Annotated in this window: 50 protein-coding genes and 1 tRNA gene (2 of these 51 running past the window's edge); 16 read left to right on the top strand and 35 right to left on the bottom strand. The window is 71.6% G+C overall.

Translation table 11 applies throughout. The features are described from left to right. Positions 1-579: the 3' end of a class I adenylate-forming enzyme family protein gene (locus ACGH48_RS04660; RefSeq protein WP_396290366.1), read on the top strand. The gene continues 1,149 nt to the left of window position 1, outside the view; the window shows 579 of its 1,728 coding nt (coding positions 1,150-1,728); the start codon falls outside the window, past its left edge; it ends in the stop codon at positions 577-579. 67 nt (positions 580-646) lie between these two features. Here the strand turns inward: ACGH48_RS04660 and ACGH48_RS04655 are convergent, their stop codons facing one another. The 8 genes from ACGH48_RS04655 to ACGH48_RS04620 form a co-directional block, all read right to left on the bottom strand. Then, entirely contained in the window at positions 647-1,987 is a 1,341-nt protein-coding gene (locus ACGH48_RS04655) for a threonine/serine exporter family protein (RefSeq protein ID WP_123313269.1), read from the bottom strand. Between the two features lie 41 nt (positions 1,988-2,028). Then, positions 2,029-2,105, bottom strand: a tRNA-Leu gene (locus ACGH48_RS04650). An 84-nt stretch (positions 2,106-2,189) separates the two neighbouring features. Beyond that, positions 2,190-3,677 (bottom strand): NAD(P)/FAD-dependent oxidoreductase, encoded by a 1,488-nt coding sequence (locus ACGH48_RS04645; protein ID WP_123313268.1) that lies wholly within the window; start codon positions 3,675-3,677, stop codon positions 2,190-2,192. Between the two features lie 38 nt (positions 3,678-3,715). Further along, the gene (locus ACGH48_RS04640; RefSeq protein WP_111084823.1) at positions 3,716-4,264 is read right to left on the bottom strand and encodes a DUF501 domain-containing protein; all 549 of its coding nucleotides are present in this window, start codon (positions 4,262-4,264) and stop codon (positions 3,716-3,718) included. A 71-nt stretch (positions 4,265-4,335) separates the two neighbouring features. Continuing rightward, on the bottom strand, positions 4,336-4,869 hold the full coding sequence (locus tag ACGH48_RS04635) for a septum formation initiator family protein (RefSeq protein ID WP_396290365.1): 534 nt from the start codon (positions 4,867-4,869) through the stop codon (positions 4,336-4,338). Between the two features lie 153 nt (positions 4,870-5,022). After that, positions 5,023-6,306, bottom strand: coding sequence for a phosphopyruvate hydratase (eno, locus tag ACGH48_RS04630; RefSeq protein ID WP_396290364.1), 1,284 nt, complete (start codon positions 6,304-6,306; stop codon positions 5,023-5,025). 96 nt (positions 6,307-6,402) lie between these two features. Then, positions 6,403-7,647, bottom strand: a complete 1,245-nt coding sequence (hisS, locus tag ACGH48_RS04625) for a histidine--tRNA ligase (RefSeq protein ID WP_396290363.1) — start codon at positions 7,645-7,647, stop codon at positions 6,403-6,405. Between the two features lie 295 nt (positions 7,648-7,942). Next, complete coding sequence (locus tag ACGH48_RS04620) at positions 7,943-8,674, bottom strand: MazG family protein (protein WP_396290362.1); 732 nt, start codon at positions 8,672-8,674, stop codon at positions 7,943-7,945. 90 nt (positions 8,675-8,764) lie between these two features. On the opposite strand from ACGH48_RS04620, the gene nhaA reads away from it, so the two are divergent. Beyond that, complete coding sequence (nhaA, locus tag ACGH48_RS04615) at positions 8,765-9,943, top strand: Na+/H+ antiporter NhaA (RefSeq protein ID WP_123313263.1); 1,179 nt, start codon at positions 8,765-8,767, stop codon at positions 9,941-9,943. A 94-nt stretch (positions 9,944-10,037) separates the two neighbouring features. Here the strand turns inward: nhaA and mfd are convergent, their stop codons facing one another. From mfd to ACGH48_RS04550, 13 genes are all read right to left on the bottom strand, one after another. Continuing rightward, positions 10,038-13,646, bottom strand: coding sequence for a transcription-repair coupling factor (mfd, locus tag ACGH48_RS04610; RefSeq protein WP_340197281.1), 3,609 nt, complete (start codon positions 13,644-13,646; stop codon positions 10,038-10,040). Positions 13,647-13,725: 79 nt separating this feature from the next. Then, positions 13,726-14,310: an aminoacyl-tRNA hydrolase gene (gene pth, locus ACGH48_RS04605; RefSeq protein ID WP_222659848.1), complete on the bottom strand. Its 585-nt coding sequence runs from the start codon at positions 14,308-14,310 to the stop codon at positions 13,726-13,728. Between the two features lie 29 nt (positions 14,311-14,339). Next, the gene (locus tag ACGH48_RS04600; protein WP_123313260.1) at positions 14,340-14,969 is read right to left on the bottom strand and encodes a 50S ribosomal protein L25/general stress protein Ctc; all 630 of its coding nucleotides are present in this window, start codon (positions 14,967-14,969) and stop codon (positions 14,340-14,342) included. Positions 14,970-15,166: 197 nt separating this feature from the next. Continuing rightward, positions 15,167-16,540: an RbtT/DalT/CsbX family MFS transporter gene (locus ACGH48_RS04595; protein ID WP_396290361.1), complete on the bottom strand. Its 1,374-nt coding sequence runs from the start codon at positions 16,538-16,540 to the stop codon at positions 15,167-15,169. Between the two features lie 310 nt (positions 16,541-16,850). After that, positions 16,851-17,762, bottom strand: a complete 912-nt coding sequence (locus ACGH48_RS04590) for a hypothetical protein (RefSeq protein ID WP_396290360.1) — start codon at positions 17,760-17,762, stop codon at positions 16,851-16,853. A 16-nt stretch (positions 17,763-17,778) separates the two neighbouring features. Further along, the gene (gene manD, locus ACGH48_RS04585) at positions 17,779-19,131 is read right to left on the bottom strand and encodes a D-mannonate dehydratase ManD (RefSeq protein ID WP_396290359.1); all 1,353 of its coding nucleotides are present in this window, start codon (positions 19,129-19,131) and stop codon (positions 17,779-17,781) included. After that, the gene (locus ACGH48_RS04580) at positions 19,128-20,417 is read right to left on the bottom strand and encodes a mannitol dehydrogenase family protein (protein ID WP_396290358.1); all 1,290 of its coding nucleotides are present in this window, start codon (positions 20,415-20,417) and stop codon (positions 19,128-19,130) included. Before ACGH48_RS04580 ends, manD begins: the two co-directional genes overlap by 4 nt. Continuing rightward, positions 20,414-21,301, bottom strand: a complete 888-nt coding sequence (locus ACGH48_RS04575; protein ID WP_396290357.1) for a sugar phosphate isomerase/epimerase family protein — start codon at positions 21,299-21,301, stop codon at positions 20,414-20,416. Before ACGH48_RS04575 ends, ACGH48_RS04580 begins: the two co-directional genes overlap by 4 nt. Next, positions 21,298-22,503 (bottom strand): Gfo/Idh/MocA family protein, encoded by a 1,206-nt coding sequence (locus ACGH48_RS04570; RefSeq protein WP_396290356.1) that lies wholly within the window; start codon positions 22,501-22,503, stop codon positions 21,298-21,300. The genes ACGH48_RS04575 and ACGH48_RS04570 overlap by 4 nt, the downstream gene beginning before the upstream one ends. Next, positions 22,500-23,339 carry a sugar phosphate isomerase/epimerase gene (locus tag ACGH48_RS04565; protein ID WP_123313254.1) on the bottom strand — a complete coding sequence of 280 codons (840 nt, stop codon included), beginning with the start codon at positions 23,337-23,339 and terminating at the stop codon, positions 22,500-22,502. The genes ACGH48_RS04570 and ACGH48_RS04565 overlap by 4 nt, the downstream gene beginning before the upstream one ends. 85 nt (positions 23,340-23,424) lie before the next feature. Then, the gene (locus ACGH48_RS04560) at positions 23,425-24,384 is read right to left on the bottom strand and encodes a carbohydrate ABC transporter permease (protein WP_221180561.1); all 960 of its coding nucleotides are present in this window, start codon (positions 24,382-24,384) and stop codon (positions 23,425-23,427) included. Beyond that, entirely contained in the window at positions 24,381-25,403 is a 1,023-nt protein-coding gene (locus ACGH48_RS04555) for a carbohydrate ABC transporter permease (protein ID WP_123313253.1), read from the bottom strand. The genes ACGH48_RS04560 and ACGH48_RS04555 overlap by 4 nt, the downstream gene beginning before the upstream one ends. Beyond that, entirely contained in the window at positions 25,403-26,758 is a 1,356-nt protein-coding gene (locus tag ACGH48_RS04550; RefSeq protein WP_396290355.1) for an ABC transporter substrate-binding protein, read from the bottom strand. The genes ACGH48_RS04555 and ACGH48_RS04550 overlap by 1 nt, the downstream gene beginning before the upstream one ends. A 122-nt stretch (positions 26,759-26,880) precedes the next feature. Here ACGH48_RS04550 and ACGH48_RS04545 point away from each other — a divergent pair, with 122 nt between their 5' ends. The 3 genes from ACGH48_RS04545 (at position 26,881) to ACGH48_RS04535 (ending at position 30,117) form a co-directional block, all read left to right on the top strand. Further along, the gene (locus ACGH48_RS04545; RefSeq protein ID WP_396290354.1) at positions 26,881-27,942 is read left to right on the top strand and encodes a LacI family DNA-binding transcriptional regulator; all 1,062 of its coding nucleotides are present in this window, start codon (positions 26,881-26,883) and stop codon (positions 27,940-27,942) included. A gap of 64 nt (positions 27,943-28,006) precedes the next feature. Then, positions 28,007-29,455: a glucuronate isomerase gene (uxaC, locus tag ACGH48_RS04540; RefSeq protein ID WP_396290352.1), complete on the top strand. Its 1,449-nt coding sequence runs from the start codon at positions 28,007-28,009 to the stop codon at positions 29,453-29,455. A gap of 62 nt (positions 29,456-29,517) precedes the next feature. Then, positions 29,518-30,117, top strand: coding sequence for a class I SAM-dependent methyltransferase (locus tag ACGH48_RS04535; protein ID WP_396290351.1), 600 nt, complete (start codon positions 29,518-29,520; stop codon positions 30,115-30,117). 106 nt (positions 30,118-30,223) lie between these two features. On the opposite strand, the gene ACGH48_RS04530 is transcribed toward ACGH48_RS04535, so the two are convergent. Further along, entirely contained in the window at positions 30,224-30,763 is a 540-nt protein-coding gene (locus tag ACGH48_RS04530; protein WP_396290350.1) for a gluconokinase, read from the bottom strand. A gap of 109 nt (positions 30,764-30,872) precedes the next feature. On the opposite strand from ACGH48_RS04530, the gene gndA reads away from it, so the two are divergent. After that, on the top strand, positions 30,873-32,330 hold the full coding sequence (gndA, locus tag ACGH48_RS04525) for an NADP-dependent phosphogluconate dehydrogenase (RefSeq protein WP_123672992.1): 1,458 nt from the start codon (positions 30,873-30,875) through the stop codon (positions 32,328-32,330). Between the two features lie 78 nt (positions 32,331-32,408). Here gndA and ACGH48_RS04520 read toward each other — a convergent pair whose 3' ends face one another. Then, entirely contained in the window at positions 32,409-33,116 is a 708-nt protein-coding gene (locus ACGH48_RS04520) for a hypothetical protein (RefSeq protein ID WP_148061771.1), read from the bottom strand. Between the two features lie 107 nt (positions 33,117-33,223). Between ACGH48_RS04520 and ACGH48_RS04515 the strand changes: the two genes are divergently transcribed. Next, entirely contained in the window at positions 33,224-34,849 is a 1,626-nt protein-coding gene (locus tag ACGH48_RS04515; protein ID WP_396290349.1) for a molybdopterin-dependent oxidoreductase, read from the top strand. A 159-nt stretch (positions 34,850-35,008) separates the two neighbouring features. Here the strand turns inward: ACGH48_RS04515 and ACGH48_RS04510 are convergent, their stop codons facing one another. The 10 genes from ACGH48_RS04510 to ACGH48_RS04465 form a co-directional block, all read right to left on the bottom strand. Then, entirely contained in the window at positions 35,009-35,788 is a 780-nt protein-coding gene (locus ACGH48_RS04510) for a putative protein N(5)-glutamine methyltransferase (RefSeq protein WP_396290347.1), read from the bottom strand. After that, a complete protein-coding gene (locus ACGH48_RS04505; protein ID WP_123313244.1) occupies positions 35,785-36,762 on the bottom strand; it encodes a ribose-phosphate diphosphokinase in 978 nt (325 codons plus the stop codon). Before ACGH48_RS04505 ends, ACGH48_RS04510 begins: the two co-directional genes overlap by 4 nt. Before the next feature lie 61 nt (positions 36,763-36,823). Next, complete coding sequence (gene glmU, locus ACGH48_RS04500; protein WP_396290346.1) at positions 36,824-38,251, bottom strand: bifunctional UDP-N-acetylglucosamine diphosphorylase/glucosamine-1-phosphate N-acetyltransferase GlmU; 1,428 nt, start codon at positions 38,249-38,251, stop codon at positions 36,824-36,826. Between the two features lie 298 nt (positions 38,252-38,549). Further along, positions 38,550-39,932, bottom strand: coding sequence for an MFS transporter (locus ACGH48_RS04495; protein WP_123313242.1), 1,383 nt, complete (start codon positions 39,930-39,932; stop codon positions 38,550-38,552). Between the two features lie 312 nt (positions 39,933-40,244). Next, complete coding sequence (locus ACGH48_RS04490; protein WP_396290344.1) at positions 40,245-41,282, bottom strand: NAD(P)-dependent alcohol dehydrogenase; 1,038 nt, start codon at positions 41,280-41,282, stop codon at positions 40,245-40,247. Continuing rightward, positions 41,279-42,598, bottom strand: coding sequence for an ROK family protein (locus ACGH48_RS04485; protein ID WP_396290342.1), 1,320 nt, complete (start codon positions 42,596-42,598; stop codon positions 41,279-41,281). Before ACGH48_RS04485 ends, ACGH48_RS04490 begins: the two co-directional genes overlap by 4 nt. 112 nt (positions 42,599-42,710) lie before the next feature. Beyond that, complete coding sequence (locus tag ACGH48_RS04480) at positions 42,711-43,763, bottom strand: sugar phosphate isomerase/epimerase (protein ID WP_340196565.1); 1,053 nt, start codon at positions 43,761-43,763, stop codon at positions 42,711-42,713. Positions 43,764-43,797: 34 nt separating this feature from the next. Then, positions 43,798-44,898, bottom strand: a complete 1,101-nt coding sequence (locus tag ACGH48_RS04475) for a Gfo/Idh/MocA family protein (RefSeq protein WP_123313610.1) — start codon at positions 44,896-44,898, stop codon at positions 43,798-43,800. Continuing rightward, a complete protein-coding gene (locus ACGH48_RS04470) occupies positions 44,895-45,602 on the bottom strand; it encodes a ThuA domain-containing protein (protein WP_396290340.1) in 708 nt (235 codons plus the stop codon). The genes ACGH48_RS04475 and ACGH48_RS04470 overlap by 4 nt, the downstream gene beginning before the upstream one ends. Next, positions 45,599-46,780, bottom strand: coding sequence for a Gfo/Idh/MocA family oxidoreductase (locus ACGH48_RS04465; protein ID WP_340196562.1), 1,182 nt, complete (start codon positions 46,778-46,780; stop codon positions 45,599-45,601). Before ACGH48_RS04465 ends, ACGH48_RS04470 begins: the two co-directional genes overlap by 4 nt. Positions 46,781-46,877: 97 nt before the next feature. On the opposite strand from ACGH48_RS04465, the gene xylA reads away from it, so the two are divergent. From xylA to ACGH48_RS04450, 3 genes are read left to right on the top strand one after another with little or no spacing between them, the layout of a single operon-like run. After that, positions 46,878-48,068 carry a xylose isomerase gene (xylA, locus tag ACGH48_RS04460; protein ID WP_396290339.1) on the top strand — a complete coding sequence of 397 codons (1,191 nt, stop codon included), beginning with the start codon at positions 46,878-46,880 and terminating at the stop codon, positions 48,066-48,068. A gap of 12 nt (positions 48,069-48,080) precedes the next feature. Continuing rightward, complete coding sequence (locus ACGH48_RS04455; protein WP_396290337.1) at positions 48,081-49,550, top strand: xylulokinase; 1,470 nt, start codon at positions 48,081-48,083, stop codon at positions 49,548-49,550. A 12-nt stretch (positions 49,551-49,562) separates the two neighbouring features. Beyond that, the gene (locus tag ACGH48_RS04450) at positions 49,563-50,585 is read left to right on the top strand and encodes an acetylxylan esterase (RefSeq protein ID WP_396290336.1); all 1,023 of its coding nucleotides are present in this window, start codon (positions 49,563-49,565) and stop codon (positions 50,583-50,585) included. A gap of 78 nt (positions 50,586-50,663) precedes the next feature. Here ACGH48_RS04450 and ACGH48_RS04445 read toward each other — a convergent pair whose 3' ends face one another. Then, positions 50,664-51,578, bottom strand: coding sequence for a phosphotransferase (locus tag ACGH48_RS04445; RefSeq protein WP_396290335.1), 915 nt, complete (start codon positions 51,576-51,578; stop codon positions 50,664-50,666). Positions 51,579-51,602: 24 nt separating this feature from the next. Further along, complete coding sequence (locus tag ACGH48_RS04440; protein WP_340196558.1) at positions 51,603-52,553, bottom strand: AraC family transcriptional regulator; 951 nt, start codon at positions 52,551-52,553, stop codon at positions 51,603-51,605. 254 nt (positions 52,554-52,807) lie between these two features. Between ACGH48_RS04440 and ACGH48_RS04435 the strand changes: the two genes are divergently transcribed. From ACGH48_RS04435 to ACGH48_RS04410, 6 genes are all read left to right on the top strand, one after another. Then, the gene (locus ACGH48_RS04435; protein ID WP_123313231.1) at positions 52,808-53,029 is read left to right on the top strand and encodes a hypothetical protein; all 222 of its coding nucleotides are present in this window, start codon (positions 52,808-52,810) and stop codon (positions 53,027-53,029) included. A gap of 85 nt (positions 53,030-53,114) precedes the next feature. Further along, positions 53,115-53,711 carry a TetR/AcrR family transcriptional regulator gene (locus ACGH48_RS04430; RefSeq protein ID WP_396290334.1) on the top strand — a complete coding sequence of 199 codons (597 nt, stop codon included), beginning with the start codon at positions 53,115-53,117 and terminating at the stop codon, positions 53,709-53,711. Between the two features lie 49 nt (positions 53,712-53,760). Continuing rightward, positions 53,761-55,383, top strand: coding sequence for a long-chain fatty acid--CoA ligase (locus ACGH48_RS04425; protein WP_396290333.1), 1,623 nt, complete (start codon positions 53,761-53,763; stop codon positions 55,381-55,383). A 12-nt stretch (positions 55,384-55,395) separates the two neighbouring features. Then, entirely contained in the window at positions 55,396-56,409 is a 1,014-nt protein-coding gene (locus ACGH48_RS04420; protein WP_396290332.1) for a glycosyl hydrolase family 18 protein, read from the top strand. Between the two features lie 56 nt (positions 56,410-56,465). Next, positions 56,466-57,317, top strand: a complete 852-nt coding sequence (locus ACGH48_RS04415; RefSeq protein WP_396290331.1) for an alpha/beta fold hydrolase — start codon at positions 56,466-56,468, stop codon at positions 57,315-57,317. After that, a protein-coding gene (locus ACGH48_RS04410) for a WHG domain-containing protein (protein WP_340196554.1) crosses the window boundary here: on the top strand, positions 57,310-57,671 show its 5' portion. The gene runs 244 nt beyond the window's last position; 362 of the gene's 606 nt are visible here — the first part of the coding sequence; its start codon is at positions 57,310-57,312; its stop codon lies beyond the right edge, outside the window. Before ACGH48_RS04415 ends, ACGH48_RS04410 begins: the two co-directional genes overlap by 8 nt.

The raw sequence follows: 57,671 nt of genomic DNA, 5'->3' as shown, positions 1-57,671 counted from the left end.
GCCGTGGTGCGGGTCTACGAGGACCGCCTGGCCGACCCGACCGACACCGTGCCGAAGGACGGATCCGAGATCGGCGAGTTCGCGGTCCGGACCGTCAAGTCCGGCTACTCGTACCGCAACCCGGGGCTCGAGGCCGAGAAGTTCGCGAACGGCTGGTTCTACCCCGGAGACCTCGCGACGTGGGACGAGCACGAACGGGTGACGATCGTCGGCCGCAAGGACGACATGATCATCTCCGGCGGCGAGAACGTGCACCCAGTGCAGGTCGAGGCCGCGCTGCAGGAGCACCCGGGCGTCGCCGACTCGATCGTCGTCGGGATCCCGGACGACCGCTGGGGCGAGGTCGTCACGGCGTACGTGGTCCGTGCCGCGGGACGACTTCCGGACGACGACGACGCCGCCGCTGCCGAACTCGAGGAGTGGACGGGCTCGCACCCCGGGCTCGCCCGCTACAAGCGGCCGCGGCGGTACCGGTTCGTCGACGAGCTGCCGTACAACGCCACGGGCAAGAAGGTGCACTACCTCGCGAAGGCGACGGCAGCGGAGGACCAGGCGGCGGGCCGGCTGATCGAGCCGTAGCGGGCTCTGCAGGTGCGCGGCGTCGGACGGGAGGCCCGTGGCGGCCCCGCCCCGCGCCTCCAGGCCGTCAGGCGGTCGCGTCCACCCCGCGGCTCGGCGCGTTCCGGGCGAACAGGCCCGGCAGCAGCCCGCCGATCTTGGTCCCGATGCACAGGCTGACGAAGGTCGCCAGGGGTGTCGCGAGGGACTCGGGGTCGAACGTCGCCACCGCCACCAGGCCGACCGTCCCCGGCACGAGCAGCAGGAACGCCGGGAAGAACGACACCGTCGCGGGGATCGCCGGCACGAGCCGCTCGAGCAACCGCGTCGCGACGAACAGCAGAGCGGCCGTCGCCCCCGTCGCGACGACGCTCCCCCACACCGGCGTCGTCCCGCTCACCAGGGCGTAGGCGGTGACCATGACCGCCACCGAGACGAGCGTCAGCCGCCAGCCCGACCGGAACACCAGGCCGAGTCCGACCGCCAGGACCACCACGGCGACCCACGACACCCAGTAGGACGGGACGGACTCCCACCCCGCCAGGTCCGTGCCGACGCCGGCGACCTCGCCGACGAGCGCCGCCGAGGACGGGTCGACGTGCAGCCCGGTCAGTGCGCTGCCCGAGGCGATGCCCGCGGCCATGAACCCGAGCATGATGAGCCCCTGGACGAGCCGCGAGGACCCGGTGACGATGTCGGCCGCGGTGAGCTCGAGCAGCGCGTTGGTGATGAGGGCGCCGGGGACGAAGACCGCCACCGGCGCACACACGGCGAAGAGCGGGACCTGCTCGAACCCGGTGGTGGCGGCGACGAGCCCGACGATGGCGGTCGACGCGAAGGCGGCCAGGAACGGGATGATCGCCACGGCCTCGCGGAACCGGCGGAGCAGCAGGCCGATGACGCCGACGAGCGCACCGACCAGGAGCGCGAGCAGGATCGCCCACCACGGGCACCGGAAGACGACGGCGAGCCCGGCGGAGGTCAGCGCGTTGCCGAGGATCCAGGGCAGTGCGGGCGGCGGGACGGTACCTGCGCGGATGGCCCGGACCCGCGCGGGGATCTCGGCGAGGGCGATGGAACCGCTCTCCAGCCCGAGCACGACCCGGTTCGCGCGTGCGGCCTGCCGCGACGACAGCTCGACGCCCTCGGCGTTCACGATGGTCGCCGCACCGGTCGAGACCTCGCTCACCATCACGAGCGCGGGCAGGACCCCGATCGCCAGGGTCGGTCCGACGCCGGCGGCGTCGCGGGCCTTCTCGAGCGCCGAGCGGACGTCGGTGACGGAGCTGCCCGCATCGAGCAGCAGCGCACCCAGCGTACCGAGGAGCATGCCGACGGGGACGGTCTCGCCGTCGACGACCTCGACGTGGGCCTCGGGCCGACGGAGGGCGTTCTGCAGGTTCGCGAGTGCGCTTCCGAGTCCGACCACGCAGGCGATCGTACTGGCAGCGACGCGCTGGGCGAGTCGCGTGGTACCCCCGGTGGGACTCGAACCCACAACTCAGCGATTTTAAGTCGCGTGCCTCTACCGATTGGGCCACGGGGGCGGGCCGCAACAGCCTACCGATGCCCTCGACGACGAGAGGCGGCCACCCCGAAGGGTGACCGCCTCTGGCGTGCTGTTGCCGGGACTACTTGGCGTCGGCCGGGGCCTTCACGGGCTCGGCCTCGTTCGAGACGTCCTCGGCGGGCTCGCCGTACGCCGGGCCGGCGGCACCGGCGGGCTTGCCCTCCTCCGGAGCGGTCGTGGGCTTCGCGGCCTCGACCGGGGCAGCGGGTGCCTCGGCGGCGGGCTTCGGACGGGACGCGAACGCCTCGAACGCAGCGCGCGGGGTCTCACGGTCGTCGAGCGACGCGATGTCGCGACCGAGGAAGAAGCCACCGACCCAGTCGCCGATGACGCGCCACTTGCGCTCCCACGACGGCATCGCCATGCCGTGGTAGCCGCGGTGCGCGCCCCACGCCAGGAAGCCCTTCATGGCGAACTTGCCGGACTGGAACACTCCGATGCCGAGACCGAGACCCGCGACGGCGCCGAGGTTCTCGTGCTTGTAGTCGGTCGTGGCCTCGCCACGGATGGTCGCGACCAGGTTCTTCGCGAGCTGCTTCGCCTGACGGACGGCGTGCTGGGCGTTCGGCACGCAGAAGCCGCCGACGCCACCACCGGTGAGGTCCGGCACGGCCGCGACGTCACCGCAGGCCCATGCGTCCGCGATCACGCCGTTGTCGTCGACGACGCGCAGGTCGGGCTGCACGCGGATGCGTCCGCGCTGCTCGAGCGGGAAGTCGGTGCCCTTGACCATCGGGTTCGCCATGACACCGGCGGTCCAGATGATGAGGTCGGACTCGATCTTCTCGATGGCGCCGTCACTCGTCTTGAGCTCGCAGACGCCACCGACGGCCGAGGCCAGCTGGGTCTCGAGGTGCACGTTCGCACCGCGCTGCGCCAGGTTCTTGAGCACCCAGTGCGAGGTCTCGAGCGAGACCTCGGGCATGATGCGGCCCATCGCCTCGACCAGGTGGAAGCGGGTCTCGTCGAAGGACAGCTGCGGGTAGCTCTTCAGCAGGTCGGTGACGAAGGAGCGGAGCTCGGCGAAGACCTCGATGCCGGCGAAGCCACCACCGACGACGACGACGGTCAGCAGGCGGTCACGCTCGGGACCGGCCGGCAGGTTCGCCGCCTTGTGGAAGTTCGTGAGGATCTTGTCGCGGATCGCCGCGGCTTCCTCGATCGTCTTGAGGCCGATGGCCTCGTCCGCGACACCCGGGATCGGGAACGTGCGGGACACCGCACCGGCGGTCATGACGATCTGGTCGTAGGACTCCTCCCACGCCTCGCCCTCGGCCGGGGTGATCGTGGCGGTCTTCGTCGCGTGGTCGACCTTGGTGACCTTCGCGGTGACGACGCGGGTGTTCTTGAGGTGACGGCGGTGCGAGACGACCGCGTGACGCGGCTCGATCGAACCGGCGGCGACCTCGGGCAGGAACGGCTGGTACGTCATGTACGGCAGCGGGTCCACCATGACGACCTCGGCTTCGCCCTGGCGAAGGTGCTTCTCGAGCTTCCATGCGGTGTAGAAACCGGCGTAACCGCCGCCGACGACGAGGATCTTGGGCACGGGGGATGATCTCCTTGGATGGGGGTTTCGGAGTCGAGTCAGACTTCGCCGCCACCCGCCCCGACTCCAGCGTCTGCACCGTCATCATACGCCCGGCACTCACACCGGGAGGGCGACCAGTCCGCGCGCTCGAGCGCGAGGTCGCCGATGGGGTTGACGCCGGGTCCGGCGGCGAGGGCGTGACCGACGAGGGCGTGCAGGCACTTCACACGGGTGGGCATGCCACCGGCGCTGATGCCGACGATCTCGTCGACGTGCTCGATCGACTCGCGATCGGCCAGGTAGGACTCGTGGGCCGCGAGGTACGCGGCCGCAGTGGTGTCGTCCTCGAGCAGTGCTGCCAGCTCCGGCATCACCTGATTGGCCTCGAGGGTGCTGACCGCGGCGGTGGCCGCGGGGTGGCACAGGTAGTAGAACGTCGGGAACGGGGTGCCGTTCGACAGTCGGGGCTTCGTGGAGACGACCGTGGGGTTGCCACAGACGCACCGTGCCGCGATCCCGATGACGTCGCGTGCCGGTCGGCCGAGCTGCGCCGACACGACCTGGACGTCGCGGTCGGAGGGCGGGTCGAAGGGAGGGGTCGTCACGGGAACGTGAGCCTACCGGAGACCCGGTGCCCCGCGCACCGTCGTGCCGGACGGGTGCCGGGCGCTCGGCGCTACTTGCTCTCGCCGGTGCCCGAGACGTCCGGGGCCACGAGGTCGGCCGCGGTCTCGTCGGTGAGCCCGGACTGCAGCACCGAGGAGAGCATCGCCTGCACCCAGTCCACCTTCGGCGTCTGGACCTTGGTGCTGACCGGCGTGCCGGAATCCGTCGTCGGCACGGTCTCGGTCGTGCGGTTCTCGGCGCCCATCACGAGGTAGCTCTCCTCGCCCGGGTACACGTAGAGCAGGCGGTCGCGTGCCTGCGCTTCGATGTAGGCGGGGTCGTCCCAGCGGGCGACGTCCTTCTTCTTCTGCGTGACGTCGGCCTTCTGGCTCGCCACCTCGCGCTGCTGCTGGGCGATCTGCTCCTGCTGCTGGATGAGCGTGCGGAGCGACGGCGCGAGCACCACGACGAAGAGCACGATGATCGCGAGCATGAGCAGGCTGAAGCCGGAGAAGTGGATCGAGCGGTACCAGGGCTGCGCCGACGTGCTGCCGTCGGGCATCGCCACGGGGACGCGGCGGACGCGGGGCTTCTGGTTGGGCACGGTCCGACGATAACCCGACCGACGTGGTGGGCGCGCTCGGCACGCGGCCGTTCGGCGCCCTCTCAGCGTCTCGCCGACGTCCACACACGACGAGACGCCGTCCTCTCGGAGGAGGACGGCGTCTCGGTGGTGCAGGGACTGCTGAGCGGCTGGCTACAGCGACGCGGCGCGCGGGAAGGCCGAGCGACCGGCGTACACCGCGGCGTCGCCGAGCTCTTCCTCGATGCGGAGGAGCTGGTTGTACTTGGCGACGCGGTCCGAACGGGCCGGTGCGCCGGTCTTGATCTGACCACCGTCGACCGCGACCGCGATGTCCGCGATCGTGGTGTCCTCGGTCTCACCCGAGCGGTGCGACAGGATCGAGGTGAGGCCGTGGCGGTGCGCGAGCGACACCGCGTCGAGGGTCTCGGTGAGCGTGCCGATCTGGTTGACCTTCACCAGGATCGAGTTCGCGGCCTTCCCGTCGATGCCCCGCTGCAGACGCTTCGGGTTGGTGACGAACAGGTCGTCGCCGACGATCTGGACCTTGTCGCCGAGCTCGGCGGTCAGGTGCGACCAGCCCTCCCAGTCGTCCTCGGCCAGCGGGTCCTCGATGGTGACGAGCGGGTAGTTCGCGACGAGGTCGGCGAAGTACGCGGTGAACTCCTGGCTCGAGAGCTGCTTGCCCTCGAACGAGTACTTGCCGTCGTGGAAGAACTCGGTGGACGCGACGTCGAGGCCGACGGCGATGTCCTTGCCCGGGGTGTAGCCGGCCTTCTCGATCGCGGTCAGCAGGAAGTCGAGCGCTGCACGGTTCGATGCGAGCTCCGGCGCGAAGCCGCCCTCGTCGCCGAGGCCGGTCGCGAGGCCCTGCTTCTTCAGCTCGCCCTTGAGGGCGTGGTAGGTCTCGACGCCCCACCGGAGCGCCTCGGAGAACGACTCGGCGCCGTAGGGCACGAGGAAGAACTCCTGGATGTCGACGTTGGTGTCCGCGTGGGCACCACCGTTGACGACGTTCATCAGCGGGACGGGCAGCGTGTGCGCGTTCGGGCCGCCGAGGTAGCGGAACAGCGGCAGGTCGGCCGAGTCGGCAGCGGCACGGGCCACGGCGAGCGAGGCACCGAGGATCGAGTTCGCGCCGAGGCGGGACTTGTTCTCGGTTCCGTCGAGCTCGATGAGCGCGGCGTCGACGAGGCGCTGGTCGGTGGCGTCGAAGCCCTCGAGCGCCGGGCCGATCTCGTCGAGGACGGCGTCGACGGCCTTGAGCACGCCCTTGCCGCCGTAGCGCGAGGCATCGCCGTCGCGGAGTTCGTACGCCTCGAACGCACCGGTGGAGGCACCGGAGGGGACGAGCGCGCGGGACACGACGCCGTCGTCGAGGAGGACCTCGACCTCGACCGTCGGGTTGCCTCGGGAATCGAGGACTTCGCGTGCGCCTACGGCATCGATCAGGGCCACGGGGTACTCCCTACACATTGGTTGTGGTGTTTGCGGGACCGATCCTAGCGAGCCGAGGTGAACACGACGTGGACCGTGACGCCCGGTGTGGACGACTCAGTCGAGCGGGCGGAACTCCACGCCCTCGAGCGACGTCGTGTCGGCGCCGACGGTGGCGAAGGCGGAGAACCCCTGTGCGGCCAGACCGGCGAGCAGGTTCTTCGTGTTCTTGGTGCGCCGTTCGAGCCGTACGCGTCGGTGCGACCCGAGCGCCTCGGTCTTCAGGGCCGCGAGCCGGACGGGGTCGACGTCCTTGTCGTAGACGAGCACCACGGCGTCGGACTCCGCGGACTCCGGGAGTGTCACGAGGTCGACCAGGCGCTCGAAGCCCAGCGAGAAGCCGACCGCGGGGACGTCCTGGCCGAGGAAGCGGCCGATCATGCCGTCGTACCGACCGCCACCGCCCAGGCTGTAGCCGAAGTCGGGGTGCGCGACCTCGAAGATCGTGCCGGTGTAGTAGCCCATCCCGCGCACGAGCGTCGGGTCGAAGCGGAGGTCGACCCCGGGCAGGGCCTCGCGCAGGCGCAACAGGTCGGCGAACGCCTCGGCGTCGAGCCACGCGGCGCCCTCGACCGAGGTCCAGTCCGCGGCCTCGAGCGCGCGGATCGTGTCCTCGAGCCCCGGCAGCTCCTGCCCGACGGTGCTGCGGAGTTCGGCGGCGACGCCGTCCGGGCCGATCTTGTCGAGCTTGTCGATCGTGATGAGCGCGCGGTCGGCGGCCGCCGGGTCGGCGATGCCCCACGACGCCAGCAGGGTCAGCAGGATCCGCCGGTCGTTGATGCGGATCGTGGTGCCGGTCACGCCGAGTGCGTCGAGGGCGGCGGTCGTGGCGCGGATGAGCTCGATCTCGGCCAGCTGCCCGGGCTCCCCGAGGATGTCGATGTCGCACTGGACGAACTGGCGGTAGCGCCCCTTCTGCGGGCGCTCGGCGCGCCAGACCGGCGCGATCTGCACCGATCGGAACACCGACGGCAGCTCGGCACGGTGCGAGGCGTAGAACCGGGCGAGCGGCACGGTCAGGTCGAAGCGGAGACCGAGGTCGGCGAGGTCGAGCGGGGCCTGGGCCGTCTGCAGGTCCTCGGTGCTGAGCCCGCGCTTCATGACCGCGAACGCCAGCTTCTCGTTGTCACCGCCGAGCCCGGAGTGCAGGCGCGCGGCGTCCTCGACCACCGGGGTCTCGATCTCGTCGAACCCGTGCCGGGAGTAGACGTCGCGGACGACACCGAGCACGTGCTCGCGTCGGGCCTTGTCCGCGGGGAGGAAGTCACGCATGCCACGGGGTGCCGTCACGGTCGTCGCCATGGCGTCAAGTCTGGCAGATGCGCATCACCGGGTTGCGCGGCATGCGTTCTACTGGCATACTGCATTCAGTACCTCGGTTCGGAGCGTGCCTGATCCACTCTCCGGACCGATCGCGTGGGCACCGTGCTGCAGTGTGCCCCGCGACTCGAGCGGGTTCTGCGTGCACATCTCTCCCTGGGGGTGTGCCCACCCGCTCACGGGCGCCCTCCTTTTTCGGGTTAGGAGGGCGCCCTTCTCTTTTCGGGTGCACGCACGCTGCGGCTCCCGCGCACGCACGCTGCGGCTCCCCGCACCCTCACTCCGCGGCCCGGCCGGCGTCCTCGAGCGCAGCGACCGCGGCTCGGAGACTCGCGACCGGGTCGATGCCGTCGCGCACCGCCCTCGCGACCTCCTCGAGCATCGCGATCCCCCACGTGGGGTCCACGACCCCCGCACCGTCGGCCGGCGCCGGGGACCCGACCGATGCCCGAGCGGTCTCCGTTCCGGATGCCGCAGCGGCCTTGGCGGACGGGTCACGGGCCTCCCGGTCGGCGGCCACGACGGACGCGACGGCCGCGTCGGCCGCACCGTGCTCGTCCAGGCGCTCCAGCAGCTTGACGGCCCGTTCCAGCGGCGGCATCGCGCGCGGGACCCCGTCCAGCACACTCCTCCGGGCCGACTTCTCGGCCGCCTTCGCCGCGCGCCACACCCGGACGACGTCGTCGACGGTGTCCGCGGTCTCGTCGCCGAACACGTGCGGGTGCCGACGGACCATCTTGTCGCGGACCCCGGCGGCGACGTCCTCGAGGGTGAACTCCCCCGCGCGTTCGGCGATCCCGGCGTGCAGGACGACCTGGTACAGGACGTCGCCGAGCTCCTCGCGGACGTCGTCGGGGTCGCCGTCGTCGATGGCGTCGACCAGTTCGTAGGACTCCTCGACCGCGTACCGCGCGAGCGTGGCGTGGGTCTGCGCACGGTTCCAGACGCAGCCCCCGTCCTCGGCGAGCAGGCGGTCGACGACGGTGACGAGGTCCGGTACGGCGGTCATCGCGCCATCGTCTCACCCACGTATGCTGGTCGTGGTGTGTCGGGAAGTCTGGTCGACGGACACTCACCCGACCCCTCGAGACGGAGATCCATGTCGTCCCTCGTCCGCTCCCCCCGCTTCAGCGCCATCGCGCTCCTGACCGCCGCCGTGCTCGGCCTGGTCGTCGCGAACTCGCCCGTCGGCCCCGGCCTCGAACGCCTGCTCGACGCGCACCCGCCGCTGGGCGCCGTCGGCCTCGACCTGTCGATCGCGCACTGGGTCAGCGACGGCCTGCTCGCGGTCTTCTTCCTGCTCGTCGCGATCGAGCTGAAGCAGGAGCTCGTCGACGGTGAGCTGTCGAACCCGAAGACCGCGATCGTGCCGGCCATCGCGGCGGTCGGCGGCGTGCTCGTCCCGGCCGGGGTGTTCCTGCTGGTGACCGCGGGTACCCCGTACACGCACGGCTGGCCGATCCCGACGGCGACGGACATCGCGTTCGCCCTCGGTGTCCTGGCGATGTTCGGTCGTGGGCTGCCGAGCGGCATCCGCGTGTTCCTGCTCGCACTCGCGGTGCTCGACGACCTCATCGCGATCATCATCATCGCCGTCGTGTTCGCGCACGACACCGACTTCGCGGCCCTCGGCGGTGCGGTCGTCGCACTGGCCGTGTTCTGGGTGCTCGGCCGGATGCTCCGACCGGGGCGCAGTGGCCAGACACTCCTGATCGTGGCGATGGTCCTGGTCGGACTCGTCACCTGGTGGCTCGTCTACCACTCCGGCGTGCACGCCACCATCGCCGGCGTCGCGCTCGGCCTCGTGCTGCCCCGCCGACCGGGCCACACCCTGCACGAGCACGTCGAGCCGTGGTCGAACGCGATCGTGCTGCCGGTGTTCGCGTTCGTCTCGGCCGCGGTCGTCATCCCCTCGGTCGGCATCAGCGAGCTCTCCCCCACGTTCTGGGCGGTCGTCATCGCGCTGCCGGTCGGCAAGGTCATCGGCATCACGCTGTTCGGCGTCGTCGCCACGCGGCTCTTCCGGTCACCGGGGCGGTCCTCGTTGTCGTTCTTCTCGATCATCACCGTCGGGGTGCTCGGCGGGATCGGGTTCACGGTCTCCCTGCTCATGAACGAGCTGGCGTTCGCCCGCAACGAGGAGGTCCTCGACGAGGGCGTCCTCGCCGTGCTCGTCGGGTCCGGCATCGCCATCGTCGCGTCGGCGGTCGTCGTCACGCTGCGGGCGCGGGCGTACCGTGCGCGCCGCGAGCTGTCCGAGGCCGAGGACACCGAGTAGCGGGCCGCGGGCCCTGGCGCGGTTCGACCCGGAACGACGTTCTCGTTGTCGTAAGACATCGAGAACGTCGTTCCGGGTCGAAGATCGCCGCCCCTTACGCGGCCGGCGCCTCCGCCGGCGTCGTCGCGCCGTAGACCGCGGTCAGGATGCTCTCGACCCACCGGATCAGGGCGTCGTCCGGCAGCGCCTGGTCGTGCGGCCGCGGCATCGGGATGCTCGCCGCGTTCTGCTGCGGGAACCACTTCGCGCCCGCGAACATCCGCTTGAGCCGCACCTGCGACGAGTCGGCGAGCTCCTTGCCCGCGACGCGCAGGTTCGACCCCATGACGACCACGTCGGACAGGCCGACCTGCTGCGCCATGCGACGGAGCCGGGAGACCTCGACCAGCGTCTGCACGGCCTGCGGTGGCTGCCCGTACCGGTCGGTGAGCTCGTCGAGCACCATGTCGATGGCGTCCTGCTGCGCCGTCGGGGCCGAGGCCGCGGACAGCTTCTGGTAAGCCTCGAGCCGGAGCCGCTCGGACTCGACGTAGTCCTCGGGGATGTGCGCGTCGACCGGGATCTCGAGCCGCAGCTCGGTCTGCCCCTCGGCCACGTCGCCGCGGAACTGCGAGACCGCCTCGCCGATCATCCGGAGGTACAGGTCGAACCCGACGCCCGCGATGTGCCCGGACTGCTCGCCACCGAGCAGGTTGCCGGCACCACGGATCTCGAGGTCCTTCATGGCGACCTGCATGCCCGCGCCGAGCTCGTTGTTCGCCGCGATCGTCTCGAGGCGGTCCTGCGCGGTCTCGGACAGGGGCTTCTCGGAGTCGTACAGGAAGTACGCGTACCCGCGCTCCCGCCCACGGCCGACACGACCGCGCAGCTGGTGGAGCTGGGACAGCCCGTACTTGTCGGCCTTGTCGATGATGAGCGTGTTCGCGTTCGCGATGTCGAGCCCGGTCTCGATGATCGTCGTCGACACGAGGACGTCGAACCGACGCTCCCAGAAGTCGACCATGACCTGCTCGAGGGTGCTCTCGGACATCTGCCCGTGCGCCACGGCGATGCGGGCGTCCGGCACGATCTCGGCCAGGTGCGCGGCGACGCCCTGGATGTCCTTCACGCGGTTGTGCACGTAGAACACCTGGCCCTCGCGCAGGAGTTCGCGGCGGATCGCGGCGGCCACCTGCAGGTCGGACTGCGGCCCGACGAAGGTCAGGATGGGGTGGCGGTCCTCTGGTGGGGTGGCCAGGGTCGACATCTCGCGGATGCCGGTGACGGCCATCTCGAGCGACCGCGGGATCGGGGTCGCCGACATCGCCAGGACGTCGACGTTCGTCTTGAACTTCTTGAGCTGGTCCTTGTGCTCGACGCCGAACCGCTGTTCCTCGTCGATGATGACGAGGCCGACGTCCTTGAAGGTGATGCCCTGCGACAGGATCCGGTGGGTCGCGATGACGATGTCGACGGTCCCGTCGGCGAGCCCGGCGATGGTCTCCTTGGACTCCTTCTCGGACTGGAACCGGCTCAGGGCGCGCAGGTGCACGGGGAACCCGGCGAAGCGCTCCTGGAACGTCTCCATGTGCTGGCGGACGAGCAGCGTCGTCGGCACGAGCATGACGACCTGCTTGCCGTCCTGCACCGCCTTGAACGCGGCGCGGATCGCGACCTCGGTCTTGCCGTAGCCGACGTCGCCGGACAGCAGGCGGTCCATCGGGATCGGCCGCTCCATGTCCCGCTTGATCTCGTCGATGGTGGTGAGCTGGTCGGCGGTCTCGGCGAACGGGAACGCCTCTTCCAGCTCGCGCTGCCACGGGGTGTCCGGCCCGAACGCGTGCCCCTTCGACGCCATCCGCGCCGAGTACAGCTTGACCAGGTCGACCGCGATGTCACGGACGGCCTTGCGGGCCTTCGACTTGGCGGCGGACCAGTCCGAGCCGCCCATCTTCGACAGGCTCGGGGACTCGCCGCCGACGTACCGCGACAGCTGGTCGAGCTGGTCGGTCGGCACGAAGAGCTTGTCGCCCGGGTAGTTCCGCTTCGACGGCGCGTACTCGAGCACGAGGTACTCGCGCTGCGTCTTCACCGCGTTGCGGCCGCCGCTGGAGACCTCGCGGCTGACGAGCTCGACGAACTTGCCGATGCCGTGCGTCGCGTGCACGACCACGTCGCCCGGCTTGAGCTGCAGCGGGTCGACCACGTTCTTGCGGCGGCTCGCCAGCTTCTTGACGGTGCGCGCGCCCTGCTGGACGCTCCGACCGTAGAACTCCGCCTCGCTGAGGACCACGATGCGCGGATCCGGGATGGCGAAGCCGTGCTCGACGGTGGCGGTCGTGACGATGGCGACACCCGGCTCGGGAGGCGCGGGCAGGGCTTCGGCACGGGCTGCGACCCCGGCGTCGGCGAGGACCTGCACCGCCCGTTCGACCAGCCCCTGGCCCTGGGCGGTCACCACGACCGCCCACCCGTCATCGGTGAGCGCCTTGACGTGCGCGATCGCGCCGTCGGCACTGCCCGCGAAGCTCGGCACCGCCTCGGCGCGGACGCGGATGTACTCCCCCGCCTCGGCTGCCGCCTCGGCGTCGGTCAGCACGCGCGCGGTGTCGCCTTCGTCGAGCCCGGAGTCGAACGGCGACACCGTCCACCAGGTGCGCTGCCCACGGGTGTTCTTGAGCTGCTGCACCGTCAGGAAGTTGCCGGCGTCGAGGTCGATGGGTGCCTGCGCCCCGGCGACCGCGGCGCTCCAGGCGGCCTGCAGGAACTCGGTGTTCGTCTCGGCCAGGCTGTTGGCGCGGCCGTTCACCCGCTCGGGCGAGAACACCGCGATGGTGGCGGTCTCGGGCAGGTACGAGGTCATCGGCACGAGGTCCTGCACGAGCGCCGGGGCGAGGGACTCCATGCCCTCGACCGGGATCCCCTCGGCGATCTTCGCCAACATCTGCGACAGGTTGGGGAACTCGTGGAGCATCTCGCGCGCCCGCTGCCGGACGTCGTCGCTGAGCAGGAGTTCGCGCGAGGCGGTGAGCTCGACCGAGCCGAGGTCGTCCTCGGTGGTGCGCTGGTCGGCGACCGAGAACGCCTTGATCGCCTCGATCTCGTCGCCGAAGAAGTCGACGCGGACCGGGTGGTCGGCCGTGGGCGGGAAGACGTCGAGGATGCCGCCGCGCACGGCGAACTCACCGCGCCGGGTGACGAGGTCGACGCGGGCGTACGCCATGTCGACGAGCTTCGCGGCGATCGCGGCCAGGTCGTTGCCGCGCGAGTCGGTCCGGAGCAGGACGGGTGCGAGCGAGGTCAGGTTGGCCGCGATCGGCTGCAGGGCGGCACGGACGCTCGCCACGACGATGGTGGTGCGGCGGTCGGCGACGTCGGCGGCGGACCACGACGCGAGTCGGCGCAGGGTCGCGATCCGGGTGCCGACGGTCTGCGCACTCGGGCTGAGGCGCTCGTGCGGCAGGGTCTCCCACGCCGGGAACTCGAGGACGTCGGCGTCGGGGACGTAACTGCCGAGGGCGTCGCGGACGGCTTCGGCCTCACGCCCGGTCGCCGTGATGACGAGCACGCACTGCGGGCCGTTCCGTTCGGCTACCAGCGCCCCGAGCAGCGGGACCCGCAGGCCGTCGACGACCGAGAAGTCGGCGTCACGAGGCGCGGCACGGAGCACGCGATCGAACGCGGAGGCGCGCGAGAGCGCAGGGATGATGCCCGAGATCGTCACTCAGGAGATGGTACCGGCCCCCACCGACACCGCCCGCGTCGTGCGCGACGGGCGAACACGGCCGGATCGGCCGGTGCCGTCAGGACGGCGCGTGCACGCGCTGCTGCGCGGCGACGAGCCCGAGCTCGGCGATCGCCTCGACCGCGTCCGCGGCGTCGGCCAGCAGGATCGGCAGCGACTTCTTCTCGGCTGCGGAGAAGTCACGCAGCACGTAGTCGGCCGGGTCCTGACGGCCGGGCGGGCGACCGATGCCGACCCGCACGCGCGAGAACTCGTTCGTACCGGTCGCCTTGATGATGTCGCGGAGGCCGTTGTGGCCGCCGTGCCCACCGCTGCCCTTGAGCCGGACGGTGTCGAACGGCAGGTCGAGCTCGTCGTGCACGACGACCAGGTCGGCCGGGGTGGCGCTGTAGAACCCGAGCACCGAGGACACCGGGCCGCCCGACGTGTTCATGAACGAGCCGGGCTTCGCCAGCACGAACCGCGGGCCGCCGGGCACCAGGCGCCCTTCGGCGACCTGGTTCGGCGTCTTGTGCTTCTTGAACGTCGCGCCCATGCGGGACGCGAGTTCGTCGAGGACCATCTGGCCGACGTTGTGGCGGTTACCGGCGTAGTCGGGCCCGGGGTTCCCGAGTCCGACCACGACCAGTGTTCGATCCGCCACAGCGTCGACCAGATGCCTTCGAAGGGGTGTTACTCGGAGACGGGCTCGGAGCCGCCCTCGGCACCGGCTTCGGCGCCGGCCTCGGCCGAGGCCTCGTCCGCAGCGTCGTCGTCGGCGGTGCCACGCGGGGTGACGATCTGCACGACGAGTGCCTCGGGGTCGGTCTCGAGCTCGGCACCCTCGGGGAGGGTCAGCTCGGACGCGACGATCTGCTTGCCGTCCTCGAGGCCCTCGACGTCGACGACGACGTGCTCCGGGATGTCGGTCGCGAGGACCAGGAGGGAGACGGTGTTCAGGTCCTGCACGTGGATCGTGCCGGAGAAGGACTCGCCCTCGATGACGACGGGCACGTCGACCGTGACCTTCTCGCCGCGGCGCAGGACCACGAGGTCGATGTGCTCGATGATCTGGCGCACCGGGTCACGCTGGACGTCCTTGACGAGGGCGAGCTGGGCCGCACCCTCGATGTCGAGGTCGACGACCGCGTTGGCGGTACGGACGAGCAGCATGGTCTCGTGACCGGGCAGCGAGATGTGCTTCGGCTCGGTGCCGTGGCCGTAGACGACCGCGGGGATCTTGTCGGCGGCGCGGAGCTTGCGCGCTGCACCCTTGCCGAACTTGGTGCGGACGTCCGCTGCGAGCTTCGTGTAGTCGGCCATGGTGCCTCCTGGTCTCGGGGGTCGACACCGGCGGTCCGGCATCGTGGGGGTCTGTGGTGTTGCAACTCGAACGCGTGCACGCGTGAGGAACGTTCCCTGCTGGGCCGGGTCTCCCACCGCGTCGATCACGGCCGCTGTCGCGGCCCTCGCCGAAGTCAATCACCGACTCTACCAGCACCCGCCGGGCGTGTCGTGCCTCAGTGCCCGGCGGCCACCGCTTCCTTCGGCACTCTGAGGAACGAGAGCACCACGAAGGCGAGGACGTAGAGGCCGACGAACGTCCAGACCACCCCACCGGGCCCGCCCCACGGCAGGACGGCGCTGACCACGGCGTTGCCGAGGAAGGTCGCACCACCGGCCGCCGTCGCGTACATGGCCATCGCGGCGCCGCGGCGCTCCTCGCCGGCGAAGGCGGGGACGATCGCACCCATCGGCGTGAACCCGGCGAGCATGATGCCGAAGACCGTCCCCGCGGCGGTCGCGAGCCAGAAGCCCCACTCGGAACCGGCGGGCACCAGGTGCGGGACGTACCACCAGGCCAGCAGCCCGATGGCCGAGGCGCCGATGCCGAACCACTTGACGGTGCGGATCCAGCCGATGCGGTCGCCGAGGGCGCCGAAGAAGGCGTTGAACAGGATGTTGCCGGCGTAGACGATCACCGTCATCGTCAGCCACTTCGACTGCCCCCACCCGAGCTCGGTGCCGATGATCGCCGGCATGATCACGAACATGCCGAACTCGGGCGCCGTGTTCACGAGCCGGATCAGGACGGTGAGCAGGACCTTCGGGCGCGTGATGCAGACCTCGATGCCGCTGGCGATGACCCGTGCGGCGGAGTGCGAGCGCGGGGCGATGCGGCCGAGTCCGGTCTGCTCGTGGACACCGAACCGGACGATCACCCAGCCGGCCACGACCAGCACGAGCGACAGGGCCATCGACCACGTCTCCCCCGTGTGGCCGCCGCCGAACGCGGGGATGCTGCCGATCGCGATGAGCGAGCCGAGCGTCGGCAGGCCACCGGTGAAGACGACGTAGAACCAGCCGACGGCGGTGGCGTTCCGCTCACGTGCGACGGTGTGGTTCACCCAGCAGAGGAACGAGAAGGCGAACAGCGGGAACCCGAGTCCGCGCAGGAAGTACGTCAGGGCGATGAGACCGACCGACCCGGTGGGCAGTGCCGCGAGGAACGCGACCTGGAACACCACCCACAGGACGGCGCCGATCGTCATGACGCGGCGGGGCCCCCACAGCTCGGAGAGCACACCGGCGAAGTACGAGGCCACCAGGACGGCGACGCCGTAGATGCCGATGACCATCGCTGCACTGTCCGTGCCGCCGGAGCCGAGCGCCGCGGCGATGTGCGGCGCGATGAAGTTCGACTCGATGCCGTCGCCCGTCATGAAGACGAGGACGCCGAGGAAGCCCCACCGCAGTGGGTGCGGGATGCCGAGGCGGGCGATGAGGCCCTCGCGCCCGACGGCGTGTGCCGGTGGCGTGGAGCCAGGTGGTGCGGTCGCGACGCCGTTCGGCGGAGTCAGGGTCGTGGTGCGTTCGGTGCGGGGTTCCGACATGTGTCGTCTCTCCTGGAGGGGCCCCGGAGTGCTCGACCCGGCATCGCGGCATGTCTCCGGGGTGCGCCGCGCGCCACGCTCCCGACCACCCGCGCAGTGGCTGCGGGCGATCGGGGCGTCGGCGATGATGCGAGTCCTGTACCCGGGGCGCCCCGTGCTGATGCGGAGGCGGCTCCCGACGGACCATCGCCGGCCCGAAGCATGGTGCCCGAGATTAGACCGCTCCAACGCTCCCCGTCAAGAACGACAACTGTTGTGTAACGATCCGGGCAGCGGAGCGAGCGCGGAGGGCGTTCCCGGCGTACTGGAGTCAGCGACCGAGGCTGCGCCGGTGCTCCTGCGCGGCCGCCAGCAGCTCGCGGGCGTCGTTGCTCGCGGCCTCGGCGGCGTCACGAGCACGTTCGAGGGCCTCGGTCTCCGCGGCCGCCCGGTCGAGTTCGCGCTGCAGGTCGGCCCGGCGTTCCTCGGCCGCCTCGAGGTCCGCCTCCGCGGCGTCGAGCGCCGCATCGGCGTCCCGCGACTCGCTCCGGGCGGCGGTCTCCGCCTGGCGCGCGGCCTTCCGGTCGGCGGCCGGGTCACGCTCCGGCTCCGGCTCGGCGTCCGGCTCCGGTCGGTCCGGTGGTGCGGTCTCCGTCGACCGGGAGGCACGGCTCGCCTTCCGCGCGCCCCTCGCCCGGGTGATCGGGATGGGCGGGGCATCGCTGCCGGACCAGGCGTCCGGCACCGCGTCCGGGTCCGCGAGCGCCCCGTCCAGGTCGACCGCGTCGAACCCCACGCTCTCCAACGGCGTCACGAGCAGCCCCGAGCGCACGGCGGCTCCGGCGTGCGGGTCGGCCATCGCGGCCTCGATCGTCGCGCGCACCTGGTCGAGCACGGCCGACGTCGCGGGGTGTCCGGCGTCCGAGGCGAGGTCGGCCCCGGCCTGCGCCAGGGCCTCGATCACCTCGGAGCGTTGCTGTCGGAGCGTCCGGATCTCACCGGGGTCGGCGTCGGCCTGGGCCTTGCGGAGGGCTGGCCCGAGGTCGACCGCGTCGTCGAGGGCGCCGTCGTGCGCGAGCAGGTCCACGACCCACGCTGCCGGTGCGGGCTTCCGGAGCTTCCCGATCGCCGCCGCCAGGTCGCGGTCGTCCTTCCGCACCGCACGCTGGCGGGCCGTGCGCTCGGCGACGAAGTCCCCCGGCGCGACGAGCAGCAGCTCCCTGGCGACGTCCGCGAACTCCATGCCCCCAGCTTGCCCGCTACCAGTCGTGGACGGTGCCGTCGGCCAGGCGGTTGAACGGCAGGTAGGCCTGCTCGTACGGGTACTTGCCGGCCTCGTCGACGTCGAGGCTGACCCCGAGGCCGGGCTCGTCACCGGGGTGCAGGTAGCCGTCCGTGAAGGTGAAGGTCTGCTGGAACACCTGGTTCGTCTGCGGCCCGTGCTGCATGTACTCCTGGATGCCGAAGTTGTGGATCGCCATCCCGAGGTGCATCTGCGCGGCGAGGCCGACGGGCGAGATGTCGGTCGGCCCGTGGAACCCGGACTTGATCTGGTACATCGCGGCGTAGTCCATCGTCTTCCGGAGCGGGGAGATGCCACCCATGTGCGTGACGGCCCCGCGGACGTAGTCGATGAGCTGGTCGCGGATGATGTCCTTGAAGTCCCAGATGGTGTTGAAGACCTCGCCGATCGCGAGCGGTGTGGTGGTGTGCTGCCGGACGAGCTTCAGGGCTTCCTGGTTCTCGGCCGGGGTGCAGTCCTCGAGCCAGAACAGGTCGTACGGCTCGAGGGACTTGCCGAGCTTCGCGGCCTGCAGCGGGGTCATCCGGTGGTGGCCGTCGTGCAGCAGCGGCAGTTCGGGTCCGAACTCGTTGCGCACGGCTTCGAACACGGTGGGCACGTGGCGCAGGTAGGCGCGGGTGTCCCAGTCCTCCATGGCGGGGAAGGCGCCGCGCTGCGCCGGCTCGAAGTCGTACCGGACGCCCTCGTTGCCCTCGGTGGTCTTGTTCGACGCGATGCCGTAGATGCTCTCGAGGCCCGGGACGCCGGTCTGCACGCGGATCGAGCGGTAGCCCTCCTCCTGGTGTTCGCGGATCGAGTCGAACAGTTCGGGGAGTTCCTTGCCCGAGGCGTGCCCGTACGCCATCAGCCCGGTGCGCGAGGCCCCGCCGAGCAGCTGGTACAGCGGCATGCCGGCGACCTTGGCCTTGATGTCCCAGAGCGCCATGTCGACGGATGCGATGGCGGCCATCGTGACGGGGCCGCGGCGCCAGTACGACGAGCGGTAGAGGAACTGCCAGGCGTCCTCGATGCGGCTGGCGTCGCGGCCGATCAGCAGCGGCACGACGTGCTCGGACAGGTAGGCGGCGACGCCGAGCTCGCGGCCGTTCAACGTCGCGTCGCCGAGGCCGGTGACGCCGTCGGCGGTCGTGATCTTCAGCGTCACGAAGTTCCGGTTCGGGCTGGTGACGATGACCTCGGCGCGCTCGATGAGCTGGCCGCGGTCGGCCGACGCCCACGTGTCCGGACGCCCGGAGGTCTGCCCGGTCGCCGCGCCGGTGTCGGCGGCGCCCGGCACCGGGGCCGCGGGGTTCGTGGTGGTGTCGGTCATGCGTGGACTCCTTCGTCGGTGCTGCTGGTGGTGCGTGCGGCGGTGCTCGCCGCCCGGATGTCGTCGGCCGCCGCGGTGATCGCGTCGACCACGGCGGTGGTGTCGAGGTCGGGGGCGATGCCGCGCAGCACGTCGTGCACGTCCGAGTCTGCCCCGGGGGCTCCGTCGTCGTCCACGAGGTCCGGCTGCGTCGTGACGTGGAGCCACCACGCTGCGATCGCCGTCGCGGCGCCGGGCCCGATGCCCGCGGACGGGTCGCGCTCGAGCCGGTGCCGCACGACGTCGACGACCCGGACGGGCAGCTTCTGCGACCCGCCGGAGGCGATCTGCCGCAGGGTGTGCCGGATGCGGGGGTTCGCGAACCGGTCCACCAGGGCGGCGCGGGCGGCGGCGACCTCGTCGGCGGGCAGCGGCAGTTCGCGGGCGGCCTCGTCCCACAGCTGCTCGACGGCGGCCCGGCACACCGGGTCGTCCATCGCCGCGGCGACGGTCTCGTGCCCGCGCTGGAGCCCGAGGTACGCGAGCAGCGAGTGCGAGCCGTTCAGCAGCCAGAGCTTCCGCTGCTCGTACGGGGTGACGTCGTCGACGATGCGCACGCCGGCGGTCTCCCACGCGGGCCGGTCGATGCCGTCGAAGTGGTCCTCGAGCACCCACTCCGCGAACGGCTCGGTGACCACCGGCACCCGGTCCCCGGCGAGCGCTCCCGGCAGGGCGGCGAGGCCCGCGACGTCGGCGTCGGTGGTCGCGGGAGTGATCCGGTCCACCATCGACGACGGGAACGCGACGTTCGCCTCGATCCACGCGCGCAGGTCGGGGTCCGTGGTGGCACCCAGCACGGCTTCGCGCAGCACCGCGCCGTTGTGCGTCAGGTTGTCGAGGCTGACCAGCGCGATGCGCCCGCCGCCGGCCGTCCGACGGGCGTCGAGCCCCGCGACCAACCGGGCCGGGACGTCGGACCCGGACCGGTAGCCCTGCTCGGTGACCGTCAGCGTGACGATGGTCGTCGCCGGCGACGCGACCACGTGCCTCCAGGCCGTGTCGTCGCTGCCCGGGTGGGCGGCCACGATCGTGTCGACCACCTCGGCGTCGTCGCCGGACGCGGCGCGGGTGACCAGCGTGTACCGGCAGTCCTGCGCGGCCAACGCGTCGGCCGCCGCGGGCGAGCGGCCGGTGAAGGCGGTGATGCCCCACGGCTCCCCCGTGGTGTGGGCCGTGTACCAGGCGAGGTGGGCGCGCGCGAACGCACCCACCCCCAGGTGGACGATGCCCGGTCGGCGGTCGGTCATGCCGACACCGGTACGAGGGACCGCAGGTACGCCAGGTTGTCGGCGGTGCGGGCCTCGAGCGGCAGGTCGGTGGAGAAGTCCTCGATGGTGACCCAGCCGTCGTAGCCGACTTGGCGGAGGGCTTCGAGGTACTCGGAGACGGACGCCTGGCCGGTGCGCAACGGTGCCCACTCGTGCTGCCAGATCGTGCTGCCGTCGGCCCGGGTGTCGCCGGTGTCGACCCAGCGTGCGTTCTTCACGTGGGCGTGGGCGAGGTAGGGGCCGAGGAGCTCGAAGGCGGCGAGGTGGTCCTCGTACCCCTCGATGACCAGGTTGCCGAGGTCGTGGATGACCCCGACGTGCTCCGGGTCGAGGCCGTCGACGAGTCGCAGCGCCGCCGAGGCCGAGGGGGTGATGGTCATGTGGTGGAGCTCGACGAGCGCCTTGACGCCGAGCTCGGTCGCCCGGGTCACCGCCCACTCGAGGTCGGCGCGGGTGCGGTCGAAGATCTGCCCGTACGTCTCGCCGGTGCGTTCCTTCTCCTGCCGGTACACCGGCATCGAGACCCGCACCTGCCGGGCGCCGAGCTCGCTCGTGACGCGGAGCATCGTCTCGACGCCCTCGTGGTCCGACGCCTGCTGGTACCCGCCGATGCCCGAGTACTCGAGGCCGGCGGCGTCGGTGATCCGGGCGATCTCGCCGACCTGGTCCTGGATGCCGGTGAACTGCCACGTCGAGGCGTTGCCGGCCCAGAACGAGCGACCGGCGGGCACGACGGTGCCGTCCGCGGGGCGGTCGTCGACGATGCGCCACTCGACGCCGTCCCAGCCCTGGTCGGCCAGCGTCGAAGCGGCCTGCGACGGGGTCCAGTCGGGGGTGGACGCGGTGAACACGGAGAACTTCATCGGGTGGCTCCTTCGGTCGCGGTGTCGGACGTTGCTGCAGCGCCCACCACGGGCACCACGTCGTCGTACTTCCCGTTGATCACGTCGTCGATCCGGACGGGCTGCCCGAGCGTCGCGCTGACGTAGAGCCCGCGGACGGTGGCGAGCGACACGAGGGCCGCGTCGACGGTCACGCCGGGCTCGCGGCCCTCGCGGATCGCGGCGACGATGTCGGTGTACTGCCGACCGTGGCCGGCGGCGAAGTGGTCGGGCTCGGCGGGGCCGCCGACGACGTGCTCCGGCGGGACGACGTCGTCCTTCTGGTCGACGGCGCCCGCGACCGCCGACGCGTTCGCGGTGGTCGACGCGGACTCGAGGGTGGCGGCGTCGGGTGCGATGTGGAAGTAGGCCAGGCGGTCGTCGTCGACGATCGCGGACCCGTGGGTGCCGTACACGGCGTAGCGGGCGGAGAGCCCCGGGTACGCGGCGGTCGTGCAGTGGATGACGCCGAGCGCGCCGCCGGCGAACCGGACGGTGGCGACGGCGGTGTCCTCGACCTCGATGCGGTCGTGCGCGAGCAGCCCGGTCTGCGCCGAGATCTCGACCGGACGGCCGAGCGCCCAGACGAGCAGGTCGACGGTGTGCACGCCCTGGTTCATGACCGCGCCGCCGCCGTCGAGCGCCCAGGTGCCGCGCCAGTCGCCGGAGTCGTAGTAGCCCTGCGACCGGTACCAGGCCACGCTCGCCAGGCCCGAGGTCACGGTGCCGAACCCGCCGTCGTGGGCGGCCGAGGCGACGGCGGCCGAGGCCGGGTCGAACCGGTGCTGGCTGATGACGCTCGTGACCAGGCCACGGTCGCGGGCCGCCGCGGCGAGCGCGGCGATCTGCCGGGCGCGGGGCATCGTGGTGTCGAGGGGCTTCTCGATGACGACGTGCTTGCCGGCGGCCAGGGCGGCCTCGGCGAGCTGCACGTGCATGCCGGACGGCGAGCAGATCGCGACGACGTCGATGTCGGTCTGCTCGATCGCCTCCTCGATGATGGACGTCGTGATGGGGCGGGTGACGCCCATCGCCTCGATCTCGTCGGCGGCGCTCGTGGCGGCCGCGGGGATCGCGTCGACGAGGGCGACGACCTGCAGGTCCGGGTGGTGGACGGCGACCTTGGCGTGGTGGCGTCCGATGACGCCGGCGCCGACGACTGCCAACTTCAGTGGGGTGGTCATCGCAGGGTGACTCCGATCTGGTCGGTGAGGGTGCGGAGGGCACGACCGGCGCGACCGAAGGCCGCGGGGCCGGAGAACCCGCCGAGGGAGGTGAAGTCGCTGAGGTGCGGCTCGAGCGAGGCGTAGCCGGAGTACCCGGCGTCGCGCAGCGCGGTGAGGGTCTGGAGCAGCTCGCCGTCGCCCTCGCCGGCGGGGACCACCGACGAGTCGGCGGCGAGCGCGTCCTTGACCTGCAGGTAGTCGACGTAGGGCGCGAGCTGCGCCCACCCGTCGGTGAACGGCTTGACGCCGCACTGCACGTAGTTCGCGTTGTCCCAGGCCAGGCGGAGTGCCGGGGACCCGACGCTCTCGACGAGGTCGAGCACGCGCGCGGGGACGTCGCCGTAGATGTCCTTCTCGTTCTCGTGCAGCAGGGTCACGCCCTCGCGCTCGGCGAGGTCGGCCAGGGCGCGCATCCGGACGAGGACGTCGTCGCGGACGTCCTCGGGCTGCCGGCCTTCGAAGTAGAACGAGAAGATCCGGATGTTCGTGGTGCCGAGGGCGTGCGCGGCGGCGATCGCGCGGCCGAGCCGTCCGACCTCGTGCTCGACGGGCTCGTCGACGGAGACCTTGCCGATCGGTGAGGCGATGGCGGACACGGTCTGTCCGCGCTCCTCGAGCAGGCGGTGCAGTCCGGCGAGCTGGTCCTCGTCGAGGTCGACGACGTTCACGCCCCAGGCGCTGCGGACCTCGATGGCGCTCGCGCCGAGCGCCTGCAGGACCGCGACCTGGACGACGGGGTCCGCGTCGATCTCGTCGCCGAAACCGGAGAGTTCCCACGTGGGCTGGTCGGTCATGGTGTCCTTTCGTGTCGGACGGGAGGCACGTGGCGGGGCCGCCACGGGCCTCCAGTCCGGTTCTGGGTTGCGGTGACTGCCGCGCTCACTTGACGGAACCGGCCGTCAAACCGCCCACCAGGTAGCGCTGGAAGATGAGGTACAGGGCGACGACCGGCACCGCGCAGACGATCGAGGCGGCCATCATCTGGCCGTAGATCGGGACCGCGCCGCCCTCCTGCGTGGTGCCGAGCACCTGCAGGACCACGGCCACCGTCCGGGTGTTCGGGGTCGTCATGATCGTGGAGAACAGGACGTCGTTCCAGCCGAGCAGGAAGGCGAAGATCGCGGAGACGACGATGCCGGGCCACGACAGCGGCAGGACGATCTTCGTCAGGATCTTGGTGCTCGAGGCGCCGTCGATGCGCGCCGCTTCCTCGAGTTCCTTCGGCAGGCCACGCAGGTAGGTGACCATCACCCAGGTCGAGAACGGCAGGGCGAACGTCAGGTAGGTGACGAACAGGCCCCAGCGGGTGCCGATGATCTGTACGCCCGTGGCGCTGGCGATGTTCGAGAAGACGACGAACACGGGCAGGAGCAGGAGCGTGCCGGGGATCGACTGCAGGGCGAGGAGCCCGCGCAGGATGGTCAGGCGCCCGAGGAACCGGAACCGCACCAGCACGTAGGCGGTGGACACGGCGAGCGCGGCACTCGCGATGGCGACCGCGCCGGCGGTGAGCATCGAGTTGACCAGCCCCTCGCCGAGGGCGACCGTCGACCAGATCTCGACGTAGTTCGACAGCGTGAACTCGGACGGGAAGTACTCGCCACGGGCGACCGCGACGTCCGAGTTCACCGATCCGAACAGGATGTACAGGACCGGGACGGCGATGAACGCGATGATGACGGCGATCACCACGATGAGCAGCCAGCGGGGCAGGAGCCGGGTGACGTCGGTGTCGTACGGACGCTTGCTCCGTCTCCCGCCGCTGCTGGTCGTGATGCTCTCGGTGAGCGTCGCGGTGGGGCGGGTGCGGGTGCTGAAGGACGTGCTCGGGGTGGTCATGCGCGTGCTCCGTCGATGTCGGCGGCGGTCGGGGCGGCGGCGAGCGTCGCGCGGTCGGCGCGACGCTGCTTCCGGTTGGGGCCGGCGTCGTCACCGGTGTCGAGCTTCACGGCCCGCAGGTAGACGAACAGCGGGATGGCGACGATCACGAGCGAGCAGATCGCCATGGCCGCGGACAGGCCGAAGCGGAACGACTGGAAGCTCGCGATGTACGTCAGGACGGGCATGACCTCGACGCTCGACGGCAGCGGGATGCCGAACAGCACGAACGGCAGCGTGAAGTTGTTGATGTTGTGCAGGATCGAGATGATCACCGCAAGGCTGAGCGGCCCGCGCAGGTACGGGAAGATGATGTAGCGGAGCTTCGCCCACCAGGTCACCCCGTCGAGCGCGGCGGCCTCGTGCACCTCGTTGTCCACCGCCTGCAGTCCGGCCAGCGACAGCAGGTAGACGAACGGCCAGCTCGTCCAGATCATCACGCCGGCGAGCGCCCAGTACGACGCGGAGCCGTTCAACCAGAGCACGTCGGTGTGCAGGATCGAGTTCACGACGCCCTGCGGCTGCAGCATCGTGCGGAAGAACGTGCCGACGACGAACGCGGGCAGCACGTAGGGGATCAGGTAGATCGACCGGACGAGGCCGCGCCCCGGGAACCGGTTCTGCGTCGAGATCGCGGCCGCGACACCGATCGGGACGGTGACCGCCGTGACGAGCACGGACAGCGACACCGAGATCCAGATCGAGTGGAGCAGGGGTGAGTTCGTGAAGGCCTCGGTGAAGTTCGCGAAGCCGACGAAGGGGGCGCTGAACCACTGCCGCAGCGTGTACTGGTCCAGGTCGAGCATCGCGATGAAGAAGCCCACCAGGAGCGGCACCACGATGACGGCGAGCATGAGGACGCCGCCGGGGATGAGCATCCAGAGCGGACGCTCCTTCTTGTACAGGGGCGTCTTGCCGGCCGGGCGCACGGGCCGCGGCGGCGCCGCGTCGGTGCGGGGCCGGGTCTGCGTGCTGGTCATCACAGACCTCCGTTCTTCTGACGGTCGAGGGTGGACTGGGCGTCGCGTTGCGCTGCTTCGAGTCGCGCACGGAGCTGGTCGTCGGTGACCTCGCCGCCCTTGAGTGACGGGATCGACTGCACGACGACGTCGACCAGGGCGAGCTGGATGTCGGACCAGGCGCCGGTGAACGCGGTGGGCTTCGACAGGCGGCCGGCGTCGATGATCGGCTTGAGCTGTGGGTTGTCGGCCGCGAGCTGTGCGGCGGCGTCGGCGTTCGTCGGCAGGTTGCCGAACAGGTCGTAGTACTCGAGCTGGGCCTTCGGGGCGCTGAGCTGCTTGACGAAGTCGAACGAGAGGTCCTGCTTCGTGCCGTAGTCGGCCACGACCCAGTTGTCGCCGGACAGGATGCTCGCGGCCTCGATGCCGTCGGCGGTGCGTTCGCTCGCGCCCGGTGGGACGGTGGGGAGCAGGGCGAACTCGTACTTCCCGTCGACCTTCGTGTCCGTGAAGGAGTTGATCGCGGTGGTGGTCGTCATCGGGAAGAACGCGGCCTTGCCCTCGGTGAACTGCGCGAGGGCCTGCGCGTTGTTCCAGCCGATCGCGGCCTTGTCGACGACGCCGTCCTTCGTGACCCAGTCGAAGTAGGTCCGGTACGCGTTCGCGACGGCGTCGCTGTCGATCTCGGCCTTCGAGCCGTCGACGATGGTGTTGCCGGCGTTCTGCGCCATGCCCCACACGAACTTCCACGGGTCGAAACCGTCGGCGTAGGCGATCGCCATGCCGTGGCGGCCGTCACCGGTCGTGGCCTTCGCGTCCTCGGTGAGTTCGTCCCACGTGGTCGGCATGTCGGTGATGCCGGCCTTCGCGAGCAGGTCCTTGTTGACGGCCATGACGAACGGGCGGCTGGCGAAGGGGATCCCGATCTGCTGCGAGTCGCTCGGGCCCGAGATGCCGAACGAGGCCGGGTCGAACTGGTCCTTGCCGCCGATGGCCTTCCACTCCTTCGACCCCATCTCGACGAAGGCGCCGGTGGCGTAGGCGGTCGGGGTGAACGTGGTGCCGATGGCGTAGACGTCGGGGCCCTGACCGGAGATGACGCTGGTCTGGATCGCGGTCAGTTCCTCCTGCGCGGACGAGTAGGTCTCCCACTGGATGTCCGCGCCGGTGGTGCGCTTGAACTCGGCAGCGGTGTCCTGCTGCCACTGCTTGCGCTCCTTTGGGTACGTGGTGTCCGCGCCCATCATCACGCGGAGGGTGTTCGGGTCGTCGCCGCTGCCGTTCACGACGGCGCAGCCCTGCAGGGAGAGAGCGGTGAGGGCGATCACCGCGACGGCACCGACGAGGGTGCGGGGCTTGAGCCGTGTCCTGTTCATCCGGGGGTTTCCTCCTCGAGACCTCCTCCGGGCGGCGCTGCCCGGTGGCACCACTGTTCCGCCGTTGGCAACATCCGGCAACCGGTTGCCACTTGTTGCCAGACGCGAATACGTTCGGCCTCGTGAGCAGCACAGACACGGACGTCGGCGACGCCTCCGGCGCAGGTTTCAGCGCCGCCCGACGCGTGACCATCCGGGACATCGCCGACGCGACCGGCGTGGCACCGTCGACCGTGTCCCGCGCACTCTCGCTCCCCGACCGCGTGAACCACAGCACGCAGGAACGCATCCAGCGGGCGGCCCGCGAACTCGGCTACGTCGCCAACTCGCAGGCACGCGCCCTGACCTCCGGTCGCACCCGCGCCGTGGCCGTGCTCGTCTCCGACATCACGAACCCGTTCTACTTCGACGTCATCCGCGGCACGCAGCACCAGCTCGCCGGTGCCGGCTGGACGCAGTTGCTCGTCGACACCGAGGAGTCCGCCGACGCCGAACTCGCCACCCTGAGCGCGATCGGCGCGAAGGCCGACGGCGTCGTCCTCACCGCGTCCCGCCTGTCCGACGCGCAGATCGCCCGGTTCGCCGAGCGCATCCCGCTCGTCGTCGTGAACCGTCGCCCCGCCGGGGTGCCCTCGGTGCTCATCGACACCCCCGGCGGCGTCGAGCAGGCGGTGCAGCACCTCGTCTCCCTCGGCCACCGCGACGTCCTCTACGTCGCCGGTCCGGACAGCTCGTGGTCGAACGAACGCCGGTGGAAGGCGCTCGTCCGCGTCTCGAAGCGCCTCGGCGTCCGCGTCGCACGCATCGGGCCGCACGCGCCCTTCGTCGACTCCGGAGCAGCTGCCGCCGACGCCGCCGTGCACGCCGGGGCCACCGCCTGCATCGCCTTCAACGACCTGATCGCCATCGGGATGCTCGCGCGGCTGCGGGAACGGGGCGTCCGCGTCCCCGAGGACATGAGCATCGTCGGCTGCGACGACATCTTCGGCGCCGACTTCTGCAACCCGCCGCTCACCACGATGACCTCGCCCATCGAACGCGCCGGCCGGGTCGCGATCCGGATGCTGCTCGGCCGCCTCGGCGCGATCCCCGCCGACGAGCTGCCCGGTGAGCACATGACCGGCGCCGTCGCGCTGCCCACGCACCTGACCGTCCGGGAGTCGACGGGTCCCGCGCCCGCCTGACGCCGGCGCTCGCCCGCAGCACCCGCCGTCCCCGCCGTCCCCGCCGTCCCCGAAGGAGTCGATGATGACCCAGACCAACACCGCCACCCGTCTCGCCCCGCACCCCGACCGGCTGCTCCCCGCCGACCCCGGTGCACGCCGGGTGGCACGGACCGTCTACGACACGGTCAAGGACGCGCCGATCATCTCTCCCCACGGCCACGTCGACGCGGCGCTCATCGCCGCGGACCAGCCGTTCAGCGACCCGGCGTCGCTGCTCATCACGCCCGACCACTACGTGCTCCGGTTGCTGCACGCGAACGGGGTGGACCTGGCCGCGCTGGGACGCACCGACCTGTCCGCGACCGGCACCGTGCCTCTCGAACCGGACGGCCGTGCCGTCTGGCGGAACCTGGCGGACCACTGGGACGACTTCCTCGGCACCCCCGTGCGCTACTGGTTCGAGACCGAGCTGCACGACGTCTTCGGGCTGACGGAGCAGCCGTCAGCGGCGAACGCCGACGCGCAGTACGACCGCATCGCCGCCCTGCTGGCGTCGCCCGCGTTCCGCCCGCGCGCCCTGTTCGACACCTTCGGCATCGAGGTCCTCGCCACCACCGACGGCCCAGCCGACGACCTCGCTGCGCATGCGCAGCTCGCCGCCGACCCCGCGTTCACCGGCCGGGTGGTCCCCACGTTCCGCGCGGACGCCGTGTTCGACCCCACCCGGCCGGACTGGAGGCCCGTGGTCGATGCCGTCGGACAGGCCGCCGGCATCGACACCGGCACCCACGCAGGGCTGTTGGCAGCACTGCGCGCACGTCGCCAGTACTTCATCGAGCACGGCGCGACCGCCACGGACACGGGGGTGCTCGACGCAGGCTCCGCTCCCCTGTCGTCCGCCGAGCGGGAACGCATCCACACGGCTGCACTGGGCGACCCGTCGTCGCTCACCGAGGCCGAGGCGACGGCGTACCGGCACGACATGCTCTACCGCTGGGCCGAGATGAGCGTCGAGGACGGCCTCGTCATGCAGCTGCACCCCGGCGTGATCCGGAACCACCACACGCCGACGCTCGAGCGGTTCGGACCGGACACCGGTCACGACCTGCCCGCAGTCGGCTCGTTCACCACGCCCCTGCGGCCGTTGCTCGAGGCCTTCGGGACCGCCCCGGGCTTCCACCTCGTGCTGTTCACCGTCGACGAGACCGTGTTCTCGCGCGAGATCGGTCCGCTCGCCGGCTTCTACCCCGCCGTGTACGCCGGTGCACCGTGGTGGTTCATCGACACCCCGGCGGCGATCGGGCGGTACCGTTCCGCGATCACCGACTCGGCGTCGTTCACGAAGACCTCGGGCTTCATCGACGACACGCGGGCGTACTGCTCCATCCCCGCGCGGCACGACATGGCGCGGCGGGCGGATGCGGCGTACCTGGCGTCGCTCGTCGTGACGCACGAGATCTCCGAGGAGGACGCGGTCCGCACGGCGGGGCGCATCGTGTCCGACATCCCGAAGGCCACGTTCAAGCTGTAGGGGCGGCGCGGGTGCTGCCGCGTGGTGCGAGGTGAGGCAGCCGAGGCGGTACGGTCGGGCGCATGACGGAGCGGGTGACGGCTGCCTACAGCGCTCGCGCTGAGGAGTACGCGGCAGCGCTCGGGTCGATGGACGCCGTCCACCCCGACGACCGCGCGCTCGTCGACGCCTGGGCAGCGGGTCGCCGAGGTCTGCTGGTCGACGCCGGGTGCGGCCCCGGTCACTGGACGGCGCACCTGGCTCGGAACGGGCACCGGGTCATCGGGATCGACGCCGTGCCGGAGTTCGTCGAGCACGGACGACGGACGCACACTGCCTCTGTCGACTTCCGGGACGGATCGCTCGATGCGCTGCCGCTCGCGGACGGCAGCGTCGGCGGAGTCCTCGCCTGGTACTCGGTGATCCACCACGAACCCTCGCGGGTCGGCGTGCCACTGGACGAGTTCCGGCGGGTGCTCGCCCCCGGCGGTGGGCTCCTGCTCGGGTTCTTCGAGGGCCCCGCGGTCGAGGCCTTCGACCACGCGGTCGTCACCGCGTACCGCTGGCCGGTCGTGTCCCTGGCAGCGCGGCTGGACGAAGCGGGCTTCGACGTGGTGGACGTCCACACCCGGACGGCACCGGAGCACCGACCGCACGGGGCGATCAGCGCGGTGCGCCGCTGACGGATCCCGCCGCCCGTGCCTCCCAGCCGGGGTGTCCCGCGAAGCCGTCTGCACGGTGCGAGGTTCGTCGCCCGGCGCGAGGTGGGCGGTTCCGTGCTGGGGCAGCTCAGGCGGAGGTGACGACGAGCGCAGCCACGATGTCCCGCACCGTGGCGTCGACCGAACCATCGATGGAGACGTCGACGGCGGCCTCGTCGGGCTGCGGCCGTTCGAGCGTCGCGAACTGGGAGTCGAGCAGCGACGACGGCATGTACTCGTGCTGCCGGTGCGCCTGCCGCTCGGCGATGAGGTCGTGCGAGCCGTCCAGGAACGCGATGACGAGGCCGGGCGCCGACTGCCGGAGCCGATCGCGGTAGACGCGCTTGAGGGCCGAGTTGGCCATGACGCAGCGGCTCCCGGACGCCTCGACGGCCGCGATCTTCGCGGCGCAGGCGTCGAGCCAGGGCCAGCGGTCGTCGTCGGTCAACGGGATGCCCTGCCGCATCTTCTCCTTGTTCGCGGCCGGGTGCAGGTCGTCGGCGTCGACGAACACGGTCGGTTGGCCCTGATCGGCGAGCGCGTCGGCGAGCGCCTGCCCGATCGTGGACTTGCCGGAACCGGAGACGCCCATGACGAGGACGGGTGGGAGGACAGCGGTGTCGGTCATCCCTCCACAGTATTGACGGGGTGAACAGTGGTCCCCAGTTGCCGTAACACCCGTGCGGTCCCAGGGCGCCGACCGTAGGTTGGTCTCACGTCCGGACGAAGGAGACGACGTGGCAGACAGCACTGGTCAGGCGAACATCGGGGTCATCGGCCTCGCCGTCATGGGATCGAACCTCGCACGCAACCTCGCGTCGCGTGAGGGCAACACGGTCGCGGTGTACAACCGCACCTACGCCCGCACCGAAGAACTCATCAAGGAGCACGGCGATGCCGGCTTCATCGCGTCCGAGGACATCGACGGCTTCGTGGCCTCGCTCTCGAAGCCGCGCACGGCGATCATCATGGTGCAGGCCGGCAAGGGCACCGACGCGGTGATCTCGCAGCTCGCCGAGAAGTTCGAGGAAGGCGACATCATCGTCGACGGCGGCAACGCCAACTTCCACGACACGATCCGGCGTGAGCACGACCTGCGCGAGAAGGGTCTCAACTTCGTCGGCACGGGCATCTCCGGTGGTGAAGAGGGCGCGCTCAAGGGTCCGTCGATCATGCCCGGCGGCTCGAAGGAAGCCTGGGAGACCCTCGGGCCGATCCTGAAGTCGATCGCGGCGGTCGCCGAGGGCGAGCCCTGCGTGACCCACATCGGCACCGACGGCGCCGGGCACTTCGTGAAGATGGTGCACAACGGCATCGAGTACGCCGACATGCAGCTCATCGCCGAGTCCTACGACCTGCTCCGCCGCGTCGGGGGGCTCTCCGTCGAGGACCTGGTCAAGGTGTTCCAGGAGTGGAACGGCGGCGACCTCGAGTCCTACCTCATCGAGATCACGGTCGAGGTCCTGAAGCAGCGCGACGCCGACTCGGGCAAGCCCCTCGTCGACGTCATCCGCGACGAAGCGGGCTCCAAGGGCACCGGCGTGTGGACCGTGCAGAACGCGGTCGGTCTCGGCATCCCGGTCTCCGGCATCGGCGAAGCGGTGTTCGCCCGCGCGGTGTCGTCGAAGCCGTCGCAGCGTGCCGCCGTGCAGCAGGCGTTCCCGGACCGGCCCGACATCGCCGAGGTCCCCGACGGCTTCGAGGACGACGTCCGTGCGGCGCTCTACGCCTCCAAGGTCGTCGCCTACGCGCAGGGCTTCGACCTGATCATCGCCGGGGCCAAGGAGTACGGCTGGGACATCAACCTCGGCAACGTGGCGAAGATCTGGCGCGGTGGCTGCATCATCCGCGCGCAGTTCCTCAACCGGATCGTCGAGGCGTACGACAAGAACCCGGAGCTCGAGTCGCTGCTGGTGGACCCGTACTTCGCCAACGCCGTGCAGGAGGGCGAAGCCGCCTGGCGTCGCATCGTCGGGATCGCCGCCGCGTCGGGGATTCCCGCTCCGGGCTTCTCGTCAGCGCTGTCGTACTTCGACTCGCTCGCGTCCGAGCGGCTGCCCGCCTCGCTGATCCAGGGGCAGCGCGACTTCTTCGGGGCGCACACGTACCAGCGCATCGACAAGGACGGCACCTTCCACACGCTGTGGTCCGACGACGACCGCCGTGAGGTCGACCAGGAACCGTCCACCCACTAGACCGCGGCACGACCGCACCCTCGAAGGGCCCCGCCGATCGGCGGGGCCCTTCCCACGTCCGACCGCGATCGGCTCGATTCAGGCGACGATGCGCTCGCGCGCGAGGTCGGCGACGAGCCGGTCCAACCGCGGCCCGCGGCCGAGCAGTCGACGGGCGCCGGGAGCGGTCCGCACGAAGAAGGTCGCGACCGCGGGGGTGTCGTCCGGCCGGACGTAGTGGATCGCGACCGCGCACGCCCGTCGACCGTCGGCGCGGTCGCCGTCTCCGTGGACGTCCTCGATCCCGACGTGCACGACCCGGCTCCACCGGATCACGAGCAACCGTGTGGCCTTGCGGTCCTCGAGTTCCCACAGCGACGCCTCGGTCGCCCCGAACGCCCAGGTCACCCGTGGTCCGAGGCTCGCCTCCGGCCGGACCTCGGCGATCGCGTCACGCAGTTCGGTCGTCGGAGCCGCCGGAACGAGCCAGACAGTGGGGTCGATGCGGCGGATTGCGAGAGCGAGGGCCTCGTCGGCGTGTCGGCGTCGCACCGCAGCGGCGCGGACGACCGCGACCACGATGACCGTGACGCCCAGCGCGATCGCGCCGAACTCGACGATCCCGAACCACGACAGATCGACCTCGGGCGCCGTGGAGACGACGACGACCCGTGCGGTGACGAGCGCCGCCCAGATGCCGACGATCACCCACCGCAACGTGGACAGCCGCTGCGCGGCCGACATCGGCGTGCGCTCGGGGCGGCGGGCGCGACCGGGGCGCGGAACGGGATCTGGACGCCTCGGCACACCCCGATCCTCGCACGGCCCGATCGGCAGGTGCTGGCCGGGGTCGGTGAACGCCCGGGGAACCGCACGCACAGGCCACGAGCGGGCGGGCGACCTACGCTCGGGCGGTGACCACCGAACGCACCACGGACGTCCCGACGCCGGGCGACCCATCGACGGACCAGCACACGGCCGGTGTCCCGCTGCGCCGGCCCGCGGTCCTCGCTGCGGCCGTCGGTCTCGTGGCTGCCGCGGCCTTCCTCGGGATCGCCGAGTTCGGCGCGCTGCTCCTCGGTGGTGCCGGCAGCCCGCTGGTGGCCGTCGGGTCGGCCGTGATCGACCTCGCCCCCGCGGGCGCCAAGAACCTGATGGTCGCCCTGTTCGGCACCGGCGACAAGGTCGCGCTCTTCGTGCTCATGACCGTCCTGGTCGCCGCGATCAGCGCCGGCGCCGGGGCCCTCGAGCGCGCTCGTCCGCCCTTCGGAGCACTCGTCTTCGCCGTCGGCGGGGTGCTCGCGTTGATCGCGGTCAGCACCCGTTCCGGCAGCGGCACGTTCGACGGCGCCCCGACCGTCTTCGGCGTCGCCGCCGCCGTGATCACCCTGCGGCTGCTGCTGCGTCGGCTCCGGCGCTGGGAGGCCGCCGCAGCCGTCCCGTCGGCGTCACCGCGACCTGCCTCGGCCGAGCGCCGCGCGTTCCTGGTCTGGGGCGTCGCGACCGCAGCGGTGGCGGTCGTGGTGGGCACTGCCTCCAGGGTGGGGTCGTCCGCGATGCAGGCGGTCGCCGCTGCTCGACGAGCCGTCCGCCTGCCCGCGGCGGCGACGCCCGCACCGGCGGTGCCGGGCGGTGCCTCGCTCGACGTCGACGGGATCACGCCGTACGTCACGCCGAACGCCGACTTCTACCGGATCGACACCGCGCTGCGCGTCCCCTCGATCGACCCGGCCGACTGGAGCCTGCGCATCCACGGCGCCGTCGAGCACGAGGTGACGCTGACGTGGGACGAACTGCTGGCACTGCCGCTCGAAGAGCACATGGCCACCCTGAGCTGCGTGTCGAACGAGGTCGGTGGTGACCTGATCGGCAACGCGCTCTGGCTCGGGTACCCGATCCGGGAGCTCCTGGCCCGCGCGAAGCCGACCGGGGACGCTGACATGGTGCTGTCCCGCAGCATCGACGGGTTCACCGCCGGGACGCCGCTCGACGTGCTGCAGGACGAGGGCACGGATGCTCTGCTCGCCATCGGGATGAACGGGGAACCACTGCCGACCGAGCACGGGTTCCCCGCGCGGATGGTCGTGCCCGGGCTGTTCGGCTACGTGTCGGCGACGAAGTGGGTCACCGAGATGGAGGTCACGCGCTTCGCCGACGCGCAGGGCTACTGGACGCCGCGCGGCTGGTCGGAACGCGGGCCCGTGAAGCTCGAGTCCCGCATCGACACCCCGCGGAACGGGACGACCGTCACGGTCGGCGAGCAGGTCGCCATCGCGGGGGTCGCCTGGCAGCCGCACACCGGGGTGAAGGCCGTGCAGGTCCGCGTCGGTTCAGGAGCGTGGCAGCAGGCGGAGCTCGCCGAGTCGGTGTCGGCGGACACCTGGCGCCAGTGGCTGCTGCGGTGGACACCGACCGCGGGGTCGCACCGGATCGAGGTCCGCGCGGTGAGCGCCGACGGCGAGGTCCAGACGAGCGTCGAGCGGCCACCAGCGCCGAACGGTGCGACGGGGTGGGCCACGGTGACGGTGGACGCGAAGTAGGTCGGGCGGGGGCGTGCGACCCGCCGTCTGCGTGTTGTCGAGGTTCCGAAATCTCGGCATGTCGAGCGTTCGAACGGCCATCTGTGCGACCTCGGCGAACCTGAGCGGCGTGTCGCGGCCCCTGAGCGAGCGAGCCGGCAGCGCGGATCGCTCGTTGGGTCAGGCGGGGAGCGTCGCGACGACGCAGGTGCCGTCGACCTCGTCGTCCCGCTCGACCACGGCCGTGAACCCTGCGGCCACGAACGCCGCGACCGACGCATCTGTCTGCGCCACGGACACCTCGATCACGACCGAACCACCGGGGCGCAACCACTCCCTCGCTCCCGCGGCGATCCGCCGGTGCAGGTCCAGGCCGTCCGCCCCACCGTCGAGCGCGACACGGTGCTCGTGCTCCCGCGCCTCGACCGGCATCATCGCGATCGATGCCGTCGGGACGTAGGGGGCGTTCACCGCGACGACGTCGACTGCGCCACGGAACCGATCCGGCAGCGGCGCGAACAGGTCACCGGCGACGACGATCCCACGGTCGCCGATGTTCTCGGCCGCGACGTCGACGGCGTCCGGGTCGATGTCCGTGGCCACGAGGTCGAGTGCGCCGACCCGGCCGAACAACGCCACCGAGATCGCGCCGGCGCCGCAGCACAGATCGACCACGCGGTCGTAGCGCTGCAGCCGACGCGCGGCCTGCTCGACGACGACGGCCGTGCGGGCACGCGGCACGAAGACCCCGGGGGTCACCCGGATGCAGTGTCCGTCGAAGGCGGCCCACCCGAGCACGTACTCGAGCGGCTCACCGGCCAGCCGGCGCTGGACGAGCGAGCGCAGCCGGACGGGCTCGCCGGCTCCGGACTCGAGCAGCAGGTCGGCTTCGTCCTCGGCGAAGACGCTCCCCGCGGCCCGGAGTCGGGCCGCGAGGGCGTCACGCGCGGGATGGGTCAAGCGGCGCCGTCGAACATCGACGTGACGGAACCGTCGTCGAAGACCTCGTGGATGGCGCGGGCCAGGAGCGGGGCGATCGGCAGGATCTCGAGACGGTCCCAGCGCTTCTCGACCGGCACCGGCAGGGTGTCGGTCACGACGACGCGGTCGATGAACTCGCTCTGCAGCAGCTCGGTGGCCGGGTCGGAGAACACGGCGTGCGTCGCGGCGACGACGACGCCGATCGCGCCGGCCTCCTTCAGCGCCTCGGCAGCCTTGGCGATCGTGCGCCCGGTGTCGATCAGGTCGTCGACGAGCAGGCACCAGCGGCCGGAGACGTCGCCGACGATCTCGTGCACCGTGACCTGGTTCGGGACCAGCGGGTCGCGGCGCTTGTGGATGATGGCGAGGGGCGCACCGAGCTTCTCGGACCAGATGTCGGCGACGCGGACGCGGCCCATGTCCGGGGACACGACCGTCAGGATCGACGGGTCGAGGATCTCCTTGAAGTGCTCGAGCAGCACCGGCATGGCGAAGAGGTGGTCCACCGGGCCGTCGAAGAAGCCCTGGATCTGGGCGGCGTGCAGGTCGACGCTCATGATCCGGTGCGCGCCGGCGGCCTTGAACAGGTCGGCGACGAGGCGGGCCGAGATCGGCTCGCGACCGCGGCCCTTCTTGTCCTGACGGGCGTACGGGTAGAAGGGCGCGACGACGGTGATGCGCTTGGCCGAGGCCCGCTTCAGCGCGTCGACGATGATGAGCTGCTCCATGAGCCACTCGTTGATCGGTGCCGTGTGCGACTGGATGACGAACGCGTCGCATCCGCGGACCGACTCGTCGAACCGGACGTACAGCTCACCGTTCGCGAAGGTCCGGGCGTCGGTGGGGACCAGGTCGACGCCGAGTTCCTCTGCGATCTCGGCGGAGAGCGCCGGGTGTGCTCGCCCCGAGACGAGGACGAGTCGTTTCTGGCCGGTTGTCTTGATTCCGGACAAGTGCGGTGCTCACTCCCTGACCCGTGTGGGGTCGATGTCGACGACCGGTGGTCGCCAGGATCTATTCGCCGTTCGCGTGCCGAGCAGCCTCGGCCGCCGGTGTGCCGGGTCGGTGTTCCTCGACCCATCCGTCGGTGTTGCGCTGTGGGGCGTAGCTGATCGCGAGCGATCCGGCCGGGACGTCCTTGCGGACCGTCGTTCCGGCACCCGTGTACGCGCCGTCACCAATCCTAACCGGGGCGACGAAGACGTTGTGCGAGCCGGTGCGGACGTTCGAGCCGACCTCGGTGCGGTGCTTGTGCACGCCGTCGTAGTTCGCGGTGATCGTGTTCGCGCCGATGTTCGAGTCCTCGCCCACCTCGGCGTCGCCGATGTAGGACAGGTGCGGGACCTTGCTGCCACGGCCGATCTTCGCGTTCTTCGTCTCCACGAAGGTGCCGATCTTGCCCTGGTCGCCGAGGATCGTGCCCGGACGCAGGTACGCGAACGGCCCCACCGAGGCGCCGTCGCCGATGACCGCGAGGGTGGCGTCGACCCGGTTCACCGTCGCCCCGGCACCGACCTCGGTGTCGCGCAGCGTGGTGTCCGGCCCGACCACGGCACCGGCGGCGATCGCGGTCGCACCGAGGAGCTGGGTGCCGGGCAGGATCTCGGCGTCCGCCTCGATCGAGACGTCGAGGTCGATCCAGGTGGTCGCCGGGTCCTGCACGGTGACGCCGGCGAGCTGGTGCCGGCGGACGATGCGGGCGTTGAGCTCGCGTGCGGCATCGGAGAGCTGCGCGCGGTCGTTGATGCCGGCGACGAGCCACGAGTCCGTCAGGGTGACCACGTCGATGCGCCCACCTCGGTCGCTGATCAGCGCGGGGGCGTCGGTGATGTACTTCTCGCCCTGCGCGTTCGCCGTGGTGAGCGACGGCAGGACCGCGCGGAGGTGCGTCACGTCGAACGCGTAGATGCCCGCGTTCGCCTCGGCGATGGCCAGCTGTTCGGCCGTCGCGTCCTTGTGCTCGACGACCCCGATGAACGCGCCGTCGGCGTCACGCACGATCCGTCCGAGGCCGGTCGGGTCCGGGGCGATCGCACTGACGAAGGTCGCCCCGTTGCCGCCACGGGCGTGCGCGTCGACGAGCAGGCGGAGCGACGCCGCGTCGAGCAACGGGACGTCGCCGGAGAGCACCACGACGGCACCGTCGAAGTCGGCGGGGAGCGCCTGGACGGCGACCTCGACCGCGCGACCGGTACCGGGGACGTCGTCCTGGTCGACGACGATGGCGTCGGGCGCGCGCTCGGTGATCTCCGCCGCGACGAGGTCACGCTCGTGCCGGACGACCACCGCGACGTGTTCCGGCCCGAGGGACGACGCCGTCCGCAGGACGTGGGCGATGAGCGGGAGCCCGGCGAGCCGGTGCAGCACCTTGGGGGTGGACGACTTCATGCGCGTGCCCTGCCCGGCGGCGAGGACGACGACGGCGATGCGCTGGTCGGTCATGGGTCCATCCTGGCGCACCCGCGCTGCGGAGTCCGGCGGAACCGCGGCGCTGTGCACAACGATGCGCACAACCGCAGCGGTGCGGGGAGAGGCACCGAGCCTCCTGGCCGCACCGGTGCAGGGAGAGGCACCGAGCCTCCTGGCCGCCCCGAACGCGAGCCGACCCGAGCCGAGCCGACGTTCCTTCCCAGAACGGCCGCGATGGAAAACGGAAACGGGCGTACCGGGTCGAAAGAACTGACCAGGTACGCCCGAATACACCAGCGACGCCCGGAACGCCCAGCCCAGCCCAACCCACCTACGCGCGCAGCGTCCGGGGCTCGGGCTTCACGAACGCCATGAGCACCAGCCCCGCGACGAGCACCACCACGATCCCGAGGATGCCGAAGCGCGTCGAGCCGCCGATCGTCACGGCGACGCCGAACAGCGCCGGCGCCAGGAACGACGCCGCCCGGCCGGTGGTGGCGTAGAGGCCGAAGAGCTCGCCCTCGCGGCCGGGGGTCGCCAGCCGCGCCAGGTACGCCCGCGACGACGACTGCACGGGTCCGACGAAGAGCGCCAGGGTGAGCCCGAGCACCCAGAACCACTCGGTTCGCGTGCCCGCGGCGAGCACGCCGAGTCCGCAGGCGGCGAGGCCGATCAGCGACACCATGATGAGCGCACGCGAGCCGAACCGGTCGTCGAGCCGTCCGGACACGAAGGTGGCGACGCCCGCGACGACGTTCGCGGCGATGGCGAACACGATGACCTGCGATGCGCTGAAGCCGAACACCTGGGCCGCGATGATGCCGCCGAACGTGAAGACCGCGCCGACACCGTCGCGGAAGACCGCGCTGGCGAGCAGGAACGCGAGTACGTTGCGCCGTTCGCGCCAGAGCCGGGCGATGTCACGCCCCAGGTCGCGGTAGGCGCCGAGCACGCCACCGGTCCCGCGCGGATCGGGCGCGGCCTCTGGCACCACGATGAAGAGCGGGATCGAGCTGACCGCGAGCCACACGGCGGCGATGCCGATCGCGACGCGGACGTCCCACTGCCCGGTCGCGACGGTTGCGGGCAGCTGCAGGAGCCCGCCGACGACACCGTCGCCCCGGAAGTCCTGGATGCAGAGGACGAGCAGCACCACGAGCAGCACGATGCCGCCGAAGTAGCCGGCGGCCCACCCGATCGCGGAGACCCGTCCGGTCCGTTCCCCCGACGCGATCTGCCCGATCATGGCGTTGTAGCCGACGCTCGCGATCTCGTACGCGACCGTGCCGATGCCGAGCAACGCGGCGCCGAGCACCAGGTACGGCTGGCTCGGCGCGACGAACACCATGCCGCCGATGGACAGGACGATGCCGATCGTGGCGATGAGGACGGACCGGCGCCGGTGCCCGGACGAGTCCGCCAGACGCCCGATCGCCGGGGCGACGAGCGCGACGACGATGCCGGCGATCGTCAGCGCCGTGGAGACCACGGCGGCGTTGTGGGCGAGCTCGCGCTCCACGAAGGCCTTGCCGGTGGCGGAGGTGTCGGCCACCCGCGCCGGGTCGACGAACGCCCGGCTCGCCAGGTACGTGCTGAACACGAAGGTGGTGACGACCGCGTTGAACGCGGCGGAACCCCAGTCCCAGAGCGCCCAGGAGACGAGCGCGCGCCGGTCGGTGCGCTGCGGCACGACGGCGGCCGGTGAAGCGGTCATGCGCGAACCGTAGCGCGTCCCGGTGACGCGGCGGTGGCCCCGTTCCGGGTCACGTGCCGGACGGGAGGCCCGTCGCGGCCTGGCCACGCGCCTCCCGTCCGCACCGTGCGCACGCCGTCACCCCGTGCGCGCTTCCACGCACTGTGCCCGGCTACAACGCCGCACCAGACGGCCGACACCGCACCGTCCGACGGGCCGGGCACCGTGCGTGCGTCGTCACCCGGTGCGAGCTTCCACGCACCGTGCCCGGCTACAACGCCGCACCAGACGCGCAACGCTGCCCGGGCCGGCGAAAGCCGCACCGTGCGCGCGTCAGGCGGGCACGCCGCCGGGGTAGACGACGGACTTGAGGGACTCCGGGTCGGTGTCGCTCTCGAGGGCTTCGCGGACCTCGTCGAGCCCGAACCGACCGGTGACGAGCGAGTCCAGGTCGACCTGCCCGGACGCGACCAGGCCGATCGCGACCGGCCACGTGCCGGTGTAGCGGAAGATCCCGGTGACGGTGACCTCGAGGTTCTGGATGTGTTCGACCGGCAGCGTCATCTCGGAGTTGCCGAGCCCCACGAGCACCGCAGTGCCGGCCGGCCCGACGGCCTTGATGCCGTCGGACACGGCGCGGGGCGCACCGCTGGCGTCGATGAAGGCGTCGACCGGAGCGATGTCGGACACGACGGACACCGTGGTCGGGTCGACGACCTCGGTGGCGCCGTACTGCAGCGCACGCTCCCGGCGCTCGGGGACGAGGTCGCTGACGACGATCCGGGTCGCACCGAACGCCCGCGCTGCCTGTGCGCAGATGATCCCGATCGGACCGGCACCCGCGATCAGCACCGAGGAGCCGGGGACGATGCTGGCCTTCCGGACCGCGGCGATGCCGACCGACAGGGGTTCGAGCAGGGCGCCGGCCTCGAACGAGACGGAGTCGGGCAGGACGTGCGCGAACTCGGCCTCGATGGTGACGAACTCGGCGAAGGCCCCGTCGACCGGGGGCGTCGCGTAGAAGCGCATGTGCGGGCAGAGGTTGTAGCGGCCGGCGAGGCACTGCGCGCACCGGTGGCACGGACGCTGGGGTTCGACGGCGACGCGCTCCCCGACGCGAGCGGGGTCGACGCCCTCGCCGACGGCGGTGATCGTGCCGGACAGCTCGTGCCCGAGGACGAGGGGCTCCTCGACGACGAAGTCCCCGATGCGGCCGTGCCGGTAGTAGTGCACGTCGGAGCCGCACACCCCGACCGCGGCGACCCGGACGAGGACGTCGCCGGGCTCGACCGCGGGGACGGGGCGGTCCTCGACGGTCAGGTCCTGGGTGCCGAGCAGCACGCTGGTGCGCTGGCGCTGGATGGAGGTCATGGGGTTCTCGCTTCCTCGGCCGCGTCGTCGCGGTCGGACGTGGGGGTGGTGGTGGCAACCGCGGTGGTCACGGTGCCCGGGTCGTGGAGCAGGTCGCGGAAGCCGATCTCGGCGGCTCCGTGCACGAGGACGTCCCTGCCCAGTGCAGCCGGGACGATGCGCAGCCGATCGGCCGTGCCCGCCATCGACTGCGCACGGACGGCGGTGACGATCCGGTCGCCGACGTGGTCGAGCAGCACTCCGAGGAACCCGCCGAGCACGACGACCTCGGGGTTGACGGTGTGGATCGCGTTGCGGAGCGCGGTGGCGAGGGCATCGACCTGCCGGTCCACGACGCGTTCGGTCGCGGGGTCGTCGGCGGCGAGCGCTCCGGCCAATGCGGCGAGGTCGTCGGGGGCCGTCCCGGCGACGGTGGTGAGGGCGTCACGCGAGGCCTCCGTCTCGAGGCACCCGACGGCTCCGCAGTGGCAGCGGATGCCGTTCGCCGCGACGAACGTGTGGCCGAGCTCGCCGGCGTACCCGTCGGCGCCGCTGAGCGGCCGTCCGCCCGAGATGACCCCGCCACCGATGCCGCTCGCGCCGCCGTTGAGGTACACGAGGTCGTCGACGCCCCGCCCGCTGCCGGCGAGGCGTTCGGCCCATGCCCCGAGGTTCGCGTCGTTGGCGGCACGGACCGGCAGTCCCGTGCGGTCGGCGAGCGGAGCTGCGAATGGTTCGTCGTGCCAGCCGAGGTGCGGCGCGTACTGGACGCTGCCGTCCTCGGCGCGGACCGTCCCGGGGACGGCGACGCCCACCCCGACGAGCCGCAGCCGCCCCGGGGCGGGCGCGGGCCCGGTGCCTGGAGCGGTGGTCTCGGCGCCGGTGGTCTCGGCGCCGGTGGTCTCGGCGCCGGTCACTCGGACCTGATCGAGGAGCCGGGCGACGACGTCGACGGCCTCGGCAGCGGAGGGTGGGCGGACCTGCGCCTCGACCTGCCGCCGCCGGACGGTGCCGTCGAGCCCGACGAGGGCCACCTCGACGGCGTCGATCTCGACCGTGACGGCAGCGGCCACCACGTCTGCCGAAGCCCGCACGATCGGGCTCGGGCGACCGACCCCGGATCCAGCCGACCCGGCGGGCGGTGGGCCTTCGTGCACCAGCCCGAGCTCGACCAGCTCACCGACGAGTGCGAGGGTCGTGGACCGGTTCAACCCGGTGCGGCGGGTGATCTCGGCGCGTGCGATCGGGCCGTCCTCGTGCACCAGGCGGAGGATGCGCGCGGCGTTGCTCGGCGCCGGGGTGTGTGCCGGGCCCGTCGTGCGGTCGTGTTCCGTCACAGAATTTCCCAGGACGTCCGCGATGGGAAGCGGGATCGGGCATACCTGGTCGGAACAAACGACCAGGTACGCCCGAGATCACCAGGTACGCCCGGAACGACCCCGCGCACGCTCACGCCCGCGACCGCGAGAACGCGGCGTCGAACGCGGCCGACGGCGGCGCGATCGTGCCGAGCTGCCGGACGAACGCCAGCGCCTCCGGGCCGCCGACGAGCCGGTCCATGCCGGCGTCCTCCCACTCGACGCTGGTGGGTCCGGTGTAGCCGATGTGGTTCAGCACGCGGAACACCCGCTCCCACGGCACGTCACCGTGTCCGGCGGTGACGAAGTCCCACCCGCGTCGGGGGTCGCCCCACGGCAGGTGCGACCCGAGCCGGCCGTTGCGTCCGTCGAGCTGCTTCACCGACTCCTTGCAGTGCACGTGGTAGACGCGGTCGGCGAAGTCGAGCAGGAACGCGGCGGGGTCGAGGTCCTGCCAGACGAAGTGGGACGGGTCGAAGTTGAAGCCGAACGCCGGCCGGTCCGCGAAGAGCTCCAGCGTGCGACGAGCGGTCCAGTAGTCGTAGGCGATCTCGGACGGGTGCACCTCGAGCGCGAAGCGGACCCCGACCTCTTCGAAGACGTCGATGATCGGCGACCAGCGGTCGTGGAAGTCCTGGTACCCGGCGTCGATCATGGACGGGGGCACGGGTGGGAACCCGGCGACGGTCTTCCAGATCGACGAGCCGGAGAACCCGGTGACGGTGTCCACCCCGAGTGCCGCAGCGGCACGGGCGGTCCACTGCAGTTCCTCGGCCGCGCGCTGCCGGACGCCCTCGGGGTCGCCGTCGCCCCAGACGTGCGGCGGCAGGATGTCCTCGTGCCGCTGGTCGATGGGGTCGTCGCACACGGCCTGGCCGACCAGGTGGTTCGCGATGGTCCACACCTGCAGTCCGTTGCGTTCCAGGATCGCCCTGCGGTCGGCGACGTACGAGGGGTCCGTCGCGGCGCGCCGGACGTCCAGGTGGTCGCCCCAGCAGGCGATCTCGAGTCCGTCGTACCCCCAGTCGCCGGCGAGCCGGGCGACCTCCTCGAAGGGCAGGTCGGCCCACTGTCCGGTGAACAGCGTGACCGGCCGGGAGGCCCGGGTCGGCTCCGTCTGGTCGCTCGCGTCCGTCGTCGTCATCGTCGTCGTCCTTCCGTGCGGTGGTCGGGGTCCGTCACCAGGATCCGGGGGTGGACCCGGCGGGGACGGTGGCGGGTCGGTCGACGCGCGAGTGCACGTCGACGACCGTGTGGTCGCGGGCGGCGGCCGAGACGGCCTCCATGACCTCGAGCACGTGGAACGCGAGGTCGCCGGAGGCTCGGTGCGGCCGGTCCGTCGCGATCGCGTGGGCCATGTCGGCGAGGCCGTAGCCGCGACCGGCGTCGGCGTACCCGGCGGCGACGGGCAGCTCGCGCCACGCGCGGTCGTCCGCGGTGGCGATCGACACCGGGTCCGAGAACCGGTTGGGATCCGGGACGCCGAGGGTGCCGGCCGTGCCGTACACCTCGAAGAGCGGCGCGCGGGTGGCCCAGACCTCGAACGAGACGGTGACGGTCGAGACCACACCGTTCTCGTGTTCGAGGATCGCGACCACGTGTGTGTCGATGTCGACCGGGATCGACGTGCCGGCGTTCGGGCCGGTCGCGATCGTCCGCTCGCGAGTGGAACGCGTGGCGCTGCCGCTCACCCGGACGACCGGCCCGAAGAACGTGACGAGGCTGGTCAGGTAGTAGGGGCCCATGTCGAGCAGCGGTCCGCCACCGGGCTGGTAGTAGAACGCGGGTGCCGGGTGCCAGAGCTCGTGGCCGGGGGCGCTCCAGGCGACGGCCGCGCCGACCGGGGTGCCGATCAGCCCGTCGTCGAGGGCGGCCCGAGCGGTCTGGATGCCGGTGCCGAGCACGGTGTCCGGGGCACTGCCGACCCGGAGGCCCGCGGCCCGGGCGGCATCGAGCACCGGTTCGGCCTCGGCCGTGGACATCGCCAGGGGCTTCTCGCCGTAGACGTGCTTGCCGGCGGCGAGCGCCCGGGTCGCGACGTCGGCGTGGGCGGCGGGGATCGTGAGGTTGAGCACGACGTCGACGTCGTCGGCTGCGAGCAGCTCGTCGACGCTCGTGCCGCGCACGCCCTGTGCGGCGCCGACCGTCTGCGCCCGGTCGACGTCGAGGTCGGCGACCGCCACGAGCGACAGCCCGGGCAGCGCCGGGAAGTGCTCGAAGTACTGCTGGCTGATCACGCCGACCCCGACGACGCCGACCCGCAGTGCTCGTTCGTTCATCGTGCTGCCCACAGGAGTCCCCGTTCGATGATGGTGCGGAGTGGCTGCGACTCGACGACCTCGAGGCGGTGTCCGGGCGCCGAGACGAACACGCGGCCCTCGCCCCACTGCCGTGTCCAGATCGCCGGTGCGGTGACCGGTCGGTTCCAGGCGTCGAAGTCGCGCGCGTCCTGGGTGGTGGTCGCGAGGACGTCGTTGTACTCGTCGGACAGCACCCAGTACTGCTCGGTGACGAGGTCGAAGTCCTCGATGCCCTGCGTGATCGGGTGCGACCGGCCGAGGTCGGTGAGGTGCACCGTGTACGGGATGTAGTTGTCGGACTGTTCACCGACGCGCTCGTCGGGGTGCTTGCCGGCGTGGTGGGCGAACTGTCCGCCGACCATGTGCAGGTAGTCGGCGGTGTTCCGGAACGCGTCCGCGATGCCGCCGTGCCAGCCGGCCAGTCCGGCGCCGCCCAGGACCGCGCGCTGCAGCCCGGCGAACTCGTCGTCGGCGATGGTCGACATGGTGACGATCTGCACGATCAGGTCGACCTCGTCCATGACGGCGGCGTCTGCGTAGACGGCCGTCGAGTCCGACACCCGGACCGCGAACCCGTTCTCGCGCAGGAACGGGACGAACAGGTCGGTGGTCTCGACGGGCTGGTGGCCGTCCCATCCCCCGCGGACGACCAGGGCCAGGCGGGTGCCGTCGGCGGCGGTCACGAGGTCGCCGTCCAGCTGCTGCCGTCGGCGGCGCTGCGTTCGACGGCGTCGAGCACGCGCTGCACGTGCAGGCCGTCCTCGAACGAGGGCGACGGGTCGGTGCCGGACACGATCGCCTCGACGAAGTCCTTCACCTGGTGGCTGAAGGTGTGCTCGTAGCCGATGAGGTGTCCGGTGGGCCACCACGCCGCCATGTAGGGGTGCTCGGGTTCGGTGACCAGGATCCGGCGGAAGCCCTGCTCCCCCGCGGGGGCCGACGACTCGTACAACCGCAGTTCGTTCATGGACTCCAGGTCGAACTGGATCGCGCCCTCGGACCCGCTGATCTCGAGCGTCAGGCCGTTCTTCCGGCCGGTGGCGTAGCGCGTGGCCTCGAACGTGCCGATGGCTCCGTCGGCCGCGCCGCCTCCGAGTCGGGCGGTGAAGAACGCGGCGTCGTCGACGGTGACCTGTCCGCGCTCGCTCGACGCGGTGCCGGAGAGCCCGACCCCCTCGGCCATCAGCGGACGTTCGGTCACGAAGGTCTCGAGGGTGCCGGACACGGTGGCGAGCGACGCACCGGTGACGTGCTCGACGAGGTCGATCGCGTGCGCGCCGATGTCGCCGAGCGCACCGGAGCCGGCCTGCTCCTTGTCGAGCCGCCAGGTCATCGGGCCGTCCTCGTCGGCGAGCCAGTCCTGCAGGTAGAGCGCGCGGACCTGGCGCACGGTGCCGATCCGGCCGTCCTGCACGAGCTGTCGGGCGAACGCGATGGCCGGCACACGGCGGTAGCTGAACCCGACCATGGCACGGACCCCGTGCGACCGGGCGGCAGCGGCTGCGGCGGTCATCGCCTCGGCCTGTTCGACGGTGTTGGCGAGCGGCTTCTCGCACAGGACGTGCTTGCCGGCCTCGAGCGCGGCGATCGCGATCTCGACGTGCGACGAACCGGGCGACACGATGTCGACGACGTCGATGTCGGGGTCGGCCACGACGGCACGCCAGTCGGTCGACGCCGACTGCCAGCCGTACTGCGCACGGGCGCTCTCGGTGCGTTCCGGGTCGCGCCCGACGATCACCGCCATCTCGGGTTCGACCCCGAGGTCGAAGAACCTGGGGGCGGTCCGCCATGCCTGTGAGTGCGCGGCCCCCATGAAGCCGTGTCCCACCATGGCGATCCGCAGTCGTTCCTGTGCCATCCGCTCGCTCCTTTGCGATCACGTCCTTGCCACAGCCAACACTACCGCTTATGTTGGGCGCGGCAACATTTTGTTTCGACGACGAACGGTGACCACCATGGCAACGACGCCCACCCGTGCAGACAAGTTCTCCTTCGGTCTCTGGACCATCGGCTACAACGGCTCCGACCCCTTCGGCGGGCCCACCCGTCCGGCCCTCGACGTGGTCGAGGCGGTCGAGAAGCTCGACGAGCTCGGCGCCTACGGCCTGACCTTCCACGACGACGACCTGTTCGCGTTCGGTTCGACCGACGCCGAGCGGCAGACGCAGATCGACCGCCTCAAGGGTGCGCTCGACGCCACCGGCCTCATCGTGCCGATGGTGACGACGAACCTGTTCTCCGCCCCCGTGTTCAAGGACGGCGGCTTCACCTCGAACGACCGGCAGGTCCGCCGGTTCGCACTCCGCAAGGTCCTGCGCAACATCGACCTCGCCGCCGAGCTCGGTGCGTCGACGTTCGTGATGTGGGGCGGCCGCGAAGGCTCCGAGTACGACAGCGCGAAGGACGTGCAGGCCGCGCTCGAGCGGTACCGCGAGGCCGTCAACCTGCTCGCCGACTACGTCACCGACAAGGGCTACGGCATCCGCTTCGCCATCGAGCCGAAGCCGAACGAGCCCCGCGGCGACATCCTGCTGCCGACCCTCGGCCACGCGATCGCGTTCACCGAGACCCTCGAGCGCCCGGAGCTGTTCGGCATCAACCCGGAGGTCGGTCACGAGCAGATGGCGGGCCTGAACTTCACGGCCGGCATCGCCCAGGCGCTCTACCAGGGCAAGCTCTTCCACATCGACCTGAACGGCCAGCGCGGCATCAAGTACGACCAGGACCTGGTGTTCGGACACGGCGACCTGCAGAACGCGTTCTCGCTCGTCGACCTGCTCGAGCACGGTTCGCCGCAGGGCGGCCAGGCGTACGACGGCCCGCGCCACTTCGACTACAAGCCGAGCCGCACCGAGGACATCTCGGGCGTCTGGGACTCGGCCGCCGCGAACATGCGCATGTACCTGCTCCTCAAGGAGCGCGCGCAGGCCTTCCGTGCCGACCCCGAGGTGCAGGCCGCACTCGAGGCCTCGAAGGTCGGAGAGCTCAGCACGCCGACCCTGAACGCCGGCGAGTCGTACGACGCCTTCCTGTCCGACCGCTCGGCGTACGAGGACTTCGACGCCGACGCGTACTTCGGCGGCAAGGGCTTCGGCTTCGTCCGGCTGCAGCAGCTCGCAATCGAGCACCTGCTCGGCGCGCGCTGACGGGCTGCGGGGATGACACAGCTCGTCGCCGGCGTCGACTCGTCGACCCAGTCCTGCAAGGTCACCGTCCGCGACGCCGCGACGGGCGCCGTCGTCCGTGAGGGGCGTGCGTCCCACCCGGACGGCACGTCCGTCGACCCCCGCCACTGGTGGGACGCCCTCGGCGCCGCGATCGCGGACGCCGGTGGGCTCGCCGACGTCGGTGCGGTCGCGATCGCCGGGCAGCAGCACGGCATGGTCGCGCTCGACGCCGACGGTCGCGTGGTCCGCGACGCCCTGCTCTGGAACGACGTGCGCAGTGCGGATGCAGCCGCGCAGATGGTCGACGAGCTCGGACGGGAGGCGTGGGTCACCCGGACGGGTCTGGTGCCGGTCGCGTCGTTCACCGGTACCAAGCTGCGGTGGCTCCGCGACGCCGAGCCGGACAACGCCGGCCGCGTCGCGGCCGTCGCGCTCCCCCACGACTGGTTGTCGTGGCGGCTGCGCGGGTACGGCCCGGCCGACGAGAGTCCGCTCGGGCCGGACCTGGACGCCCTGGCGACCGACGCCTCGGACGCCAGCGGCACGGCCTACTGGGACCCGGTGCGCCGGGAGTACGACCCGGAGCTGTTCGAACTGGCGCTCGGCCGCCCGATGCGCGTCGCCGGGTCGGAGCCGGCCGAGGACACCGTCGTCGTGCCGCGCGTCGTGGCGCACGACGAGGCGATGGGGACGCTCACCGTCGACGTGACTCTTCCGAGCGGCCGGGCCGCACCGGCCGGCCTGCTCGTCGGCGCGGGACTCGGCGACAACGCCGGTGCGGCACTCGGCCTCGGGCTCGGCCCGGGCGACGTCGCGGTGTCCCTGGGGACCAGCGGAACGGTCTTCGGTGTCACCGGTACCGACGTCCTGGACCCGAGCGGGACCGTGGCGGGCTTCGCCGACGGAACCGGGTCGCGCCTCCCGATCGTCACGACGCTCAACGCGGCCCGCGTGCTCGAGGTGATCGGCGGCCTGCTCGGCGTCGACCACGACGCGCTCGGCGAGCTGGCGCTGCAGGCGCCCGCCGGGGCCGACGGCCTGGTCCTGGTGCCGTACTTCGTCGGCGAGCGCACGCCCAACCGGCCGGACGCGACCGCCTCGCTGCTCGGGATGACCCCGGGCACGACGGACCGACCGCACCTGGCGCGCGCCGCGGTGGAGGGCATGCTGTGCGCCCTGGCCGACGGGCTCGCCGCGGTCGAGGGCACCGGCGTGACCGTCTCGCGACTGCTGCTCATCGGCGGCGCGGCCCGGAACGAAGCCGTCCGGACCGTCGCCGCGCAGGTGTTCGGGCGGGACGTGCTGATCCCGGAACCCGGCGAGTACGTGGCGTCCGGGGCCGCGCGGCAGGCAGCATGGGTGCTGACCGGCACGCTGCCGTCGTGGGACACCGCGACGACGACCGTGCCGGCGGACCCGCACCCCGAGGTGCTCGAGCAGTACCGCGCCGCGACGCGCTGACCGAGGAGACCCATGGCACGCACCGACCTCCCGCTCGACGAACTCCGTCGGTACCGCCCCGCGGTCCGGCAACCGGCAGACTTCGACGCGTTCTGGGCGGACACGATCACCGCGGCCCGGGCGGCCGGAGCAGGGACGGCTCCCGTCCTCGCTCCGGCCGACACCCCGGTGACCGGTCTCGTCGTCGAGGACCTGACGTTCCCGGGCTTCGCCGGCGACCCGGTGCGCGCCTGGGTCTCCCGTCCGCTCGCCGGTCGTGACACCGCGCTGCCCGTCGTCGTCGAGTTCCTCGGCTACGGCGGCGGCCGCGGGCGCCCCGGCGAACGGGTGCACTGGGCCCTCGCCGGGTACGTGCACGTCGTCATGGACACCCGCGGCCAGGGCAGCGGGTGGGCCGGCGGCGACACCCCCGACCCGCACGGCTCCGGACCGCACGCGAGCGGGTGGATGACGAGCGGCATCGGCTCCCCCGCCGACCACTACTACCGCCGCGTGTACACCGACGCCGTCCGCCTGGTCGACGCCGTGCGGACGCTGCCCGGTGTCGACCCGGCACGCATCGCCCTGACCGGCGGCAGCCAGGGCGGCGGCATCGCCATCGCCGCCGCCGCACTGGTCGAGGCCCACGTCGGACCGATCACCGCGGTGCTGCCCGACGTCGCGTTCCTGTGCGACTGGGAGGGCGGCACGGACGTCGCCGTCGGCGGCCCGTACCTGGAACTCGCGACCTACCTGTCCGTGCACCGCGACGCAGCCGAGACCGTGTGGGACACCGCGGCGTACTTCGACGGGGTGAACCACGCCGCCGGCATCACCGCACCGGCGCTGTTCTCCGTGGCCCTGATGGACGACGTCGTCCCGCCGCGCACCACCTTCGCCGCCTTCAACGCGCTCGGACCGGCCGACGCGCTCGGATCGGCTGACGCGCTCGGACCGGCCGACCGCTGGATCGAGGTGTACCCGTACAACGGGCACGAGGGCGGCGGCTTCCGGCAGTGGGAGCGGCAGGTGGCGTTCCTGCGCGCGCGGGCGTGACGGCAGCTCCGTGCTTCCGGCGCGGACACGCCTCCCGCGACCGTTCGCCGCTCCCGGGCCGCCGCGCTCGCCTGCCGCTCACTCGCTCGACACGCGCTCGATGCGCTCGAGACCGACCCGGCACCGGCCGACGTACTCGGCGTACAGGTCCGGCCGTCGGTCTCTCGCCCACCGGGTCACGTCGACGAGGTGCAGCGCCGTGAGCGACGCCAGCGTCGCGTGGCCAGCCGGGGTGGCCAGCCCGGCGGCAGCGGTGAACTCGTCGTACTCGGCCCGCGAGATCGTCCCGTCGACGAACGCCCACTCGAACACCCGACGAGCGTCGGTCCACGGTGACGGGCCGGTCTCGGCAGCACCCCAGTCGATGAGCACGGGCGCACGATCCGGTCCCCGTGCGATCAGGTTCCGCGGAGCCAGGTCGCCGTGCGCGAGTCCGAACGCGAAGCGCTCCGCGGCCAGCCGTTCGACGTGCCTCCGGAGCGCGCCGGCCGCGGCGTAGGCGCCGTCGTGGCGAAGTGGATCGTCCGCGACGAGCGCCGCGATGTTGTAGGCCAGGTGCGCCGACCACGCCTGGGCCAGGTCGGTGCCGAACCGGGTGTACAGCGACGACGGCGCCTCCCCCAGGTCGATCGAGGCGACGGTCCGCGCGGACGACCCGAGCCACGTCCAGGGGCGATCGATCGGCCGCGGGTCGGGTGCGACGTAGTCGGACACGATGAAGGGGACGCCGTCCTGGACGCCGTGGTCGAGGGGACGAGCGACCGAGATGCCCGCTGCCGCAGCTGCCCGCGCGGCCCACGCCTCGACGGGGAACTCGTCCGAGCGCAGTGGATCGACGGGGAACCGCACGACGACGTCGGCACCGACCGCTCGGCGCACGCGGTACGTGTGGTTCACGGATCCGCCCGGCAGCCGTTCGGTCTGGCCGGCCGAGCTCCCGACGGCGCGCAGGACCGCGTCCAGTCGGTGGCGGTGGGTGTCGTCGTCGAGCACGCACCCATCATGGTCGTCGGGGTGTCACGCCCGCCGCATCGTGTCCCGGGGGTACTCGCCGTGCCGGTCGAGGTACGCGGCCGAGAACCGGCCGGCGTGGGCGAACCCCCACTGCCGGGCCACCTCGGCGATGCTCGTCGCCGCCGGGTCGGCATGCAGGAGCTCGTCGCGCACCCGGTCGAGACGGACCCCGCGCAGGTAGCCGTTCGGGCTGACGCCGAGCTGCCGCTGGAACGCCTGCTGCAGTGCACGCAGACTCAGGGAGGCGACCTCGGCCAGGTCGGTGCTCGTGATCGGCAGGTGCGCGTGCTCGTGCACGTACTCGACGGCCCGGCGGATGTGCGCGTTGCGCGGGAGCAGGAGCTCGTCCGGCAGGGTGGCCGAGACGACCGGGTAGAGCTCGAGCAGGGCCAGCGCTCCCAGCCGGCCCATCTCCGCCTGCAGGAGCGGCGAGACCTGCCGGTCGAGCACGGTGTGCGAGATGAGCTTGACCGTGTTCCGCCACATCGTCACCGCGCGGTCGTCGGGCTGCACGGTGTGGTCGAGTTGCACCGCGCCCGAGGCCGCACCGCGTTCGCCGGCGACCTCCTCGAGCGAAGCCCGGTTGATCTGGACGAGCCGCTGGTCGTAGTCCTGGTAGGTGAACGCGGCGCCGTCCTGCGGCCACAGCTGTGGTCGGCCCGGGGCGCTGACGAGGCGGTCGTCGCCCTCGCCGATGAAGCCGGTGCCGCGGGTGATCCACTGCACCACGAAGTCGTCCGACGGGGTCATCACGCCGTCGAGGTGCCCGTCGAACCGGATCGCGCGCAACGTCATCGTGGTGTCGCCGACCGCCGAGTACCGGAACGTGAAGGGCTGCGCAGTGGTCTCGGCGCGCCACTCGGAGGCGTCGTACGCCCCGACCAGGAAGTCGCGTGCTTCGTCGACGTCAGCGGACCGGACGTCGTCCTGCACGCGCGCTCGTTCATCTGTCATCGGTTCACCGAGTGCAGTGTGACGGACCGGGGGCCAGCCGTCCGCACCGCTGTCCGAGAAGCGCTCCCGACGGCCTCCAGCGCGTGGAACGGATGCTGGATCCGGTGCGGCGATGTCCGGATTCCGACCGACGGGCTGCGTCCGACATCCGCGATCCGCCGACTCCTCGGTCCTGGCGCACACCGCAGGTCCCGCTCCTCCTACGGTCGATTCATCCGGTGGCAACGGGCCGCTCAGGAGAACACGAGGACGACATGACCGCCCTGACCGCAATCCCGGTCCACCCGATCAGCGCACCGAGGCAGGCCTTCGAGTCGGTCTCGATGACGAGCCGACAGGACCGCCACCGCGGGACCTTCACGGAGCTCCGGGACCTCCAGCGTCAGCGCATGCTGCAGATCGCCGCGGTCAGCACCGGCATCGTCTCCGTGAGCGCCCTCGCTTCCGCCGCCGCCGTGCTCGGGCTCTCCGCGTGAACCGCGACGGCTCCGCGGTCGAGGACGTCCGCACCCAGGCCATCGACATGACAGCGCTCTTCGCAGAACAGGAACGTCTCGAAGCATGACGCTCCTCACACTCACGCCCCCGGTCGCCGAGACGCCCGCACAGCGCACCGCTTCCAAGGCCGCCGACGACCTGTTCACGGCGCACGGCGTGATCCCGGTCCGCTTCGAGGACGTCGCCGCCCACGCGGGCATGAGCGTGGACGAGCTGACGTCCGCCTACCCGAGCAAGCAGGCCCTCGTCGTCGCGGTGCTGCGACGCTGGCACGGCGCCTGGCGTCGAGCCCTGGACCACATCGCCACGACCTCGGCGGATCCCCGCGACGAGATCCTCGGCATCTTCAGCTACCTGGAGGAGTGCTTCGCCGACGAGGGCTGGCGGGGCTGCGCGTTCATCAACGGACACGCCGAACTCGGCCGGCAGGACCCGGAGATCGCCGCGCTCGCCGCCGAGCACTTCCGCGACGTCGAGAGCCACCTCACGCTGCTCTGCACCCGGGCGGACATGCCGGCGCACATCGCCGAGACCCTGTCGTTGCTGGTCGAGGGCGCTCGGGTCGAATCAGCCGTGCAGGGCTCGGCGAAGCCCGCCCGGAGTGCGCGGCTCGGTGCGGCCATGCTCATGTCGGTGTTCGAGGAGCGCACGGCGTTCTGACCGCACGTATGATCCGGGGAACCACTCGTCACCGAAGACGGAGACCGGAATGACGCGCACCACCCCCACCGCCGCCGCTCACCACGGCGCCACACGACCGACCCGGGCCACCGCATCGGTCGCCGCGATCCTGGCCGAGTCCGCCGCGCGGTACCCGGACGACGTCGCCGTGATCGTCGGCGACCACCGCACCACCTACGCCGAGCTCTGGTCGGAGACCCTCGCCTACGCCGGAGCGCTCCGCGCCCGCGGGGTCACCGAGGGATCACGCGTGGCGATGCTCGTGCCGAACGTCGCCGACTTCGCCCGCGTCTACTACGCCACGCTCGCACTCGGGGCCGTCGTGGTCCCCGTGCACGCGCTGCTCAAGCGGCGCGAGATCGAGTACCTGCTGCAGGACAGCGGCGCGATGCTGCTCGTCTGCGCCGCTCCGCTGCTCGCCGAAGGTGCGGCCGGGGCCGAGCTCGCCGGCGTCGACGTCGTCACCGTCCTCGCACCGGCCGACCACGACGACCACGACGGCCCGGACCGCCTCGAGGCCCTCGCCGCGGCGGCCGAGCCCCTCGACACCTACGTCCCCCGCGACCCCTTCGACACGGCGACGATCCTGTACACGAGCGGGACCACCGGCAAGCCCAAGGGCGCCGAGGGGTCCCACTTCGCCCTGCTCGAACAGGTCAACACGAACCTGATGAGCACCTTCGACATGCACCGCGGGGACGTCCTGCTCGGCGCGCTCCCGCTGTTCCACACCTTCGGTCAGACCTGCACGATGAACACCGGGTTCCGCACCGGCGCCACCATCGTGATGCTCCCGAAGTTCGACGGCGACGCCGCGTTGTCGGCGATGGTCGAGCACGGCTGCGAGATCTTCATGGGCGTGCCGACGATGTACATGGCGCTGCTCGACGCCGCGACCCGCAACGATGCCCGCCCGACCCTGCGCTACGCGATCTCGGGCGGCGCCTCGTTGCCGTTGGCCGTGCTCGAACGGTTCCAGTCCGTGTTCGACGCGCCGATCCACGAGGGCTACGGCCTCACCGAGACCTCGCCCGTCGCGACCTTCAACCACGTCGGCACCGCGCCGCGCCCCGGCACGATCGGCACACCGGTCTGGGGTGTGGACGTCGAGATCGCCGACCCCGCCACGCCCGACGCGATCGTGCTGCTGCCGCACGGCGAGATCGGCGAGCTCGTCATCCGCGGGCACAACCTGATGAACGGGTACCTGGACCGTCCGGCGGACACCGACGCGGCGATCGTCGACGGCTGGTTCCGCACCGGCGACCTGGGCACGAAGGACGACGACGGGTACCTGACGATCGTCGACCGCACGAAGGACATGATCATCCGCAACGGCTACAACGTGTACCCGCGGCAGGTCGAAGAGGTACTGGCGACGCACCCGGACGTCACCATGGCGGCGGTCTTCGGCGTGCCGCACGAACTGCACGGCCAGGAGATCGAGGCCGCCGTGGTGCTCCGCGCCGGCGCGACCGTCAGCGCCGACGAGCTCGTCCGCTTCGTGTCGGACGAGATCGCGGCGTACAAGTTCCCGCGCGTCGTGCACGTGGTCGACGCCCTGCCCCTCGGGCCGAGCGGCAAGGTCCTGAAGCGGACCCTGGTCGACCGGTTCAGCGCACCGGTGGACGCGGCGGCCGCACCGGCCTGACACACTCGGCACGTGATCACCAGCCCGCGTTCCGTCCTCATCGCCACCGTCCTGACAGCGGGGCTCGTCCTGACCGGCTGCGCAGGCCCGGCGAACGCGCGGTCCAGTACGCCCGACTGGTTCGACGTGACCGGCTTCCAGCCGGAGGGCGCCGACCCCGCGCTGATCGACACGAACGCCTCGGCGATGGACGTCGTCGGCGTCGACGGCCTGCTGCTGAGCCGGACCGGCACGCGTGTCACGACGCCGTCCCGCGAAGCCAGGACGCAGCGCAACCGCGCGCACGCCCGCGGTCTCGAGGCGCAGCTGCTCGTCAGCAACTACGCCGACGGCGACTTCAGCGAACCGATCGCGCGCCGGATGCTCCGGTCCCCCGCCAACCGGTCCCACGTCGTCCGCGCACTCGTCACCGACGTGCGTTCCGGTGGGTGGGACTCGATCATGATCGACCTCGAGGCGTTGACCGCGGCGGACCGGCCCGGGTTGACGGCGTTCGCGCGGGAGCTCCGCGCGGCGGTCGGTGACGACGTGCGGCTCGACATCGCCCTGTCCGCGTCGACGACCGCGGCCGGCTACGCACGCATGGGGTACGACGTCCGGGCACTCAGCGCCCCGCTGGACCACCTCACCCTGATGGCCTACGACCAGCACGGTCCGTGGGAGCCGAACGCTCCGGGCCCGGTCGGGTCGCTGCGCTGGGCGTCGAAGTCGGCCAGGGCTCTCGCCGCCCTCGCGCCCGCCGACCAGATCGTGCTCGGCGTCGCCGGGTACGGCTACCACTGGAAGGGGCCGCGGCCGGCGGGGCAGCTGTCCGACGACCAGGCCCGTCGCCGTGTCCGGAAGGCCCACGTCACCCCGACGTGGAACACCACGGTCGGCGAGTGGACCGCCACCCTGCCCAGCGGCGAGGTGCTGTGGTGGTCGGACGCGCGGTCGCTGCGTGAGCGCGTGGCCCTCGCCGAGCGACTCGGTCTGACCGGGGTGGCCGTCTGGTCCCTGGACCTCTCCGACACCCTCGGGGGTTGACTCGGTCGGCTAATGGTCTTAGCTTATAGCTAACACACTTAGCCATGGAGGCAGTCATGCTCGAACACCTGCGTACCGACGAAGGCACCATCGCGTACGACGTCAGCGGCGACGGCCCGCTCGTCGTCCTCGCACACGGCATGGGCGACAGCCGGCACGCCTACCGGTTCATCGTCCCCGAGCTCGTCGCCGCCGGCTACCGGGTGGCGAACGTCGACATCCGCGGGTGCGGCGACTCGAGCACCGACTGGACGTCGTACCAGCGCGCCGACATCGCTCGCGACCTGGTCGCCGTCGTCCGGCACCTCGGCGGCCCCGCGGTCATCGTCGGGCAGTCGATCAGCGGCGGAGCGGCCACCATCGCCGCTGCCGACGCCCCTGACGTCGTCGCCGGCATCGTCGAGCTGGCGCCGTTCACCCGCAAGCAGGCCCTCGACCTCGGCGGCCTGCTGCGGAACCGCCGACACCGCACGGGCACGTTCCAGCTCGCCAAGGTGATGGCGACCGGCAGCCTCGCCGGCTGGCTCGCCTACCTGGACATCGCCGTGCCGACGAAGCCGGTCGACTGGACCGAGGAGCGCGCACGCATCGAGTCGACGTTGCGCCAGCCGGAGCGGATGGCGGTCCTCCGCGCGATGACGAAGACCTCACCCGCCGACGCCGGCGCCCGACTGCCGGACATCCGCTGCCAAGTCCTGGTGATCGAGGGCAGTGCCGACCCGGACTGGGCCCTCCCCCGCGCCGAGGGCGAGCGGGTCCTGGCCGACCTGCCCGACGGACTCGGCGAGCTGGCCGTCATCGACGGCGCGGGCCACTACCCGCACACGGAGACCCCGACCGAGGTCCTCGCGCTCGTGATCCCGTTCCTCGGCCGCACCTTCGCGCCCGTCGGTGGCCACCGTGGCTAGGGCCGGGCTCGACCCCGCCGCCGTCACCACCGCGGCTGCCGAACTCGCCGACGAGATCGGACTCGCGCGGCTGAGCATGAGCGTCGTCGCCGAACGACTCGGCGTGAAGTCGCCGTCGCTGTACAAGCACGTTGACGGGCTCACCGACCTGACCCGCCGGATCGCCGTCCTCGCTGCGAACGAACTCGGCGACGACCTGCGCGACGCCATGCAGGGGCTCGCCGGCCGTGACGCCGTCGAGGCCGCGGCGCAGACCGTCCGCCGGTACGTGCAGCGGCACCCCGGCCGGTACGAGGCGACGGTCGGGATCCGTCCCACCGGTCCGGACGACCCGTTGGCCGTTGCCCTGGAGCG

Origin of the sequence: Curtobacterium pomorum (genome assembly GCF_044497295.1) — a bacterium.
Classification (GTDB): Bacteria; Actinomycetota; Actinomycetes; order Actinomycetales; family Microbacteriaceae; genus Curtobacterium.
This window is presented reverse-complemented; position numbering and strand designations above follow the sequence as displayed.

Bases quoted from the DNA above. Each gene is read 5' to 3' on its own strand.
- hisS (WP_396290363.1), bottom strand. From the start codon at position 7,647: ATGGCGACGACCGTGACGGCACCCCGTGGCATGCGTGACTTCCTCCCC.
- ACGH48_RS04620 (WP_396290362.1), bottom strand. From the start codon at position 8,674: ATGACCGCCGTACCGGACCTCGTCACCGTCGTCGACCGCCTGCTCGCC.
- nhaA (WP_123313263.1), top strand. From the start codon at position 8,765: ATGTCGTCCCTCGTCCGCTCCCCCCGCTTCAGCGCCATCGCGCTCCTG.
- ACGH48_RS04600 (WP_123313260.1), bottom strand. From the start codon at position 14,969: ATGGCCGACTACACGAAGCTCGCAGCGGACGTCCGCACCAAGTTCGGC.
- ACGH48_RS04595 (WP_396290361.1), bottom strand. From the start codon at position 16,540: ATGTCGGAACCCCGCACCGAACGCACCACGACCCTGACTCCGCCGAAC.
- ACGH48_RS04590 (WP_396290360.1), bottom strand. From the start codon at position 17,762: ATGGAGTTCGCGGACGTCGCCAGGGAGCTGCTGCTCGTCGCGCCGGGG.
- manD (WP_396290359.1), bottom strand. From the start codon at position 19,131: ATGACCGACACCACCACGAACCCCGCGGCCCCGGTGCCGGGCGCCGCC.
- ACGH48_RS04580 (WP_396290358.1), bottom strand. From the start codon at position 20,417: ATGACCGACCGCCGACCGGGCATCGTCCACCTGGGGGTGGGTGCGTTC.
- ACGH48_RS04575 (WP_396290357.1), bottom strand. From the start codon at position 21,301: ATGAAGTTCTCCGTGTTCACCGCGTCCACCCCCGACTGGACCCCGTCG.
- ACGH48_RS04570 (WP_396290356.1), bottom strand. From the start codon at position 22,503: ATGACCACCCCACTGAAGTTGGCAGTCGTCGGCGCCGGCGTCATCGGA.
- ACGH48_RS04565 (WP_123313254.1), bottom strand. From the start codon at position 23,339: ATGACCGACCAGCCCACGTGGGAACTCTCCGGTTTCGGCGACGAGATC.
- ACGH48_RS04560 (WP_221180561.1), bottom strand. From the start codon at position 24,384: ATGACCACCCCGAGCACGTCCTTCAGCACCCGCACCCGCCCCACCGCG.
- ACGH48_RS04555 (WP_123313253.1), bottom strand. From the start codon at position 25,403: ATGACCAGCACGCAGACCCGGCCCCGCACCGACGCGGCGCCGCCGCGG.
- ACGH48_RS04550 (WP_396290355.1), bottom strand. From the start codon at position 26,758: ATGAACAGGACACGGCTCAAGCCCCGCACCCTCGTCGGTGCCGTCGCG.
- uxaC (WP_396290352.1), top strand. From the start codon at position 28,007: ATGACCCAGACCAACACCGCCACCCGTCTCGCCCCGCACCCCGACCGG.
- ACGH48_RS04535 (WP_396290351.1), top strand. From the start codon at position 29,518: ATGACGGAGCGGGTGACGGCTGCCTACAGCGCTCGCGCTGAGGAGTAC.
- ACGH48_RS04530 (WP_396290350.1), bottom strand. From the start codon at position 30,763: ATGACCGACACCGCTGTCCTCCCACCCGTCCTCGTCATGGGCGTCTCC.
- glmU (WP_396290346.1), bottom strand. From the start codon at position 38,251: ATGACCGACCAGCGCATCGCCGTCGTCGTCCTCGCCGCCGGGCAGGGC.
- ACGH48_RS04495 (WP_123313242.1), bottom strand. From the start codon at position 39,932: ATGACCGCTTCACCGGCCGCCGTCGTGCCGCAGCGCACCGACCGGCGC.
- ACGH48_RS04490 (WP_396290344.1), bottom strand. From the start codon at position 41,282: ATGACCTCCATCCAGCGCCAGCGCACCAGCGTGCTGCTCGGCACCCAG.
- ACGH48_RS04480 (WP_340196565.1), bottom strand. From the start codon at position 43,763: ATGACGACGACGGACGCGAGCGACCAGACGGAGCCGACCCGGGCCTCC.
- ACGH48_RS04475 (WP_123313610.1), bottom strand. From the start codon at position 44,898: ATGAACGAACGAGCACTGCGGGTCGGCGTCGTCGGGGTCGGCGTGATC.
- ACGH48_RS04465 (WP_340196562.1), bottom strand. From the start codon at position 46,780: ATGGCACAGGAACGACTGCGGATCGCCATGGTGGGACACGGCTTCATG.
- xylA (WP_396290339.1), top strand. From the start codon at position 46,878: ATGGCAACGACGCCCACCCGTGCAGACAAGTTCTCCTTCGGTCTCTGG.
- ACGH48_RS04455 (WP_396290337.1), top strand. From the start codon at position 48,081: ATGACACAGCTCGTCGCCGGCGTCGACTCGTCGACCCAGTCCTGCAAG.
- ACGH48_RS04450 (WP_396290336.1), top strand. From the start codon at position 49,563: ATGGCACGCACCGACCTCCCGCTCGACGAACTCCGTCGGTACCGCCCC.
- ACGH48_RS04440 (WP_340196558.1), bottom strand. From the start codon at position 52,553: ATGACAGATGAACGAGCGCGCGTGCAGGACGACGTCCGGTCCGCTGAC.
- ACGH48_RS04435 (WP_123313231.1), top strand. From the start codon at position 52,808: ATGACCGCCCTGACCGCAATCCCGGTCCACCCGATCAGCGCACCGAGG.
- ACGH48_RS04430 (WP_396290334.1), top strand. From the start codon at position 53,115: ATGACGCTCCTCACACTCACGCCCCCGGTCGCCGAGACGCCCGCACAG.
- ACGH48_RS04425 (WP_396290333.1), top strand. From the start codon at position 53,761: ATGACGCGCACCACCCCCACCGCCGCCGCTCACCACGGCGCCACACGA.
- ACGH48_RS04415 (WP_396290331.1), top strand. From the start codon at position 56,466: ATGCTCGAACACCTGCGTACCGACGAAGGCACCATCGCGTACGACGTC.